Source organism: Modicisalibacter tunisiensis (genome assembly GCF_020148005.1).
Classification (GTDB): Bacteria; Pseudomonadota; Gammaproteobacteria; order Pseudomonadales; family Halomonadaceae; genus Modicisalibacter; species Modicisalibacter tunisiensis.
Genome location: NZ_JAGXFD010000001.1, coordinates 254,545 through 310,210 on the forward strand (window position 1 = coordinate 254,545; position 55,666 = coordinate 310,210).

At 68.4% G+C, this 55,666-nt stretch carries 53 protein-coding genes and 3 tRNA genes (2 of these 56 running past the window's edge); 26 read left to right on the forward strand and 30 right to left on the reverse strand.

The annotated features are described in order from the left end of the window. From purC to dapA, 4 genes are all read right to left on the reverse strand, one after another. Nucleotides 1–78: the beginning of a phosphoribosylaminoimidazolesuccinocarboxamide synthase gene (purC, locus tag KGQ91_RS01155; RefSeq protein WP_163649295.1), read on the reverse strand. 636 nt of this gene lie to the left of the window's left edge; 78 of the gene's 714 nt are visible here — the first part of the coding sequence; its start codon is at nt 76–78; the stop codon falls past the left edge of the window. 109 nt (nt 79–187) lie between these two features. Continuing rightward, nucleotides 188–991: an MBL fold metallo-hydrolase gene (locus KGQ91_RS01160; RefSeq protein WP_224420053.1), complete on the reverse strand. Its 804-nt coding sequence runs from the start codon at nt 989–991 to the stop codon at nt 188–190. Next, nucleotides 991–1,938, reverse strand: a complete 948-nt coding sequence (locus KGQ91_RS01165; RefSeq protein WP_224416603.1) for an outer membrane protein assembly factor BamC — start codon at nt 1,936–1,938, stop codon at nt 991–993. Before KGQ91_RS01165 ends, KGQ91_RS01160 begins: the two co-directional genes overlap by 1 nt. A 34-nt stretch (nt 1,939–1,972) precedes the next feature. After that, entirely contained in the window at nt 1,973–2,857 is an 885-nt protein-coding gene (gene dapA / locus KGQ91_RS01170) for a 4-hydroxy-tetrahydrodipicolinate synthase (protein ID WP_163649298.1), read from the reverse strand. 223 nt (nt 2,858–3,080) lie between these two features. Here dapA and KGQ91_RS01175 point away from each other — a divergent pair, with 223 nt between their 5' ends. After that, entirely contained in the window at nt 3,081–3,557 is a 477-nt protein-coding gene (locus tag KGQ91_RS01175) for a peroxiredoxin (RefSeq protein ID WP_224420054.1), read from the forward strand. Here KGQ91_RS01175 and KGQ91_RS01180 read toward each other — a convergent pair. Continuing rightward, nucleotides 3,548–4,645: an AI-2E family transporter gene (locus KGQ91_RS01180; RefSeq protein ID WP_163649300.1), complete on the reverse strand. Its 1,098-nt coding sequence runs from the start codon at nt 4,643–4,645 to the stop codon at nt 3,548–3,550. The two genes, KGQ91_RS01175 and KGQ91_RS01180, sit on opposite strands and share 10 nt — an antisense overlap. After that, nucleotides 4,642–4,887: a sulfurtransferase TusA family protein gene (locus KGQ91_RS01185; RefSeq protein WP_163649301.1), complete on the reverse strand. Its 246-nt coding sequence runs from the start codon at nt 4,885–4,887 to the stop codon at nt 4,642–4,644. The genes KGQ91_RS01180 and KGQ91_RS01185 overlap by 4 nt, the downstream gene beginning before the upstream one ends. Before the next feature lie 101 nt (nt 4,888–4,988). On the opposite strand from KGQ91_RS01185, the gene KGQ91_RS01190 reads away from it, so the two are divergent. After that, the gene (locus KGQ91_RS01190; RefSeq protein WP_163649302.1) at nt 4,989–6,437 is read left to right on the forward strand and encodes a M48 family metallopeptidase; all 1,449 of its coding nucleotides are present in this window, start codon (nt 4,989–4,991) and stop codon (nt 6,435–6,437) included. A 309-nt stretch (nt 6,438–6,746) separates the two neighbouring features. Here the strand turns inward: KGQ91_RS01190 and nadA are convergent, their stop codons facing one another. The 8 genes from nadA to radD form a co-directional block, all read right to left on the reverse strand. Further along, complete coding sequence (gene nadA / locus KGQ91_RS01195) at nt 6,747–7,775, reverse strand: quinolinate synthase NadA (protein WP_163649831.1); 1,029 nt, start codon at nt 7,773–7,775, stop codon at nt 6,747–6,749. Between the two features lie 226 nt (nt 7,776–8,001). Continuing rightward, nucleotides 8,002–8,077: transfer RNA gene (locus KGQ91_RS01200), tRNA-Lys, on the reverse strand. A 31-nt stretch (nt 8,078–8,108) separates the two neighbouring features. After that, nucleotides 8,109–8,184, reverse strand: a tRNA-Lys gene (locus tag KGQ91_RS01205). A 42-nt stretch (nt 8,185–8,226) separates the two neighbouring features. Further along, nucleotides 8,227–8,302, reverse strand: a tRNA-Lys gene (locus KGQ91_RS01210). Nucleotides 8,303–8,372: 70 nt separating this feature from the next. Beyond that, nucleotides 8,373–9,233: a 23S rRNA pseudouridine(2605) synthase RluB gene (rluB, locus tag KGQ91_RS01215; protein WP_163649830.1), complete on the reverse strand. Its 861-nt coding sequence runs from the start codon at nt 9,231–9,233 to the stop codon at nt 8,373–8,375. Next, the gene (gene scpB, locus KGQ91_RS01220; RefSeq protein WP_163649829.1) at nt 9,230–10,057 is read right to left on the reverse strand and encodes an SMC-Scp complex subunit ScpB; all 828 of its coding nucleotides are present in this window, start codon (nt 10,055–10,057) and stop codon (nt 9,230–9,232) included. Before scpB ends, rluB begins: the two co-directional genes overlap by 4 nt. Further along, nucleotides 10,050–11,024, reverse strand: a complete 975-nt coding sequence (locus tag KGQ91_RS01225; protein WP_163649828.1) for a segregation and condensation protein A — start codon at nt 11,022–11,024, stop codon at nt 10,050–10,052. The genes scpB and KGQ91_RS01225 overlap by 8 nt, the downstream gene beginning before the upstream one ends. Nucleotides 11,025–11,282: 258 nt before the next feature. After that, nucleotides 11,283–13,100, reverse strand: coding sequence for a DNA repair helicase RadD (radD, locus tag KGQ91_RS01230; protein WP_224420055.1), 1,818 nt, complete (start codon nt 13,098–13,100; stop codon nt 11,283–11,285). A gap of 169 nt (nt 13,101–13,269) precedes the next feature. Here radD and KGQ91_RS01235 point away from each other — a divergent pair, with 169 nt between their 5' ends. Then, entirely contained in the window at nt 13,270–13,506 is a 237-nt protein-coding gene (locus KGQ91_RS01235; protein ID WP_224416594.1) for a transposase, read from the forward strand. A gap of 82 nt (nt 13,507–13,588) precedes the next feature. Here the strand turns inward: KGQ91_RS01235 and purL are convergent, their stop codons facing one another. After that, nucleotides 13,589–17,515, reverse strand: a complete 3,927-nt coding sequence (gene purL, locus KGQ91_RS01240; RefSeq protein WP_224420056.1) for a phosphoribosylformylglycinamidine synthase — start codon at nt 17,513–17,515, stop codon at nt 13,589–13,591. Nucleotides 17,516–17,691: 176 nt separating this feature from the next. Here purL and mltF point away from each other — a divergent pair, with 176 nt between their 5' ends. Then, the gene (gene mltF, locus KGQ91_RS01245) at nt 17,692–19,149 is read left to right on the forward strand and encodes a membrane-bound lytic murein transglycosylase MltF (RefSeq protein ID WP_224420057.1); all 1,458 of its coding nucleotides are present in this window, start codon (nt 17,692–17,694) and stop codon (nt 19,147–19,149) included. 3 nt (nt 19,150–19,152) lie between these two features. Here mltF and tadA read toward each other — a convergent pair whose 3' ends face one another. After that, nucleotides 19,153–19,626, reverse strand: coding sequence for a tRNA adenosine(34) deaminase TadA (tadA, locus tag KGQ91_RS01250; RefSeq protein WP_163649840.1), 474 nt, complete (start codon nt 19,624–19,626; stop codon nt 19,153–19,155). 57 nt (nt 19,627–19,683) lie between these two features. On the opposite strand from tadA, the gene KGQ91_RS01255 reads away from it, so the two are divergent. After that, nucleotides 19,684–20,496, forward strand: coding sequence for an acyl-CoA thioesterase (locus tag KGQ91_RS01255; protein WP_224420058.1), 813 nt, complete (start codon nt 19,684–19,686; stop codon nt 20,494–20,496). An 81-nt stretch (nt 20,497–20,577) separates the two neighbouring features. Here KGQ91_RS01255 and KGQ91_RS01260 read toward each other — a convergent pair whose 3' ends face one another. Next, a complete protein-coding gene (locus KGQ91_RS01260; protein ID WP_163649822.1) occupies nt 20,578–21,639 on the reverse strand; it encodes an NAD(P)-dependent alcohol dehydrogenase in 1,062 nt (353 codons plus the stop codon). Between the two features lie 228 nt (nt 21,640–21,867). Here KGQ91_RS01260 and KGQ91_RS01265 point away from each other — a divergent pair, with 228 nt between their 5' ends. After that, nucleotides 21,868–22,815, forward strand: a complete 948-nt coding sequence (locus KGQ91_RS01265; protein WP_224416590.1) for an AraC family transcriptional regulator — start codon at nt 21,868–21,870, stop codon at nt 22,813–22,815. Here the strand turns inward: KGQ91_RS01265 and KGQ91_RS01270 are convergent. Then, complete coding sequence (locus KGQ91_RS01270; RefSeq protein ID WP_224420059.1) at nt 22,802–23,536, reverse strand: TSUP family transporter; 735 nt, start codon at nt 23,534–23,536, stop codon at nt 22,802–22,804. The genes KGQ91_RS01265 and KGQ91_RS01270 overlap by 14 nt on opposite strands. A 385-nt stretch (nt 23,537–23,921) precedes the next feature. Here KGQ91_RS01270 and KGQ91_RS01275 point away from each other — a divergent pair, with 385 nt between their 5' ends. Then, nucleotides 23,922–25,511 carry an ArnT family glycosyltransferase gene (locus tag KGQ91_RS01275; RefSeq protein WP_224416588.1) on the forward strand — a complete coding sequence of 530 codons (1,590 nt, stop codon included), beginning with the start codon at nt 23,922–23,924 and terminating at the stop codon, nt 25,509–25,511. A 90-nt stretch (nt 25,512–25,601) separates the two neighbouring features. Here KGQ91_RS01275 and KGQ91_RS01280 read toward each other — a convergent pair whose 3' ends face one another. The 3 genes from KGQ91_RS01280 to KGQ91_RS01290 all read right to left on the reverse strand — a co-directional run bounded on the left by KGQ91_RS01280 (nt 25,602) and on the right by KGQ91_RS01290 (nt 27,286). After that, entirely contained in the window at nt 25,602–26,150 is a 549-nt protein-coding gene (locus KGQ91_RS01280) for a cytochrome b/b6 domain-containing protein (protein ID WP_163649818.1), read from the reverse strand. A 3-nt stretch (nt 26,151–26,153) separates the two neighbouring features. Further along, nucleotides 26,154–26,423 carry a PepSY domain-containing protein gene (locus KGQ91_RS01285; RefSeq protein WP_163649817.1) on the reverse strand — a complete coding sequence of 90 codons (270 nt, stop codon included), beginning with the start codon at nt 26,421–26,423 and terminating at the stop codon, nt 26,154–26,156. 152 nt (nt 26,424–26,575) lie between these two features. Beyond that, a complete protein-coding gene (locus tag KGQ91_RS01290) occupies nt 26,576–27,286 on the reverse strand; it encodes a ZIP family metal transporter (protein WP_224416587.1) in 711 nt (236 codons plus the stop codon). A gap of 165 nt (nt 27,287–27,451) precedes the next feature. Here KGQ91_RS01290 and KGQ91_RS01295 point away from each other — a divergent pair, with 165 nt between their 5' ends. Further along, entirely contained in the window at nt 27,452–28,756 is a 1,305-nt protein-coding gene (locus KGQ91_RS01295; protein WP_224416586.1) for a DEAD/DEAH box helicase, read from the forward strand. Between the two features lie 71 nt (nt 28,757–28,827). On the opposite strand, the gene KGQ91_RS01300 is transcribed toward KGQ91_RS01295, so the two are convergent. Next, nucleotides 28,828–29,493 carry a GntR family transcriptional regulator gene (locus KGQ91_RS01300; protein WP_163649814.1) on the reverse strand — a complete coding sequence of 222 codons (666 nt, stop codon included), beginning with the start codon at nt 29,491–29,493 and terminating at the stop codon, nt 28,828–28,830. 140 nt (nt 29,494–29,633) lie between these two features. Between KGQ91_RS01300 and KGQ91_RS01305 the strand changes: the two genes are divergently transcribed. The 7 genes from KGQ91_RS01305 (at nt 29,634) to KGQ91_RS01335 (ending at nt 36,370) form a co-directional block, all read left to right on the forward strand. Beyond that, nucleotides 29,634–31,268, forward strand: a complete 1,635-nt coding sequence (locus KGQ91_RS01305) for a gamma-glutamyltransferase family protein (protein WP_163649813.1) — start codon at nt 29,634–29,636, stop codon at nt 31,266–31,268. A gap of 2 nt (nt 31,269–31,270) precedes the next feature. After that, a complete protein-coding gene (locus KGQ91_RS01310) occupies nt 31,271–31,831 on the forward strand; it encodes a chromate transporter (protein ID WP_163649812.1) in 561 nt (186 codons plus the stop codon). Further along, the gene (locus KGQ91_RS01315; RefSeq protein WP_163649811.1) at nt 31,831–32,361 is read left to right on the forward strand and encodes a chromate transporter; all 531 of its coding nucleotides are present in this window, start codon (nt 31,831–31,833) and stop codon (nt 32,359–32,361) included. Before KGQ91_RS01310 ends, KGQ91_RS01315 begins: the two co-directional genes overlap by 1 nt. Before the next feature lie 87 nt (nt 32,362–32,448). Beyond that, on the forward strand, nt 32,449–33,447 hold the full coding sequence (locus tag KGQ91_RS01320; protein ID WP_224416585.1) for a tripartite tricarboxylate transporter substrate binding protein: 999 nt from the start codon (nt 32,449–32,451) through the stop codon (nt 33,445–33,447). Further along, nucleotides 33,444–33,989, forward strand: a complete 546-nt coding sequence (locus tag KGQ91_RS01325; RefSeq protein ID WP_224416584.1) for a tripartite tricarboxylate transporter TctB family protein — start codon at nt 33,444–33,446, stop codon at nt 33,987–33,989. Before KGQ91_RS01320 ends, KGQ91_RS01325 begins: the two co-directional genes overlap by 4 nt. A 34-nt stretch (nt 33,990–34,023) precedes the next feature. Continuing rightward, nucleotides 34,024–35,523, forward strand: coding sequence for a tripartite tricarboxylate transporter permease (locus KGQ91_RS01330; protein WP_224416583.1), 1,500 nt, complete (start codon nt 34,024–34,026; stop codon nt 35,521–35,523). Between the two features lie 40 nt (nt 35,524–35,563). Then, nucleotides 35,564–36,370 (forward strand): transporter substrate-binding domain-containing protein, encoded by an 807-nt coding sequence (locus KGQ91_RS01335; RefSeq protein WP_224416582.1) that lies wholly within the window; start codon nt 35,564–35,566, stop codon nt 36,368–36,370. 50 nt (nt 36,371–36,420) lie between these two features. Here KGQ91_RS01335 and KGQ91_RS01340 read toward each other — a convergent pair whose 3' ends face one another. Together KGQ91_RS01340 and KGQ91_RS01345 are read right to left on the reverse strand one after the other, a co-directional pair. Continuing rightward, a complete protein-coding gene (locus KGQ91_RS01340) occupies nt 36,421–37,287 on the reverse strand; it encodes an NAD(P)-dependent oxidoreductase (protein ID WP_224416581.1) in 867 nt (288 codons plus the stop codon). A 31-nt stretch (nt 37,288–37,318) separates the two neighbouring features. Continuing rightward, entirely contained in the window at nt 37,319–38,326 is a 1,008-nt protein-coding gene (locus KGQ91_RS01345; RefSeq protein ID WP_224416580.1) for a zinc-dependent alcohol dehydrogenase family protein, read from the reverse strand. Nucleotides 38,327–38,581: 255 nt separating this feature from the next. On the opposite strand from KGQ91_RS01345, the gene KGQ91_RS01350 reads away from it, so the two are divergent. Together KGQ91_RS01350 and KGQ91_RS01355 are read left to right on the forward strand one after the other, a co-directional pair. Beyond that, a complete protein-coding gene (locus tag KGQ91_RS01350; RefSeq protein WP_224420060.1) occupies nt 38,582–39,694 on the forward strand; it encodes an AI-2E family transporter in 1,113 nt (370 codons plus the stop codon). Between the two features lie 104 nt (nt 39,695–39,798). After that, on the forward strand, nt 39,799–41,079 hold the full coding sequence (locus KGQ91_RS01355) for an MgtC/SapB family protein (RefSeq protein ID WP_224420061.1): 1,281 nt from the start codon (nt 39,799–39,801) through the stop codon (nt 41,077–41,079). 69 nt (nt 41,080–41,148) lie between these two features. On the opposite strand, the gene KGQ91_RS01360 is transcribed toward KGQ91_RS01355, so the two are convergent. After that, nucleotides 41,149–41,604, reverse strand: coding sequence for an aminoacyl-tRNA deacylase (locus tag KGQ91_RS01360; RefSeq protein ID WP_224420062.1), 456 nt, complete (start codon nt 41,602–41,604; stop codon nt 41,149–41,151). 123 nt (nt 41,605–41,727) lie between these two features. Continuing rightward, nucleotides 41,728–42,102 carry an SPW repeat protein gene (locus KGQ91_RS01365; RefSeq protein WP_224420063.1) on the reverse strand — a complete coding sequence of 125 codons (375 nt, stop codon included), beginning with the start codon at nt 42,100–42,102 and terminating at the stop codon, nt 41,728–41,730. Nucleotides 42,103–42,285: 183 nt separating this feature from the next. On the opposite strand from KGQ91_RS01365, the gene KGQ91_RS01370 reads away from it, so the two are divergent. The 4 genes from KGQ91_RS01370 (at nt 42,286) to KGQ91_RS01385 (ending at nt 45,279) form a co-directional block, all read left to right on the forward strand. Then, complete coding sequence (locus KGQ91_RS01370) at nt 42,286–43,011, forward strand: YebC/PmpR family DNA-binding transcriptional regulator (protein ID WP_224420064.1); 726 nt, start codon at nt 42,286–42,288, stop codon at nt 43,009–43,011. Nucleotides 43,012–43,139: 128 nt separating this feature from the next. After that, a complete protein-coding gene (locus tag KGQ91_RS01375) occupies nt 43,140–43,331 on the forward strand; it encodes a DUF3008 family protein (RefSeq protein ID WP_224420065.1) in 192 nt (63 codons plus the stop codon). 142 nt (nt 43,332–43,473) lie between these two features. Further along, nucleotides 43,474–44,520, forward strand: coding sequence for an aldo/keto reductase (locus KGQ91_RS01380; protein ID WP_224420066.1), 1,047 nt, complete (start codon nt 43,474–43,476; stop codon nt 44,518–44,520). A gap of 210 nt (nt 44,521–44,730) precedes the next feature. After that, on the forward strand, nt 44,731–45,279 hold the full coding sequence (locus tag KGQ91_RS01385; protein ID WP_224420067.1) for a class I SAM-dependent methyltransferase: 549 nt from the start codon (nt 44,731–44,733) through the stop codon (nt 45,277–45,279). Nucleotides 45,280–45,543: 264 nt separating this feature from the next. Here KGQ91_RS01385 and KGQ91_RS01390 read toward each other — a convergent pair whose 3' ends face one another. Then, nucleotides 45,544–47,004, reverse strand: coding sequence for a catalase (locus KGQ91_RS01390; protein ID WP_224420068.1), 1,461 nt, complete (start codon nt 47,002–47,004; stop codon nt 45,544–45,546). A gap of 539 nt (nt 47,005–47,543) precedes the next feature. Here KGQ91_RS01390 and KGQ91_RS01395 point away from each other — a divergent pair. From KGQ91_RS01395 to KGQ91_RS01405, 3 genes are all read left to right on the forward strand, one after another. After that, nucleotides 47,544–47,840, forward strand: coding sequence for a hypothetical protein (locus KGQ91_RS01395; protein ID WP_224420069.1), 297 nt, complete (start codon nt 47,544–47,546; stop codon nt 47,838–47,840). Nucleotides 47,841–47,936: 96 nt separating this feature from the next. Then, complete coding sequence (locus KGQ91_RS01400) at nt 47,937–48,941, forward strand: nucleoid-associated protein (RefSeq protein WP_224420070.1); 1,005 nt, start codon at nt 47,937–47,939, stop codon at nt 48,939–48,941. Nucleotides 48,942–48,979: 38 nt separating this feature from the next. After that, nucleotides 48,980–49,984, forward strand: a complete 1,005-nt coding sequence (locus tag KGQ91_RS01405) for an NADP-dependent oxidoreductase (RefSeq protein WP_224420071.1) — start codon at nt 48,980–48,982, stop codon at nt 49,982–49,984. 59 nt (nt 49,985–50,043) lie between these two features. Here KGQ91_RS01405 and KGQ91_RS01410 read toward each other — a convergent pair whose 3' ends face one another. Continuing rightward, on the reverse strand, nt 50,044–51,300 hold the full coding sequence (locus KGQ91_RS01410) for a dicarboxylate/amino acid:cation symporter (RefSeq protein WP_224420072.1): 1,257 nt from the start codon (nt 51,298–51,300) through the stop codon (nt 50,044–50,046). Between the two features lie 117 nt (nt 51,301–51,417). On the opposite strand from KGQ91_RS01410, the gene KGQ91_RS01415 reads away from it, so the two are divergent. After that, nucleotides 51,418–52,188 (forward strand): HAD-IIA family hydrolase, encoded by a 771-nt coding sequence (locus tag KGQ91_RS01415; protein ID WP_163649794.1) that lies wholly within the window; start codon nt 51,418–51,420, stop codon nt 52,186–52,188. Nucleotides 52,189–52,260: 72 nt separating this feature from the next. Here KGQ91_RS01415 and yghU read toward each other — a convergent pair whose 3' ends face one another. After that, nucleotides 52,261–53,130, reverse strand: coding sequence for a glutathione-dependent disulfide-bond oxidoreductase (gene yghU / locus KGQ91_RS01420; RefSeq protein ID WP_224420073.1), 870 nt, complete (start codon nt 53,128–53,130; stop codon nt 52,261–52,263). A 296-nt stretch (nt 53,131–53,426) separates the two neighbouring features. Here yghU and KGQ91_RS01425 point away from each other — a divergent pair, with 296 nt between their 5' ends. Further along, nucleotides 53,427–55,397, forward strand: a complete 1,971-nt coding sequence (locus KGQ91_RS01425) for a methyl-accepting chemotaxis protein (protein ID WP_224420074.1) — start codon at nt 53,427–53,429, stop codon at nt 55,395–55,397. A 50-nt stretch (nt 55,398–55,447) separates the two neighbouring features. Here the strand turns inward: KGQ91_RS01425 and tmpT are convergent, their stop codons facing one another. Further along, on the reverse strand, nt 55,448–55,666 hold the 3' portion of the coding sequence (tmpT, locus tag KGQ91_RS01430) for a thiopurine S-methyltransferase (RefSeq protein ID WP_224420075.1). It continues 447 nt past the right edge of the window; 219 of the gene's 666 nt are visible here — the last part of the coding sequence; its start codon lies beyond the right edge, outside the window; the stop codon is at nt 55,448–55,450.

The window sequence follows — 55,666 nt, forward strand, 5'->3', positions numbered from 1 at the left end:
CAGGATCAGGCGGTCGGGGTCGTCGGTCCGGTAGACCGACTTGGCCTTGCCGGCGTAGAGCTCGTCGCGTTTTTCCATGGGGGAAGACCCTCCGAAGTGAGGCGAAAAACCAGGGCGGGGCGTCACTCGCGACGCCCCGCCGATCCGTTGGCAGCGTTACACGGCCCGGTCCCCCGAAGGATACCGTTCATGCCACGTCCCGCCAGTCGAAACCATGCGCCTGGGCGGCCACGGTCAGCCGCCCCGTGTCGCCGTCGAGCAGCGGCTCCAGCGCTTCCCGAGCCAGCTCGGGACGATTGTTCTGCTCCGACAGGTGGGAGCAGACGATGTGCTGCAGCCGGTCCAGCCCCAGCCGCCCGAGCAGCCGGCTCGCCTGGGCGTTGGCCAGGTGCCCCCAGTCGCCGCCGACCCGCCGCTTGAGGCTCGGCGGATAGGGCCCGTCGGCGAGCAGGCGCGGGTCGTGGTTGCATTCCAGCACCAGCGCGTCACAGCCGCGAAAGCACTCGATCACGTGCTCGCTGGGATGCCCCAGGTCGGTGAGGATGCCCAGCGAGCGCCGATGAGCGTGAAAGCGGAACTGCACCGGCTCGCGCGCATCGTGGGGCACGGTCACCGGGTCGATCTCGAGGCCGGCGATGGCGAAGCGCGCCTGGGGCGTGATCAGGGTGTGTCGCGGCACCTCGCCGAGCCGCCGCGACAGCCAGGTGCCGGCACTGAGATACACCGGCAGGTGGTGACGCCGCGCCAGCGGCCCCACCCCGCGGATATGGTCGCCGTGCTCGTGGGTGACCAGTACCGCCGCGAGCTGGCGCGGATGCAGCCCGAAGCGGGCCAGGCGCTGTTCGGTCTCGCGCAGGCCGAAACCGCAGTCGACCAGCACGTACGTCTCGCCGTCGCTGACCAGGGTCGCATTGCCCTTGCTGCCGCTGCCCAGCGAGGCGAAGCGCAACCGGCGCCCGGCGAGCGGGGCCGGCGTGGTGTCCACCGTCATCAGCGCAGCGTGGCGGCCACGGCGTCGAGCACCTCGCGGGCCTCGCGCTCGCCCATCGTCTTGCCGTCGGCACGGGCGACCTTGACCACGGTGCGGCCGGCGCCGGCATCGCTCAGCGACAGGCGGTAGCGTTGCGGCTGGTCACTGCTGAACCAGTCGAACCAGCCGCCGTCCTCGGCGCTCGAGCGGTAGTCGATCAGCAGTTCGCCGGCGCTGCGGTTCTGGTCGACGAGACGCCGTCCGTCGCCGGTGAAGTTATTCTCGAGCTGGTACTGCAGCTCCGACCAGGCGCGGTCCTGCGGCAGAGCCAGCACCAACTGCCACTGGCCACCGGCGTTCTGCAGGCGTACCCGCTTCTCCTGGCCGATCTGCTGGGCGGCCAGCGAAACGCCCTGAGTATCGGCGCCGGTGGCATCCAGATAACCCTTGAGCGCGGTCAGGCACTCACCGGCCTCGGACGCCGGGCCGTTGCAACGCACTTCACTGGTGGCCTCGCGCAGCCCCTGGCGCACACTCAGTTCGGCCTGGGGGGTGACGATCAGCCCCCGCGAGGCATCCTGGGTGGTGGCCGTCAACCCACGGGTCTGGACGAAGCGCTGCAGCTGCGGCCAGACGCCGCCCGGCGCCGCATTGACCAGCAGCCAGCGGTCGTTGCCCGCCTTGCGCAGCTGGACGTAGGGCGCCTCGTCCTCCTCGCCGCCGGCCAGCGGCTGCGGACGCGGCGCCTCGAACTCGCCGTCGGCGGCGAAGTCGTTGTTGACGTCAGGCACCGGCATGGCGTTCTGGTAGCGTCCCGTGGGCCGACTGTCCGGCAGCTCGAGCGGAGGGGCCATCTCGGCGGCGCGATACTCGTCGTTGCGGTCGTAGTAGTAGCCGTCACCGCCGCATCCGCTGACGACCACGCCGACGGCAACGACCAGCGGCATCCATTTGAAGACGGGTTTCATGCTTCTACCTTGTTTTGCGTGGGGCCGGGGCGACTCAATCGTCGAGAACGCCGGCGAGTTGCAGCGCCTCGCCCACGGTGGAATGGTACTTCTCGGACAGCCAGGTCAGCGGCAGACGAATGCCCTTGTCGGCATACCCCATGCGGTTCAACGACCACTTGACCGGAATGGGATTGGCCTCGACGCCCAGCGCCGTGTGCAGCGGCATCAGGCGCGTGTTGATCTGGTGGGCCCGCTCGGTATCGCCGGAAACCGCCGCCTCGCACAGCTCGTGCATGGCATGCGGCGCGACATTGGCGGTCACCGAGATGTCGCCGTGTCCCCCCATCAGCATGAAGTCGCAGGCGGTCGGGTCGTCGCCGGAATACAGCGCGAAGCCGGTGCCCTTGAGCCGCTCGATCAGTTCCTCGGCGCGCTCCAGGTTGCCGGTGGCGTCCTTGAGGCCGACGATGTTGTCCAGTTCGGCGAGCCGGAAGACGGTCTCGTTGTAGAGATCCGAGCAGGTGCGCCCCGGCACGTTGTAGAGGATGACCGGCAGGTCGCCGCCTTCGGCAACGGCCTTGAAGTGCTGGTAGAGCCCTTCCTGGGTGGGCTTGTTGTAGTAGGGGCAGACCGACAGGCAATAGTCGGCACCCACTTCCTTGGCGTAGCGCGCCAGCTCGACGGCTTCGGAGGTGGCGTTGGCACCGGTGCCGGCGATGACCGGAATGCGGCCGCGAACTTCCTCGACAACGGTGCGAATGACGTCGAAATGCTCGGCGAACGACATGGTGGTGGGCTCGCCGGTGGTGCCGGCGGCGACGATGGCATCGGTGCCATTGTCGAGATGGAAGCTCACCAGGCGACGCAGCGCCTCCCAATCGATCTCGCCGGACGCTTTCATGGGGGTCGCCAGCGCGACAATGCTGCCTGTGATCATCCTGCAGTGCTCTCCTGTTGATCGGCCCGTCCGGTAGCGGCTACCGGGCCGGCGAAACCATCGTGATCGATACCCGGTCCAGAGGCCAAATGGTACTCAGGCGCTCGAGGCCTGTACAGGTCAAGCGCCACCGGCGTCAATCCACCGAGTGGCGGGGGCTTTACAGCCGAGCGCGGCTTGCGTGTAATCGCGGAGTCTCGTCCCGCCACCCGAGGAGTCCATCATGAGCGTCAGTCCCGGCCAACCGGTTCCCGATTTCACCGCCCAGGCCACCAACGACACCACCGTCACCCTCTCCGAGCTGCGCGGCAGGCAGGTGGTGATCTATTTCTATCCCAAGGACCACACCCCCGGCTGCACCACCGAGGGCGGCGACTTCCGCGATCACAAGGCCGATTTCGACGCCGCCAACACGGTGATCCTCGGCGTCTCCCGCGACGGCCTGCGCGCCCACGAGAACTTCAAGGCCAAGCAGGGCTTCAATTTCGAGCTGATCGCCGACAAGGACGAGTCGCTGTGCCGCCTGTTCGATGTCATCAAGCTCAAGAAGCTCTACGGCAAGGAACACCTGGGCATCGAACGCAGTACCTTCCTGATCGACACCGAGGGCAGGCTGGCCCGGGAGTGGCGCAAGGTCAAGGTGCCGGGCCACGTCGCCGATGTGCTCGACGCGGCCCGGGAGCTCCACGCTCAGTCCTGAAGGTCGACCTGCGGCAACGGCTGGTCCCGCTTCGCCACGCTGCGGGGCCAGGCCTGCACCAGCGCCTTGAGCAGGGTGGCCAGCGGAATCGCGAAGAACACGCCCCAGAAGCCCCAGATCCCGCCGAAGAACAGTACCGCCAGGATGATCGACACCGGGTGCAGGTTGACCGCCTCGGAGAACAGGATCGGCACCAGCACGTTGCCGTCCAGCGCCTGCAGCACGCCGTAGGCGACCACCACGTAGACGAACTGCTCGCCCAGCCCGAAGTGGAAGCCGGCCACCGCCGCCACCGGCACCGTGGCCACCGCCGCGCCGATATAGGGCACCAGCACGGAAAGCCCGACGATCAGCCCCAGCAGTGCCGAATAGGGCAGCCCGAAGAACCAGAAGGTGACGAAGGCGGTGCCGCCGACGATGGCGATCTCGATCGCCTTGCCGCGGATGTAGTTGGCGATCTGGTCGTCCATCTCGTACCAGATGCGGGTCATCAGGGTGCGTTTCTGCGGCAGCAGGGAGAGGGTGAAGCGGGTCAGCGACTCGCGATCCTTGAGCAGGAAGAACACCAGGATCGGCACCAGCACCAGATAGATGATCAGGCTCAGCACGTTGCCTAGCGAGGCCAGCGACAGCGTCAGCGCCCGCTGGCCCAGCTGGGTCGCCTCGCGCCCGGCGGTAGCCACCCAGCTGTCGATCTGCGCCGGGGTGATGACCGTCGGATAGCGGGTCTGCATGTGCTCGAGCCAGGCCTGGACGCTGGTGAACATGCGTGGCGTCTCCTGCACCAGGTCCACCAGCTGGTTCCACACCAGCGGCATGACGATCAGCGCCAGGGCCAGCAGCATGCCGAGGAACACCAGGAACACCACCAGCACCGACAGCAGCCGCGGCAGGCCGTGACGCTCCAGCCAGCCGACCACGCCCTGCAGCATGAAGGCCAGGATCAGGGCGGTGAAGAACGGCGCCAGCATCTTGCCCAGCCAGATCACCGCCGCGAAGCCCAGCACCAGCACCAGCAGCAGGACGATCGCCTCCTCGTCGGAGAAGTAGCGCTCGAACCAGGTCTTGAAGACGGCCTTCATGGTCATGCCCCGCTACCGCCCTTGCGAATCCAGTAGTGATACTCGTCGCCGTGTGTCTCGCGCGCCAGCAGCTCGTGGGCGCCCTGGGCGGCGAACGCCTCGAAGTCCCGCCAGGAGCCCGGATCGGTCGCCCTCACGTAAAGCGTCTGGCCGGATGCCAGGCGCGACAGCGCCTGCTTGGCCTTCAGCAAGGGCAGCGGGCAGCTCAGGCCTCGCGCGTCCAGCTCGTCATTCGGTTGCAGGCCCATGCCGCCTCCCGTGAGAATGGTCGAAAACGCCTCGATTTAACGGCACTTTGTACGGTGAATCAATGTTCGAGCCAGGGTGCCCATCAACGACGAGGAGCGCCATGTTGCGGCTCTTGACGACCACCCTGCTGACGGCCCTGCTGGCCTCGCCGCTGCCGGCCGCCATGGCCGCGCCCTCCGGCGATGCCGCCCTGCCGACGCTGGGCGACAGCGGCGCCGGGGTCTCCCGCGACGAAGCGTACCGGCTGGGACGCGCCTGGCTGCGCCAGTTCCGCGCCCAGACCCGGACCTGGCAGGACCCGATCACCCGCACCTACGTGGCCTCGCTGGTCGCCCGCCTACTGCCCTACAGCCACGTCGGCAACCTTGACTGGACCGTCACCCTGGTGGACAGCCGCCTGCTCAACGCCTTCGCCGTGCCCGGCGGCGTGATCGGCGTCAACCAGGGACTGTTCGCCTTTGCCGACAGCGAGGACGCCTTCGCCTCGGTGCTCGCCCACGAGCTCGGCCACCTGGGGCAGGACCACTTCGCCCGACGCAAGGCACGCGCGGAGGAAACCCAGCTGCCGACCCTGGCGGCGATGCTGGCCGGCATGGTGCTGGCCGCCGGCGGCGCCGGCAATGCCGGCATGGCCGCCATGGCCGGCTCCCAAGCGGCCTTCATCCAGGACCAGCTGGCCTATTCGCGGCGCTTCGAGCAGGAAGCCGACCGCGTCGGCCTGCAGGCCATGGCCGACGCCGGCTTCGACCCCCAGGCCATGCCCGCCATGTTTCGCGCCATGCAGCGCCTGACCAGCCTGCAGGGCGGCAACCCGCCGGAGTTCCTGCTCACCCACCCGGTGACCCAGTCACGGATCAGCGATACCCAGGCTCGCGCCGACCAGCTGCCCAGCCCGCCGGCAACCGACGACGACCCGCGCTACGCGATGATCCGCGCCCGCGCCCTGCTGGCGCTGTACGCCGACGACCCGGGCCAAGCCATGGCCCGGCTTCGCGAGGGCAAGGCGCCGCCCGACGCGCAGCGCTACCTGAAGGCGCTGACCGAAGCCGCCGACCACCGGACCACTCAGGCACTCAGGCAACTCGACAGCCTGGCCGAGCAGTGGCCGGACCTGGCGCTGATCCCGGCGACCGCCGCCGAGGTCGCCCTGGCGGCAGGGGACCTCGCCGCCGCGGCAAGCCGAGCCGATCGCCTGCTGCAGCTGATGCCGGACTACTACCCGGCACAGCTGGTGAAGGCCCGGATTCAGCTGCAGGACGATCCCGCCGCCGCCTTCGAGCGACTGCGCGACATGAGCCGGCAGTACCCCGAGACCCCCCGGGTCTTCGACCTGCTGGCGGCGGCGGCGGGACGCAGCGGACATTCGCTGTGGGGCATGCTGGCGCGCGCCGAGGAACTGCAGCTCACCGGCCACATCGACCGGGCGATCAAGCAGCTCGACATCGCCGAGGAGGACGCCCGCCGGGCCGGCGACTTCGCCATGGCCGGCCGCTTCAAGGCCCGCCGACGGGACTACCTGGATTACCGCAATACCCTGCAGCAGTTCTAGCTGTGTAAACCCATCAGGTTGTTCACGGAAAGGCCCCGCCGGCTGACTGGAGGGTAGTAATCCAGGCTGACCGGCCTGCCGGAGACGCCTGCCGGAGACGCCTGCCGAAAAGGGGGATTCCCGCCCTGAAGGGAGCTTGTGGGAGGGGATTCATCCCCGACAGCGGTGCCTCGGTGGTGCGCTCATCGCGACTGAAGTCGCTCCCACGGCCAGACTGCGGATGAACAACCTACCGAGAGACCAATCTAGCGGCGGGCACGGGAAGCCGTCACGAGCCGGCATCGTAACAATACCGGCGCGTGGCTCGGCCTAGCGCTGGAAGTTGAGCATGCGCTCCAGCGGCTTGAGGGCGCGCTCGCGCAGCGCAGCGTCGACGAACACCTCTCCGCTCAGCTCGCGCAGCGAGCCGGCCAGGTTGTCCAGCGCGTTCATCGCCATCCACGGGCAGTGCGCGCAGCTCTTGCAGGTGGCGCCCTTGCCGGCGGTGGGCGCCTCGAACAGCGTCTTGTCGGGTACCGCCTGCTGCATCTTGAAGAAGATGCCGCGGTCGGTGGCGACGATCAGGCGCTGCTGGGGCAGCTCGCGGGCGGCGTTGATCAGCTGCGAGGTAGAGCCCACCACGTCGGCGATCTCGACCACCGGGGCCGGCGACTCGGGATGCACCAGCACCGCGGCGTCCGGATGCAGCGCCTTGAGGTCGGTGATGCCCTTGGCCTTGAACTCGTCGTGGACGATGCAGGCACCGTCCCACAGCAGCATGTCGGCCCCGGTCTTGTCGCGGATATAGCCGCCCAGGTGCTTGTCGGGAGCCCAGAGGATCTTCTCGCCACGGGCGTGCAGATGCTCGATCACGTCCACCGCGATGGAGGAGGTCACCACCCAGTCGGCCCGCGCCTTCACCGCCGCCGAGGTGTTGGCGTAGACCACCACGGTACGGTCGGGGTGCTGATCGCAGAAGGCGCTGAATTCATCCGCCGGGCAGCCGATGTCCAGCGAGCAGGTCGCCTCCAGGGTGGGCATCAGCACCCGCTTCTCGGGCGAGAGGATCTTGGCCGTCTCGCCCATGAAGCGCACCCCGGCGACCACCAGCGTCGACGCCGGATGCCGGGCACCGAAACGCGCCATCTCCAGCGAGTCGGCGACACAGCCGCCGGTCTCCTCGGCGAGCTGCTGGATGGCGTCATCGGTGTAGTAATGGGCAACCAGCACGGCATCGCGCTGTTCGAGCAGCTGCTTGATCTCGTCGATGCGCGCCTCGTCCTCGGCGGCGATCCGCGTCGGGCAATAGGTGCGCGTCAGGTGCTCTCGGACGAGAGCACGGGAAGTCATGGTTGTCATCGTGTCTACCACTGCGACAGGCAGGGGCTCCCCCTGCGTTCACCGGAAGCGCCACGGACGATCCTGCTCGTCCGTCACGCACCTGAAGCGATCATGGTACTGCGCGCCAATCGCGCTGCCCAGTCCTTCTCGCTTCCCGTGAGACACCAATCGGCGGCGAACGCTCCCGGAACACGCACACGAAAACGCCCCGGCAGAAGGCTGACGGGGCGTTTTCGGGAAATCCTGGTGGGTCGTGTAGGATTCGAACCTACGACCAATTGGTTAAAAGCCAACTGCTCTACCAACTGAGCTAACGACCCGGAGCGCCATGGACGCCAGAATCGGCGGGAGTGGTGGGTCGTGTAGGATTCGAACCTACGACCAATTGGTTAAAAGCCAACTGCTCTACCAACTGAGCTAACGACCCGCCGCCGGATCGTCGGAACCGCCACCCCGCGTCGGGAGCGGATGGTGGGTCGTGTAGGATTCGAACCTACGACCAATTGGTTAAAAGCCAACTGCTCTACCAACTGAGCTAACGACCCGTCCGACAGGGCGCACATAGTACTTTCCGTGCGCCGAACTGGCAAGCTTTTTCTTTATCCGTTTCAGCGCTTAACGCGAATGCGGCGCGCCGCGCGGCTTGCGCATCGCCCGCACCGGGCGGCGCTTGTTCTTGTCGCGGCTCCAGCGGTTCTGCTCCTCAGGCGTCAGGCTCGGCACCTTGCGCGGCTCGAGCCCCGCCATGGCCGACAGATCATCGATTTCCTCCTGGGTCAGCTCGACCCACTCGCCGGCCTTGGCCCGCTTGTCGAGGAAGATGTTGCCGTAGCGCACGCGCTTGAGACGGCTGACGGTCAGTCCCTGGGACTCCCACAGCCGACGCACCTCGCGGTTGCGGCCTTCCATGATCACCACGTGGAACCAGGTGTTGATGCCCTCGCCGCCGAACTCCTGCACGTCGGTGAAGCGGGCCGGACCGTCCTCGAGCATCACGCCCTCGACCATCGCCACCACGTGCTCGCGCTGCACGTGCCCCATGACCCGCACCGCATACTCGCGCTCGATCTGCGTCGAGGGGTGCATCAGGCGATTGGCCAGCTCACCGTCGGTGGTGAACAGCAGCAGACCGCTGGTGTTGATGTCCAGACGGCCGATGGCGATCCAGCGCTCGCCCTTGAGCCGCGGCAGCCGCTCGAAGACGGTACGCCGCCCTTCCGGGTCCTTGCGCGTACACAGTTCGCCCTCGGGCTTGTTGTACATGATCACCCGGCGCGGCACTTCGGCATCGGCGCGCAGGTTGACCGGGTTGTCGTCGAGGCTCACGCGGTCGCGGACCTCGATCCGGTCGCCGAGCTTGGCGACCTGGCCGTTGACCTTGACGCGGCCGTCGCTGATCGCCGTTTCCATCTCGCGGCGCGAGCCCAGCCCGGCGCGCGCCAGGACCTTCTGGAGTTTCTCGGTGTTGCTGTTCATGAATCGGATGACATCTCGTCTGATGGGTGATCCGCGCCGCCCGCGGCGCCATCATCGACGTCGCTGTCTGCTGGGCGGGCGCGTGCGGCCAGGCGTGCCTCGAGATCGGCGAAGCTCAGGCCCGTCCGCGCGGACGCCGTCCCGGCGTGTCGGGTATCGTCGGCCGTCCCGGCCGTCGGGTCGTGCATTGTGCCGGTTTCCCCGGCCTCTGTCGCCGGGGCGCCGCTCGGCGGCGTGTCCCCGGCCTCGCTTGATTCAGCCCCGTTCGATCCAGCATAGCCGGATTCCTCGCCGAGCTCGACGTCCTGCAGCGCATGCATCGGCGGCAGCGCATCCAGGGTCTTGAGGCCGAAGTCGTCGAGAAACTGCCGGGTGGTGGCATAGACCGCCGGTCGCCCCGGCACGTCGCGATGGCCGACCACGCGGATCCAGCCGCGCTCGCTCAGGGTACGCATGATCGAACCGCTCACCGAGACCCCGCGCACTTCCTCGATGTCGCCCCGGGTCACCGGCTGACGGTAGGCGATCAGCGCCAGGGTCTCGAGCAGCGCCCGCGAGTAGCGCTGGGGCCGCTCGTCCCACAGCCGCGCCACCCAGGGCGACAGGCGCCGCCGGATGCGCAGCTGGTAGCCCGAGGCTGACTCGAGCAGTTCCAGCGCGCCCTCGGTCAGGCGTGTCTCGAGGCGCGCCAGGGCCTCGCGCAGTTCGCGACGCGGCGGGCGTTCGTGATCGTCGAACACCTCGGCGAGCCGCTCCAGCGACAGCGGCTCGCCGGCCGCCAGCAGTGTCGCCTCGAGAATCTCGTCCAGCCGGGTTTCACTCATCGGGGCTCTCCTCGAAGGCGCTCTCTTCAAAGGCCCTCTCGCCGTGCTCGTCGTCCCATTCGTCGTTCGCCGTGTCACCGGTCTCCCCGCCCTGCCGGGCGCGCACGTGGATCGGCGACAGGGGCGCATTCTGGACGATCTCGATCAGCGCCTCCTTGGCCAGCTCGAGAATCGCCATGAAGGTCACCACCACCCCGGCGCGCCCCTCCTCGAGCGTGAACAGCGACTCGAAGGCCACGAAACGCTCATGGTCCAGGGCCGCCATGATGCGCAGCATGCGCTCGCGGGTCGACAGCACCTCGCGGCTGACGGTGTGCGCCTGGGTCAGCTCGGCCCGCCGGAGGATGCCGGCCAGCGCCCCGAGCAGCTCGTCGAGCCCCACTTCGGGATGCACCACCCGGGTCTCGAGCGGCGGCAGCGCCGCCCGGGCGGGGAACCAGTCGCGCCCCTGACGCGGCAGCTCGTCGAGCGATTCGGCGGCATTCTTGAGGCGCTCGTATTCCTGCAGGCGGCGGATCAGCTCGGCGCGCGGGTCCGCCTCGTCATCCTCGGCATCGCCCCTGGGCGGGCGCGGCAGCAGCGTGCGCGACTTGATCTCGGCGAGCATCGCCGCCATCAGCAGGTACTCGCCGGCCAGGTCGATCTCCAGCGCCTTCATCAGCTCCACGTACTCGATGTACTGGCGCGTGATCGCTGCCACGTCGATGGCGAGGATATCCAGGTTCTGGCGACGGATCAGGTAGAGCAGCAGGTCGAGCGGCCCCTCGAAGGTCTCGAGAAACACCCGCAGCGCCTCCGGCGGGATGTAGAGATCCTCCGGCAGCTCGCGCAGCGGCTCGCCGGCGACCCGCGCCAGCACCGTCTCGACGCCCTCGGCCCCGGTGCCGCCCGCGGCTTGGGGCGCGACGTCCTGAAGGGAGTCGGAAGGAGCCTGGGAGGCGTCCTGGAGAGAATCACTGGCCGTCATGGGGGTCCTCGTTCGCCGAACCGGGCAGTCTACCAAGGCCGAGCCACGGAAACATCCTTGCCGGCTTCGCGCCCAGGGCTATCGCAGTTGGCGTTGTCGGCTCGGGACTGATCCGTCGACAGGCCTGCGAGGGGGCGCTGTGACCCCCTCCCTGGGCGCTACCGACGCCATCCCTGGCGTCGGACCCCCTCTGCGACCTGTCCCCGGCGCCCCTCGTCATGCCTAACTGCGATCGCCCTAGCTTCGCTCCCCGGCCCGTCACACCTCGGTGCCGGCGGGGGCCGCCGTGCGGTAGCGCCCGGTATAGTCGAACAGCTTCTCGCGCACCTGCCAGTAGCGGCCGACGCGCCGCCCCACCACGAAGTCCGGCGCCTTGAGCCGGCGCTCGCCGTCGATCACCGCCTCGGGCGTCTCCGGCCGCCAGTCGCTGCCCGGGGCACGCAGGTGCTCGCGCAGGAAGGCGGCGGCGAAGGCCCGCCGCTGGGCCGGCGTCTCGAGCGCAAACCACTCGTCCAGCGTCGCGCCGTCCTCGTCGTGATAGGTCACCTTCAGGCGCGGCAGCCCACGGCCGTTGGTGACCGCGGCCAGCTGCATGCCCGAGACCCGCAGCACCCGGGCATCCTTGAGCTTGAGCGCGTCGCGCAGCTTGTCGTCGGGGTCGACCAGCCGCGCCCCGCAGCCGTGGCAGGTCCGCGCGGCGATGTCGTTCTCGGCGCCGCACTGCTCGCAGGTCTTGAAGCGAAAACGGAACGCGCACTGCTCCATCGCCGGCCTTGCCGGTTGTGACGTTGTGTCGTTCGCGCGGGGATGGGCGCTATCAACAAGCCCCTGGCAGCGCCGGCCGTAGTGCTCGATCACCAGGTCGCCGTCGCGCTTGCCCCAGAACAGGTTGGCGTGGCCGCACTCGGGACACTCGACCTGGACCGGCTCGGCGTCGGAATCGGGCCGCGGCGCACCGACCTCCGGCGCGTAGAGATCCCAGGGGTTGCCGGCGTAGTCGAGGATCAGGCAATCCGTCTTGCCCGGCGCCAGGCGCAGGCCGCGGCCGACGATCTGCTGGTACAGGCTCACCGACTCGGTGGGCCGCAGGATGGCGATCAGATCGACATGGGGCGCGTCGAAGCCGGTGGTCAGCACCGCCACATTGACCAGATACTTGAGCCGCTGCGCCTTGAAGGCTTCGATGAGCCGGGTACGCTCGTGCGAGGGCGTGGCACCGGTAAGCAGCGCCGCCTCGGCATCGGGCAGATAGCCCAGGACCTCCTCGGCGTGGGCCACCGTGGCGGCGAAGATCATCACCCCGCGCCGCTCGCGGGCACGCTCGACGACCTCGGCGACGATCGTCGGCGTCGCCCGGTGACCGCTGACCACGCGATTGAGCTCCGCCTCGGCGAAGACGCCGCGCGAACCGGGGGTCAGTCGCGAGAAATCGTAGCGCTCGACAGCGGCGTCGATGCGCCGCGGCTCGGCCAGATAGCCCTGCTTGACCATCAGCCGCAGCGGCTGCTCGAACACGCAGTCGCGGAAGAAGCAGTCCGCCTCGCCGCGCACCATGCCGTGATGATGGCGGTGGTAGATGAAGCCCTGGCCCAGGCGGTACGGCGTGGCGGTCAGGCCCAGCACCTTGAGGCGCGGGTTGGCGGCGCGGAAATGCGCGATCACCCGCCGATAGCCGGCGTCCTTGTCCGGCGAGACGCGATGGCACTCGTCGATCACCAGCAGGGTGAAATCCCCCACCGCGAAGGCCTCGAGGTTGCGCACCACCGACTGCACCGAGCCGAAAACCACCTGCCGCGCGGCCTCCTTGCGGCCCAGCCCGGCGCTGAAGATGTCGGCCTCGAGACCGTAGGCCCGGTACTTGGCGTGATTCTGCTCGACCAGCTCGCGCACATGGGCCAGCACCAGCACCCGGCCCCGTGCCAGGCGCGCCAGCTCGGCGATCACCAGCGACTTGCCGCTGCCGGTGGGCAGCACCACCACCGCCGGGTCGTCGCCGGCACGAAAGTGCTCGACCACGCGCGCCACGGCCTGGCGCTGGTAGGGGCGCAGCGTCGGCACGTCGGGGCGGTCACTCATGCCGAGGCCTCCTCGCCGACAATGCCCTCCCGGCCTGCCGGAGAGGATTCCCCGGACACGAGAGTTGAAGAAACGGACAACGACCCGACATACTTATGTACACCTCGGCGGCCGACAGGGACGTCGCCGGCCCTGTCTTCGCCCACATCGCAAGAGGAGATGGCCCACCATGAAAGCACCCACCGGTCCCGAATGCCCCGTCTGCGGCAGTCGCGAAAAGCGCTTCCCGCCGGGGCGCGAGGGGCAGTATCACGTCTTCTGCGACAACTGCGACCATGACTTCGGTCGCTACGACCAGTTGATCGGCCAGTTCCGCCACATCCTCGACGATCTCGAGCACCAGCTGGGCATCGACGACGCCTCGCCGCGCTCGACCCCCGAGTCGTCCGACGCCCCGCCGCGCTGACGACCGCGGCACCGCCGCCAGCACAACGTCAAGGCCGCAGCCCGGAGGCTGCGGCCTTTTCGTGGCTGACGCGGTCCGGGGATCAGCCCACCCAGACCCGTGCGTTGCGGAACAGCCGCATCCAGGCGCCGTCGCGGGTCCACTCGCCCGGGCGCCAGGAGTTGGTGACCGCCCGCGCCACGCGCTCGGGGTGCGGCATCATGATGGTCACACGGCCATCGGGCGTGGTGAGACCGGTGACGCCGGACGGCGAGCCGTTGGGGTTGGCCGGGTAGTGGGTGGTCACCTGACCGTAGTTGTCGACATAGCGCAGGGCGACCTGACCGTTGCCCTGCATGGCCCGCAGGTGGCCGCTGTCGCGGAACTCGGCGCGCCCTTCGCCATGGGCCACGGCGATCGGCAGCCGTGAGCCTTCCATGCCGGCCAGCAGGATCGACGGACTCTGCTCGACCCGCACCATCGAGACGCGTGCCTCGAACTGCTCGGACTCGTTGCGCACGAAGCGCGGCCAGCTCTCGGCCCCGGGGATCAGCTCCTTGAGCTGGGAGAGCATCTGGCAGCCGTTGCACACGCCCAGCGCGAAGCTGTCGTCGCGCGCGAAGAAGTCCGCGAACTGCGCCCGCGCCCGCTCGTTGAACCGCACCGACTTGGCCCAGCCGCCGCCGGCGCCCAGCACGTCACCGTAGGAGAAACCACCGCAGGCGACCAGCCCCTTCATGGTGGCCAGGTCGACGCGCCCGGCCAGGATGTCGCTCATGTGCACGTCGAACGTCTCGAAGCCGGCCCTGTCGAAGGCCGCGGCCATCTCGACATGGCCGTTGACGCCCTGCTCGCGAAGGATCGCCATGCGCGGGCGGGCGGTGTTGACGAACGGCGCGGTCACGTCCTCGTCGACGGCGAAGGTCGGCTCCGCGCACAGGCCCGGATCGCGCAGGTCGAGCAGGTTGTCGAACTCGGCCTTGGCGCAGTCGGGATTGTCGCGCAGCGCCTGCAGCCGGTAGCTGGTCTCGGCCCAGGTCCGCTGCGCCAGCGCACGGGTGGTCTCGAGCAGCGGCTCCTCGAACAGCGTGACGCGGACCTGGTCGTCGTAGCGCGGCCGGGCGATGACCCCGCAGGTCTCGATGCCGGCGGCGGCGAACTGCGCCAGCACGAACTCGGTGTCCTGGCGGTTGACCTGAATGACCGCACCGAGCTCCTCGGCGAACAGTGCGCCGGGCGCCGCATAGGCGTCGTCGATCAGCCAGTCGAGCTTGATCTCCAGTCCGCCGCGCCCGGCGAAGGCCATCTCCAGCAGGGTCACCAGCAGGCCGCCGTCGCTGCGGTCGTGATAGGCCAGCAGCTTGCCGTCGGCGTTGAGTCCCTGGATGACCGTGAAGAACGCCTTGAGATCCTCGGCGTCGTCGAGATCCGGGCACGCGTCGCCCACCTGGCCGTAGACCTGGGCCAGCGCCGAGCCGCCCAGGCGATTGCGGCCGCCGCCCAGGTCGATCAGGATCAGGTCGCTCTCGTCCTGGTCGAGGCGCAGCTGCGGCGTCAGCGTCTTCAGCGCGTCGGTGACGGGGGCGAAGCCGGTGACGTTCAGCGTCAGCGGCGCGGTGACCATCTTGTCCTCGGCGGCGTCGCCCTCGCCGGCCTGCCAGGCGGTGCGCATGGACATCGAGTCCTTGCCCACCGGCACGGCGATGCCCAGTGCCGGGCAGAGTTCCATGCCCACCGCGTGGACGGCATCAAACAGCGCCTGGTTTTCGCCGGGATGATCGGCGGCGCTCATCCAGTTGGCGGAGAGCCGGACCTTGCCCAGCGCCGCGATCGGTGCCGCCGCCAGGTTGGTGATCGTCTCGGCCACCGCCAGCCGGGCGCTGGCGGCCGGGTCGATCAGCGCCACCGGCGGCCGCTCGCCCATCGCCATCGCCTCGCCGGCGTGGGTGTCGAATGCGGCCGTGGTCACCGCGCAGTCGGCCACCGGCACCTGCCAGGGGCCGACCATCTGGTCGCGGGCCACCATGCCGGTGATCGAGCGGTCGCCGATGGTGATCAAAAAGCTCTTGGAGGCCACCGCCGGCAGGCGCAGCACGCGATCCAGCGCCTCGCGCAGATCGAGGTTGTCGAAGTCGGCGCCGGGCATCGGCCGCGCCTCGCGCTCGAAGCGGCGCTGCATCTTGGGCGGCTTGCCGAACAGCACGCTCATCGGCAGGTCCACCGGCAGGCTGTCGAAGTGGCCGTCGTGGACGCGCAGGTGATGGGCCTCGGTGGCCTCGCCGACCACCGCGTAGGGGCAGCGCTCGCGTTGGCACAGCGCATCGAAGGTCTCGAGGTCCTCGGCCGCCACCGCCAGCACGTAGCGCTCCTGGGCCTCGTTGCACCAGATCTCCAGCGGGCTCATGCCCGGCTCGGCGTTGGGCACGTCGCGCAGCTCGAAGCGCCCGCCGCGGCCGCCGTCCTTGACCAGCTCGGGCAGCGCATTGGACAGCCCGCCGGCGCCGACGTCATGGATGAAGGCGATGGGGTTGCCCTCGCCCAGCGCCCAGCAGCGGTCGATGACTTCCTGGGCACGGCGCTCGATCTCGGGGTTGTCGCGCTGCACCGAGGCGAAGTCGAGATCCTCGCTGGAGCTGCCGGAGGCCATGGACGAGGCCGCGCCGCCGCCCAGACCGATCAGCATCGCCGGGCCGCCCATCACGATCAGCCGGGCGCCGACGGGGATCTCGCCCTTCTCGACGTGCGGCGCGCGGATGTTGCCGTAGCCGCCGGCGAGCATGACCGGCTTGTGGTAGCCGCGCCGCTCGATGCCGTCGGGCCCCACCGCGTCCTGCTCGTAGGTGCGGAAGTAGCCGTTGAGGTTGGGGCGGCCGAACTCGTTGTTGAACGCCGCGCCGCCGATCGGCGCCTCGAGCATGATCGCCAGCGCCGACTGGATGCGCTCGGGCTTGCCGTAGTCGAAGGCCTCCCAGGGCTGGACGAACTCGGGGATGCGCAGGTTGGAGACCGCGAAGCCGGTCAGCCCCGCCTTGGGCTTGCCGCCGCGGCCGGTGGCGCCCTCGTCGCGGATCTCGCCGCCCGAGCCGGTGGCCGCGCCGGGATGGGGGGCGATCGCCGTGGGGTGGTTGTGGGTCTCCACCTTCATCAGGATGTGGATCGGCTCGCGAGTCGCCGCGTAGCGCGCCTCGCTGTCGCCCAGCCGCGGCGCGGCGAAGAAGCGCCCCGCCTCGCAGCCCTCGATCACCGCCGCGTTGTCGCTGTAGGCGGAGAGGATGCCGTCCGGCGCGTGCTGGTGCGTATTGCGGATCATCTGGAACAGCGAATGCGGCTGCACCTCGCCGTCGATGGTCCACTCGGCGTTGAAGATCTTGTGCCGGCAATGCTCGGAGTTGGCCTGGGCGAACATCATCAGCTCGACGTCGCTGGGGTTGCGCTCCAGATTCCGGAACGCCTCGACCAGGTAGTCGATCTCGTCGTCGGCCAGCGCCAGGCCCAGCGCGGCATTGGCCTCGGCCAGGGCCGCGCGGCCGCCACCGAGCACATCCACCTGGCCCAGCGGTGCGGGCGCGTGATGCGCGAACAGCTTGACCGCGTCCGTGGCGTTGGCCAGGACCGTTTCGGTCATGCGGTCATGCAGGGTCGCGACGATCGACTCGAAGGCCGCCTCGCTGAGCACGCCCTCCAGCCGCACGCGATAGGCGATGCCGCGCTCGATGCGGCGGACCTTGTCCAGGCCGCAGTTGCGGGCGATGTCGGTGGCCTTGGACGACCACGGCGAGATGGTGCCCAGGCGAGGCACGACCAGGAACAGGTGGCCGGTACGCGGTGTTTCCGCCTCGTCCCGGGCACCATAGGTCAGCAGGCTGTCGAGCACCTCGCGTTCGCGGGCGTCCAGCTCTCCGTCGAGGTCCGCGAAGTGGACGTACTCGGCGTGCAGCGAGTCGACCTCGGGGACCCGCTCGCGCAGGGTGCTGAGCAGCTTGGCATGGCGGAAAGCGGAAAGGGCGGGCGCTCCTCGCAGTTCGAGCATGTCGAAAGAAGCCTCTGAAGAAAGCCGAAAGATGGTGGCCGCGGCGGCGGCAATGAGCGCCCATGATACTGGAAAGGGAAGATATCGAGAAATCCGCGGCTGCGTGGAAAGGCTCGAGATGACAGTTTCCCGACCGCCGGGTATGGTGGGCCGTCCACTGTAACCGACTGCAACACATGCTCCAGGCTTTCGCTCGCCACCCGCGCCGTACTGCGCTGGCCGGGCTGGGTGCCCTGCTGCTGGGCTGGCCCGCCCGGCAGGCGCCGCCCGACGCTGCCCTGCTCGCGGCGATTCGTGGCCGCGACTTCCTGCAGGTGGCCACCCGCAACACCCCGACCACCTACTACCAGGGGCGCCAGGGGCCGACCGGCTTCGAGTTCGAGCTGGCGCGGCGCTTCGCGGACCGGCTGGGGGTCAGCCTGGCACTCGACAGCGACGGCAACATCGGCGACGTGCTCTCGGCGGTGCGCGACGGCGACGCCGACCTGGGGGCGGCCGCCCTGCCGCTGGACCCGAGCCTGCCCGGCGTGAACTTCAGTCGCGCGATCATGACGCTGCAGCCGCTGGTGGTCTATCGGCGCGGCTTGGCGCCGATCGACACGCCCGAGGACCTGATCGGCCACTCCATCGGCGTGATCAAGGGCTCGGGGGCCGGTCTGGTGCTGCGCGAGCTGCAGTCCCGGCTGACGAAACTGAGCTGGAAGGAATCCGCGGACCTCGAGGTGGCCGACCTGCTGAGCATGGTGGAAAACGGCGAGCTGGACGCGGCGGTGATCTACGCGCACCAGTTCAAGCTCAACCGCCTGTTCTTCCCCGGGGTGGAAAACGGCTTTTTGATCGGCGACCCGCTGAGCCTGGCCTGGGCCCTGCCCGCCCGCGGCGGCCTGGCCCTGCTGCGCCGGGTCAATGCCTTCCTCGACGCCATGCAGGGCAGCGGCACGCTGGACACCCTGATCAATCGCTACTTCGGCCACGACGACTACCTGGAATACGTCGGCGCCCGCACCTTCATCCAGCAGGCCAACCAGCGTCTCGACGACTACAAGGACGACTTCGTCGCCGCCGCCAAGGACACCGGCTTCGACTGGAAGCTGCTCGCCGCCCTGGGCTACCAGGAGTCCCACTGGAAGCCCCGGGCCACCTCGCCGACCGGCGTGCGCGGCCTGATGATGCTCACCGAACGTACCGCCCAGGAGGTGGGCATCGACAACCGCCTCGACCCCGCCCAGAGCATCGAGGGCGGCGCCCGCTACCTGCGCGAGATGGAACAGCGCCTGCAGCCCGAGATCCAGGGCCAGGACCGCCTGTGGATGGCGCTGGCCGCCTACAACGTCGGCCTGGGGCATCTCTACGATGCCCAGAAGATCGCCGACATGCGCGGCGACGACCCCTACGCCTGGCCCGACGTGCGCAAGGCCCTGCCCCTGCTGCAGAAGCGCGAGTGGTACAGCCAGGTCCGCCACGGCTACGCGCGGGGCGGCGAGCCGGTGATCTACGTGCGCAACATCCGCCGCTACTACGAGATTCTCAACTACATGGAGCGCAGCGAGCAGCAGTTCTTCCAGCTCAACCAGCGCGCGCCCGGCGACGCGGACACCCAGCAGCTGTTCGACGTGGTGCCGCCGGTCCTGTAGCACTCATCCCGCGCCGCCTTCCGGCTCACGCCGCACGGCGAAGAAGTCCTGCATCAGCCGCCGCGCCCGGGTCGCCAGCACGCCGCCCTCCACCACCACCCGGTGATTGAACCACGGCTGGGCGAACAGGTTGGCGCGGGACTCCACCATGCCGGTCCGGGGCTCCGCGGCACCGTACACCACGCGCGCCAGCCGCGCGTTGATGATCGCCCCGGTGCACATCAGGCAGGGCTCGAGCGTCACGTACAGGGTGCAGCCCTCCAGGCGATAGTTGGCGGCTCGCTCGGCGGCGGCGCGCAGCGCGCGAATCTCGGCATGGGCACTGGGATCGTGAGCGCCGACCGGGGCGTTGTAGCCGGCGCCGATCAGCTCGCCGACGGCATCCACCACCACCGCCCCCACCGGCACCTCGTCGCGTGACAGCGCCTCGCGGGCCTGGTCCAGGGCACGGTGCATGTAGTAGGTGTCGCTGCGCATGAACGGGGTCTCGGGTATCCTGTCGATGGACATAGCTTACACGCCGGGAGAACACCCATGACACACGCACTCGACGGCCTGGTCTCGCTGCTGGGCCTGGAGATGCTCGAGGAGAACCTGTTCCGGGGGCGCAGCCAGGATCTCGGCTTTCCCCAGCTGTTCGGCGGCCAGGTCCTCGGTCAGGCGCTCTCCGCCGCCAGCCAGACCGTCGACCCGGCACGCCGCGTGCATTCCCTGCACGGCTACTTCCTGCTCGCCGGCGACGCCCACCATCCGGTGATCTATCAGGTGGACCGGGTGCGCGACGGCGGCAGCTTCTCCACGCGCCGGGTCAGTGCCGTCCAGCACGGCCGCACGATCTTCTTCTGCAGCGCCTCCTTCCATGTCGACGAGCCCGGCTTCAGCCACCAGGCGCGCCGGCCCGACGTCGCCGATCCCGACACCCTGATCGCCGAGGGTGCCGAGCCCCAGCGCTTCGACGGCCATCCCGTGGAGTTCCTGCACCTGCCGGACGGCGAGCACGACGGCATGCCCACCCAGCGGCTGTGGTTCCGCCTGGCCGGCGAGCTGCCCGACGACGCCATCCTGCACCGCTACCTGCTGGCCTACAGCTCGGACTTCAACCTGCTGACCACCAGCCTGATCGGCCACGGCACCCGCTTCGGCGACCCGCGACTGCGCATCGCCAGCCTCGACCACGCCCTGTGGTTCCACCGTGACGCGCCGATCAACGACTGGCTGCTCTACGACATGGCAAGCCCCCGGGCCGGCGGCGCGCTCGGCTTCGCCCGCGGCAGCCTCTTCGACCGGAGTGGCCGGCTGGTCGCCTCGTCGGCACAGGAAGGGCTGGTGCGGCTCAAGGACGCCTGACAGCGTCTTCCCTCCGAAACGCCAGCGGCCGACCCTTCGGGGTCGGCCGCTGCATGTCATCGCCGGTCGGACGGTCGCGGTTCAGGCCGCGTCCTTCTTCAGCGAGGCCATGTCGATGACGAAGCGATAGCGCACGTCACCCGCCTTCATGCGCTCCCAGGCCTCGTTGATGTCCTGAATGTCGATCATCTCGACGTCGCAGGTGATGCCCTTCTCGGCGCAGAAGTCGAGCACTTCCTGGGTCTCGGGGATGCCGCCGATCAGCGAGCCGGCCAGCACGCGGCGCCGGAAGATCAGGTTGGCGCCCGCCACGCCGGGCTCGAGCGGCTGCATCTGGCCGACCAGGATGTGCGTGCCGTCGTAGGTCAGCGCCTGCAGGTAGGGGTTCAGGTCATGCTCGTTGGGCACGGTGTCGAGCATGAAGTCGAAGGTCTCGGCGACCGCCGCCATCTGCTCTTCGTCGGTGGAGACCACCACGTGGTCGGCGCCGTTGGATTTCGCCTCGGCCACCTTGCTCTCGGAGCGGGTGAAGATCGTCACCTCGGCACCCAGCGCCTTGGCCAGCTTGACCCCCATGTGGCCCAGGCCGCCCATACCGATCACCCCGACCTTGTCGCCCGGCTTGACGCCGTAGTGCTTGAGCGGCGAGTAGGTGGTGATGCCGGCGCACAGCAGCGGCGCGGCGGACTTCAGGTCGATGCCTTCCGGCATGCGCAGCACGAAGCGCTCGCTGACCACGACCTTGTCGGAATAGCCGCCCTGGGTCAGCGTGCCGTCGTGACGGTCCTCGCTGCCGTAGGTCATGGTGAAGCCTTCGGCGCAGTACTGCTCCAGGCCGTCGTCGCAGGCCTGGCAATGGCGGCAGGAGTCGACCATGCAGCCCACGCCGACCAGGTCGCCCTCCTTGTAGTGCTTGACGTCGCTGCCCACGGCGGTCACGCGGCCGACGATCTCGTGGCCCGGCACCACCGGGTAGGCCGCCATGCCCCAGTCGTCGCGGGCGAAGTGCAGGTCGCTGTGGCAGACGCCGCAGTAGAGAATATCGATCGAGACGTCATCGGGACGCGGCTCGCGACGGTCGAAGGCATACGGCTCGAGCGCCGATTCGGCGGAATGGGCGGCATAACCCTTGGCATTGGCCATGAAGTCACTCCCTGTTGGATCATGAAACCCGCCGACCACGGCGGCCGGCATACGGGACGAATAACGCCGCACAGTGTGGTTCATGGCCCCGCCAACGGCCATGCCGAATTCTGTACGATTCATGCCCGATACTCCGCAGCCTCCCGGTCATATGCCGGAAAACGGCAGATTTTCTGCTCACGAGTACGCTATCCTGAGGCCCTTGATCGCCAACCCACAGGCTCGTCGATGACCACGCTCACCGCCTCCCCCGACGCGTCGCCGGCCACCGCGACCCCGGCCCGGCTCCAGCACATGGCCGCACTGATCGCCCCGCTCGTCGACGGCGACGGCTTTTTGCCCACCGCCCTGCCGGGCGTGCAGCTGATCGCCTCGCACTGCGGCCACGCGCGCACGCCGCTGATCTACGAGCCCAGCCTGATCATCATCGTTCAGGGCGGCAAGATCGGCTACCTGAACGAGCGCGTGATTCACTACGGCGCCGGCCACTACCTGGTCCAGGCCCTGCCGCTGCCCTTCGAGTGCGAGACCCAGGCCAGCGACCGGGAGCCGCTGCTGGGCGTGTCGATCCGCCTGGATCGGCTGATGCTCGGCGAGCTGGCCCGCCCCTGGCTCAGGGCCGGGCAGGAACGCCCCGCCGGTCCGCCGACGCCGATGGCGGCCGTGCCCCTGGAGGGGCGCATGGCGGAAAACGTCACCCGCCTGCTCGACTGCCTGCACGACCCGCTGCTCGCCGACACGCTCGGCGAGGCACGCCTGCGGGAAGTGGTCTTCGAGGCCCTGCGCGGCCCCCAGGGCGAGTCGCTGCTGCAGCTGCTGGCCACCTCCGGCCAATATGCACGCATCGGCGAGGCGCTGGACTTCCTGCACCGCCACTACGCCCAGCCGCTGACGGTGGACCGCCTCGCCGAGCAGGTCAGCATGAGCGCCTCGCACTTTCACCACCACTTCAAGCGCACCACCCATCTGGCGCCCATGCAGTATCTCAAGCGGCTGCGCCTGCTCAAGGCGCGCTCGCTGCTCGACCAGCAGGGCTGGCAGGTCGGGCGTACCGCGACTGCGGTGGGCTACCAGAGCCCCTCGCAGTTCAGTCGCGACTACAAGCGCTACTTCGGCCTCAGCCCCGGCGCGGAGCGCCGCCGCCCGCTCGACGCCGCCGGCGTCACAGGGCCATGAGCCCCTGGACCAGGTAGACCGCGCCCACGACCGTGACGATCCAGCGCGTCCAGTAGCGAAAGTGGGCATTGCTGAGCCGCCGCAGGACACCATTGCCCGCACGGGTACCGAGGAAGGCCACCGGCACGGCCAGCGCGATGGCCCCCCACTGACCGGCGCTCAACGCCAGGGCCGAACCGGCATAGAAGATGATCTTGATGGCATGGGCGATCACCTGTACGGCCGCCTTGGTGGCGACGATCTGACGGCGATCCATCCCGGTGCGAATGAAGAACAGGTCGATGGTCGGCCCGGAGACGCCGGCGGCGATGGTCAGGCCCCCGGCGATCACCCCGCACGCCAGCGCATGACCGGGCCGCGAGGCATCGAAGTGGAACCAGCGCCGGGGGATCCACACCAGCACCGGCATCACGCCGATCAACAGCGACACGATGGTGACATCCGGGTGATAGCCCAGCCAGGCCAGAGCCACGGCCGAGACGGCGCCGCCGGAGGCGATCAGGGCGACGATGCGCGGCGCGATGTACTGGCGCGACAGCCAGGCCCGCGAGCCATTGGAGGCCAGCTGGATGACGCCATGCACGACGATCGCCACACTGGCCGGCAGCGCCAGCAGCAGGCACCCCAGCAGGATCAGGCCGCCGGCCATGCCGAAGATGCCTGACAGCGCCGAGGTCAGGAAGACGACGGCGAAGAACGCAACGGTCAGGGGAAGCGTCACGGCGTCAGGCTCCTCTCGACAGGCGATGAACGACGATGCCACGTCGCCATCGGTATCGGCTAAAATAGCCATGTTACCATCGGCGGCCGGGGCTCGCAGCGCCCTGCCCCATGCTGGCGCGGTGCGTTGGCGCACCGCCCGTCGTGTCGAGGTATAATTCAACGCGCCGCGCTGACGGCTGCACCGCGTCACGTGCATCACCAGGCAAGCAGGGCGGAATCGGGCGAACACACGCCGATTACGATGGCTGAGCGCGTATTCACGTGTGCCTTCCCGGCCCGATAATGATGCCCCCTGCGGGCCGGCCGAGGACAATCGCTAAGCTGTCGTTAAGAATTCGCGCCCACCCTGTCGCCACCCTCATCACGCCATCGCTGGAACTTCGATGCTTCGATCCCTATCCACTCGCCTGTCGTCATGGCCCCGGATCCACACCTGGCAATCGGGCCTGTTGCTGACCCTGATCACCGCCGTCGCGGTCGCCGTGATCCGGGTCACCCAACTGCCGTTGATGCCCATCGACGAGACACGCTATCTCTCGGTGGCCTGGGAGATGTGGCAGCACCACAGTTTCCTCGTCCCGCTGCTCAACGGCGAGACCTACGCCCACAAACCGCCGCTGCTGTTCTGGGTGATTCAGGCCGGCTGGGCGCTGTTCGGCACCAGCGATGTGGTGGCGCGCCTGGCGGTGCCGACCGTGGGCCTGCTGGCCTTCCCGCTGCTGGCGGCCATCCAGCGCGAGTGGCCCGCGCCCCAGGCGCCGGGCATGCGCTGGGCGCCGCCGGTGCTGCTGGCCATGACCATGTGGTTCGTCTACATGGCCCTGAGCATGTTCGACATCCTGCTGACCACCTGCTTCCTGATCGCGGTGCTGGGCTGGGTGCGCTACGTGCACCGCGACGATCGGCGCTGGGTCTGGCTGGCCGGCTTCGGCCTGGGCCTGGCACTGCTCGCCAAGGGACCGGTGATCCTGATCTACTGGCTGCCGCTGACCCTGAGCATGCGCTTCTGGCGCCCCGAGGGCGTGACGATCGGCGCTCGCCACTACTGGGCGATCCTGCCGGCCACCCTGCTCGGTGCCGCCGTGGTGCTCGCCTGGGCCATCCCCGCGGCGATCGATGGCGGCCCCGCCTACGCCGAGGCGATCTTCTGGGGCCAGTCCGCGGGACGCGTGGCCAACGCCTTCGACCACGCCCGTCCCTGGTACTGGTACCTGCCGCTGCTGCCGCTTCTGACCCTGCCGTGGCCGACCGTCTGGCTGTGGCGGCGTCCGCTGGCCACCGGCTCGCTCGAGCGCTTCGCCCTGTGGGGCTGCCTGCCGCCGCTGGCGATCCTGAGCCTGGTCAGCGGCAAGCAGATCCACTACCTGATGCCGGCCCTGCCCTTCCTGGCGATCTGGGTGGCCGGTCAGATCGAGCGCCATCCGCCCCGTCGCACCTGGCTCTACCGTATCCTGCTGCTGGTGCTCGCCGGCCTGATGCTCGCCCTGCCCGAGATCGCCCAGCGCTTCTATCCGCTAGCCCCCCTGTCCAATGCCACGCGTCTTCTGGCGCTGGTGCCGCTGGCGTTCATCGCCTGGCTGAGCCTGCACCCCCGGCGCGTGGTCATGACGCTGGCCTGGCCGCTGAGCCTGCTGGCCCTGCTGGTGGGGTTGTCGCCGGCGCTGACCCGCTACTACGACGTCACGCCGATCGCCCGCGAGATCGGCCATCAGCAACAGCAGGGCGTGCCGGTCGCCTATATCGGCGACTATGCCGACCAGTTCCGCTTCCTCGGCCGCCTCACCCACGACATGGCCGTGATCGACTCCGACGAGGTCGCCGCCTGGAGTGCCGACCACCCGCAGGGCGCGCTGATCGAGGTGCTCGACGAGGTCTCGCCCGCCCAGCGTGACGCGGCGCTGTTCACCCAGCCCTACCGCGGCAGCGTCCTGGTGCTGATGCCCACCGCCCGCTACGGCCTGCTCGACCGCTGAGCCACCCCCTCCGCCCCCGAACACGAAAGGGCCCGGCATCCGCCGGGCCCTGTCGTCAGGCACAACTCGCGATTCGTTCACCGGGCAGCGTCAGGCGATATCATCCGGCCCCGGCGCCCGCTTGTGGCCGGTCACCATCGAGCGCGCCAGGTTCTCGCGATGCTGCCAGCTCGAGGCGATCACCCCGGCCACGTGCAGGCCGACCAGTGCCAGCAGGGCGTTGCCCAGGAACTGGTGAGTCTCCTGCACCCAGGCCACGCCCCAGAAGGCGTCGGTGGTCTGCAGCCAGCCGGTGAGCGCCTGCGCGGCCAGCCCCGCCAGCAGCACGGCGATCATCAGCCCCCCGGCCGGATTGTGACCGAGGTAGCGCGGTTCCCGGCGGCGTGCCATCGCCTTCAGATGACCCAGCGCCGCACCCGGCGAGGCGATGAAGTGGCGGAACCGCACGTGGTGCGGCCCCACCAGACCCCACAGCAACCGCCAGGCGATCAGGGCGGCGACGCTGTAGCCCGCCCACTCGTGGACCGTCTGCCAGACGCCCGACGTCAGCCAGGCGGTGGCGAAGGCGGTCACCAGACTCCAGTGAAAGAGGCGCGTCCACAGGTCCCAGACCTTGATGGTGGCAGTCTCGTGGGTCATGGATCAGTCGTCCTCGCCCCCGACCGGGGCCAGCGTCCTGGGATTGAAGTAGACTTCACGGCGATGGCCGTCGGCATCCAGCGCGTAGACCTCGTAGCAGCCCTCTTCCTGCTTGACTCGCTTGATGTCCCAGCCCTTCGCCGAGAGCTGCTGTTCCAGAGCGCTCTGGGGCTGCCACTGGTCCTTGGGCACCTGGCAGCGATCGCCGGCCAGGGCGCTGCCGGCCAGGGTCAGGGCGGCGAGGGCGGTTGCCGTCAGCACGGTCGTCTTCATGGAAATCTCCTCTCAGGGTGTTATTGGTGTCACGCGCGGTGACCGTGCCCACGCTAGAGCCCCAAGCTGAACGATGGCTTAAGAGGAGAATGACGAAGCGATGACGGCGCGCGGTGCGGCCTGGCCGGGCCTGGCCTGGCCGAACCCGGGCATCACACCACCAGCACGTTGCCCAGCATACCGATCATGAAGCCCATCACCGCGCCCAGCGGCGGGGTCCAGTGATTGCGCATCCGCGACTGCGGTGCGATGTCCTGAAAGACCAGATAGAGGATCCCGCCCCCGGCGAAGGCCATGATCGCGGCGGTCAGTGCCGGCCGATCCTCCAGGAACAGGTAGCCCAGTCCTGCCGCCAGCGGCCCCAGCACGCTCACCGCCAGCAGCACCAGCAGGATCCGGCGGGAGGACAGCCCCAGGTGGCGCATGTCGCGAAAGGCGTTGAAGCCTTCCGGCAGGTTCTGCAGACCGATGAAGGCCGCCAGCAGCGTTCCCAGGCGCCGATCGTGCCCGAACACCGCGCCCAGCGAGATCGCCTCGGGCACGAAGTCCATCAGCAGCGCCATGAACTGCGCCCAGTTGCCGCCGCGTCGCTCGAGGTAGGCATCGATCACGCAGAACAGCCCGCCCCCGACCAGAAAGGCCACCGCCAGGCCGGCCGGCGGCAGCACCTCCATGCCCTCGGGAATCAGCGCGAAGGCCACCGCCGCCACCAGGATGCCGCCCCCGAAGGCCACGATGCCGTGCATCAGCTCCTGCTGGGTCGCCGTCCGGGCCCGGCCGCTGAATCGTGCGCCCAGCCCGCCGGCGAAGGCGCACAGCCCGGACAGCCAGGCGATGGTGACGATGGTGGCAAGGATATCCATGACGCGTGCCGCTCCCTCCGGTTCGAGACGAGGCCCGAGTATGCCACGACCCCGCCGCACACGACGCCCTCGCTGGCCGCGGCGCGACTTATCCGTTAAGCTGCAGGCCCGCTGCCCCGCCGGCACCTTCGCGCCGGCCCCATCCTGCAGCCACCGAGAGATTCCATGAGCTTTGCTTCCCTGGGGCTGTCCGCCCCGCTGCTGAAGGCCGTGGCCGAACAGGGCTACGACACCCCCTCGCCGATTCAGGCCAAGGCGATTCCCGCCGTACTGGAAGGCCGCGACGTGATGGCCGCCGCCCAGACCGGCACCGGCAAGACCGCCGGCTTTACCCTGCCGCTGCTCGAGCGGCTCAAGGAGGGCCAGCGCGCCCGTCCACGCCAGGTCCGTGCCCTGGTGCTCACCCCGACCCGCGAGCTGGCCGCCCAGGTCGGCGAGAGCGTGGCCACCTACGGCAAGCACCTGCCGCTGACCAGCACCGTGGTCTTCGGCGGGGTCAAGATCAATCCGCAGATCGCCGCGCTCAAGCGCGGTGTCGACGTGCTGGTCGCCACACCCGGCCGCCTGCTCGACCTGCACGGCCAGCAGGCCGTGAACTTCGACGCCCTCGAGGTACTGATCCTCGATGAAGCCGACCGCATGCTCGACATGGGCTTCATCCACGACATCCGCCGGATCCTCAAGGTGCTGCCGGCCCGGCGCCAGACGCTGATGTTCTCGGCCACCTTCTCCGACGAGATCCGCCGCCTCGCCAAGGGCCTGGTCGACGAGCCGGTGGAGGTCGACGTCGCGCCGCGCAACACCACCGCGGCCACGGTGAACCAGTGGGTCTGCCCGGTGGACAAGCCGCGCAAGCCGGCGCTGCTCAGCCACCTGATCCACAGCGAGGGCTGGGAGCAGGTGCTGGTGTTCACCCGCACCAAGCACGGCGCCAACAAGCTGACTCGCCAGCTCGAGGCCGACGGCATCGAGGCCGCGGCGATTCACGGCAACAAGAGCCAGAGTGCCCGCACCAAGGCGCTCGGCGGCTTCAAGTCCGGCGAGATCCGCGTGCTGGTGGCCACCGACATCGCCGCCCGCGGGCTGGATATCGACCAGCTGCCGCAGGTGGTCAACTTCGAGCTGCCCAACGTCGCCGAGGACTACGTCCACCGCATCGGCCGCACCGGGCGGGCCGGCGCCAGCGGGCAGGCGGTATCGCTGGTATGCAAGGAAGAAGGCAAGGAACTCGCCGGCATCGAGCGGCTGATCAAGCGCAACCTGCCGCGCCACCCGGTCAGCGGCTTCGAGCCGGGCCAGGCCGTCGACACCCCCGACGCCGACCGCAAGCCCGCCACACGCCGGAGCCCGCCCCGGCCCGGCCCCGGCACTGCCTCACGCCCCGAGGAGGACAACCGCCAGCGGCCGCGCCGGCGGCGCCGCGGCGGTCGCAACCGGCGGCGCGGCAATGGGGCCACGGCCGGCGAATAGGCCGTAACCCCAGCTGACGCCGAAGGCACGACGGCGGGCCATGGGCCCGCCGTCGTGCCGATGGGCCTCGTTCAAGGCGACGGCGAGCAACACCCCCGCGCGACCTCGTGGGACAGCCGGATATGCGTGTCCAGCAGGGCACGGGCGGCCTGGATATCGCGGGCCATCGCCAGCTCCACCAGCGCGCCGTGCTGCCCGTCCAGCGTGGCGCGAATCCCCGGATTGGGCGGCGCCATGCGCCGGTAGCGATCGAACTGGTCATGCAGCTGGCCGATGAAGCGCAGCAGCCAGGGTGACCCGCAGGCCCCCAGCAGCGCCCGGTGAAAGCGCAGGTGCGCCTGCTCCCACTCCTCGATCCGATCCGGCTGCTCATCCGAGCGCCGCAGCCGATGCGACGCCGCCAGCAGCTGTGACTCCCACTCGGAATCCCCGTTCTGGAACGCCTGGGTCAACGCCATGCATTCCAGCTGCGTGCGCAGTCCGGCGATATCGTCGAGTTCCTCGAGACGCATCGCCGGCACCCGGAAGCCCCGCTGGTTCTCCTGCTCGAGCAGGCCATAGGCCGCCAGCCGGTTGAGCGCCTCGCGCAGGGGGCTCAACCCCACCCCGTAGTGCGTCTTCAGCGCGCTGATGGCGAGCTTCTCGCCGGCCGCGAAGCGCCCGCGTATCAGGTCCTGCTTGAGCGCCTCGAAGACCTGGCTGGACGCCGTGGTGCCGGCGGAGGGCGATGTGGTCATGGGGCCCCTCTCGTTGATCGATCGCGGTGACGAAGAAACAGGCTGTTGACGTTATCCCAGTCACGGGCCATAGTCATTTCCCTAAAAATCGATTTTTTCATCAATAACGATTTATACCACAACAATCGATCGGAGACGGCATGCTGACGCCCTTTTCCCCCGCCACCCCGTATCCTTCGCAACGCAGTGCCACCTACGCCCGTCATGGCATGGTCGCCGCCTCCCAGCCCCAGGCCAGCCAGATCGGCCGCGACATGCTCGCCCGCGGCGGCAATGCCGTGGATGCCGCCATCGCCACCGCCGCGGCGTTGACGGTGGTCGAGCCGACCGGCTGCGGCATCGGCGGCGATGCCTTCGCGCTGGTCTGGATCGCCGATGACGATCAGGGAAAGGGCCGGCTCCACGGCCTCAATGCCAGCGGCCAGGCCCCGCAGGCGCTGACCCGCGAGGCGGTGATGGCGGCAGGCCATGCCGAAATGCCGCTCCACGGCTGGACCCCGGTCACGGTGCCGGGCACCCCCGCCGCCTGGGCCGAACTGTCACGCCGTTTCGGCAAGCTGGATTTCGCCACCCTGCTGGAACCGGCGATCCGCCTGGCCCGCGACGGCTTTCCCGTGTCGCCGGTCATCGCCAGCCTGTGGCAGCGTGCCGAGTCCACCTTCCGCTCGCACCTGACCGACCCCGCCACGGCCGCCTGGTTCGACACCTTCACGCCGGCGGGACGCGCACCGCGGGCCGGCGAGTGGCACCGCTGCGAGGACCAGGCCCGCACCCTGGAGGCGATCGCCGCCACCCGCGCCGAGAGCTTCTATCGCGGCGAGCTCGCCGAGCGCATCGACGCCTTCTCCCGCGACACCGGCGGCTACCTGCGGGACGAGGATCTCGCGGCCTACGCGCCCGAATGGGTCACGCCGATTGCCGCGCGTTACCGGGGCGTAGATGTCTGGGAAATTCCCCCCAATGGCCAGGGGCTGGTGGCCCTGATGGCCCTGCGCATCCTCGAAGGCTTCGATCCGGTCGGGCGCGACGACCCGGCGACGCTGCACCGCCAGCTCGAGGCGATGAAGCTGGCCTTCGTCGACGGCCAGACCCATATCACCGAACCCGCCCACATGACGCACGACGTCGCCGAGCTGCTGAGCGACGCCTACACCCGGGAGCGGCGCGCCCTGATCGGCGAACACGCCCTCGACCCGCGACCCGGACGGCCGCAGGCCGGCGGTACCGTCTACCTGGCCACCGCCGACGATGCCGGCAACATGGTGTCGTTCATCCAGAGCAACTATCACGGCTTCGGCTCCGGCGTCGTGATTCCGGGCACCGGGATCGCCATGCAGAACCGCGGCCACAACTTCAGCCTCGACCCCGGGCACGACAACGTGCTGGCCCCGGGCAAGAAGACCTTCCACACCATCATCCCCGGCTTTCTGACCCGTGACGACGGCATGCCGCTCGGCCCGTTCGGGGTGATGGGCGGCTTCATGCAGCCCCAGGGCCACGTCCAGGTGGTGACCAACCTGGTCGATTTCGGCCTGAATCCGCAGGCCGCGCTCGACGCGCCCCGCTGGCAATGGATGGGCGGCAGGCGCATCGGCGTCGAGCATCATTTCCCCGCGCACCTGGTACGCGCCATGGCCGAGCGCGGCCATGACATGCGTGTCGAGCATGACAGTCGCGGCTTCGGACGGGGACAGATGATCATTCGCGACCCCGACACCGGGATCTACTGCGGCGGGACCGAACCGCGCACCGACGCCAGCATCGCGGTGCAGTGACCATGGCGTCGCAACGACAGCTGTTTCTCGCCTTCCTGCGTGTCGGCCTGTTCGGCTTCGGCGGCGGTCCGTCGATGATCCCGCTGGTGCATCAGGAGGTGGTCAAGCGCCACGCCTGGATGGACGACGAGGCCTTCGCCGACGTGCTGGCGATCGGCAACACCCTGCCCGGTCCCATCGCCACCAAGATGGCCGGCTACATCGGCTACCGGGTCGGCGGCGCCCTGGGCGCCGTCAATGCCGTGATCGCCGTGGTCGCCCCGGTCGTGGTCGCCATGATCGCGCTGCTCGGGCTCTATGCCCGGCACGGCGACCAGCGCTGGGTCCAGGGCATGGGCCAGGGCGTGGTACCCGTGGTGATGGTGATGATGGCCAAGCTGACGCTGGACTTCTTCAACAAGTCCCGGGCCGGCCTCGGCTGGGCGCTCACCCTGGCCCTGGGCGGCGCGGCGGGCGTGCTGATCTATGGACTCGGCATCCACCCGGGACTGGTGATCGGGGCCCTGCTCGTCGCCGCCCTGCTGCGCCCCGAGCGCCGCGAATCCACCAAGGAGGCCAGCTGATGCTCTACTGGCAGCTCTTCATCGCCTTCTTCATTCCCAACATCGTCGGCTATGGCGGCGGCCCGGCGATCATCCCGCTGATCGAGAACGAGGTGGTGGGCCGCTACGGCTGGATGACCGCCCAGACCTTCGCCGAGACCCTGGCGCTGGGCAACGCCCTGCCCAGCCCCATCGCCACCAAGATGGCCGGCTACATCGGCTACGACGTCGGCGGCATTCCCGGCGCCCTCGTCGCCCTGTTCGCCACCGTGGCGCCCTCGCTGCTGCTGATGCTGCTGGCGCTGGGCACGCTGTATCGCTACCGCGACTCGATCAAGGTCAAGTCGATGAGCCAGTGGGTGCGCCCGGTGGTGATGGTGCTGATGGCCTTTCTGACCTGGCGCTTTCTCGACGAGGGGCTGGCCGGTGCCGGCCTCCTGCACACGGCGATCATCGGCGGCGTGGCGGCGCTGCTGCTGGGCGCGACACGGATTCATCCCGCCGTCGCGGTGTGCTTCGGACTCGGTTATGGCGCGCTGCTGCTGGGCTAGCGCGCCGACGAGCATCCGGGCGGCGTCCGGCGCCGTCCGGACCGGCCCGCTGGGGCCAACATTCCACAGCCAACAAGGACAAACAGCATGGCTACCCTGTCTCGAACCCTGCGCCACATGACCCAACAACCGTGGAAAGCGGCCGTCGGCGGGCTGCTCGCCGGCAGCCTCGCATTGGCCGCCGGCAGCGCGCTGGCCGCCGAAGGCGATTATCCCGCCAAGCCGGTCGAGCTGATCGTTCCCTGGTCACCGGGTGGTGGCAGCGACACCCTGATGCGCGTGGTCTCGAACCATGCCGAACCCTACCTCGGCCAGCCGATGCCGGTCATCAACATGCCCGGGGTCAGCGGTACCATCGGCCTCAAGGAGCTGTCCCAGCGCGATGCCGACGGCTACAGCGTGGGCCAGCTGCACGAGGGCCTGCTGGTGGCCAACCATACCGGCCTGACACCGCTGAACTGGGACGACTTCGCCCCGGTCGCGGCGCTGACCGCCTCGCCCCAGTACCTCACCGTCAATGCCGACAGCCCCTGGCAGACCTTCGGCGAATTCGTCGACTACGCCAAGCAGCATCCCGGGGAAATCCGGGTCGGCGTCACGCTCGGCGGCATTCCCCACCTGCATGCGGCAATGATCGAGGATGCCGAGGATCTTTCGTTCCGCTACGTCGGCTTCGAGGGCACCGGTGCCCGCATCCGGGCACTGGTCGGCGGCCACATCGACGCGGCGATCGGCGACATCGCCTCCAGCGGCGAGTTCGTCAAGAACGGGGACCTGCGTTTCCTCGCGGTCGGCAGCCAGGAGCGCCAGGACGAGACGCCGGACGTCCCGACCTTCGCCGAGCTGGGCTATGACCAGCTGTCGCTGAACATCATCCGCGGCATCATCGCGCCCAAGGGCACGCCGCAGGCCCGCATCGATACCCTGGCCGAGGACCTCAAGGCCCTGTCCGAGGATCCCGACTTCGTCTCCGGTGTCGCCAACGCCGGCGCCAAGGTGCATTACATGGGCCCCGAGGCCTACGCGGACTACCTCGAGACCACCGATGCTACCGTCGAGCGGCTGGCCGGGAAGCTCGCCAAATGAGTCAGGCCAACACGACCCACTCCCCCCGGCCCGCTGGCCGGGAGGGAGCCGGCAAGAGCGACCGGGCCAACGCGCGAGCGCATATCGTGCTCAATGCCGCCCTGGCGATGCTGTTCGTCGGGCTGTTTGCCCAGTCGGCCTCCCTGCCGTCCTCGATGTGGGAGCCCCTGGGGGCCGGCAGCTTCCCGCGGCTGGTCCTGGGTGCGCTGATCGTCATCAACCTGGCCATCATCGTGCAGGAGGCGAAACGCTATCCGCGGCTCGCCGCTCCACCACGCGGCCTGGTCCGCGACTGGCTGTGGCGTCACCGGCTGGCCATGGGCGTTCTGGCCCTGTTCGCGCTGTTCAGCCTGGCGGTCCCGATGCTCGGCTTCCCGCTGTCCGCGCTCGCCTTTCTGCTGCTGGTGCAGATTCTGCTGGGCGCACGGCGGCCACGCAGCCTGATCATCGCGCTGGTCATCGCCGGGGTCTTTTCGTTCGGCCTCGACTGGCTCTTCCGCGACGTATTCGTGATCAGCCTGCCGCGCGGCCCGCTGGGCTGATCACAGGTCTGCGATCCTTGAAAGGAGACTCGCCATGATGGAAACGCTGCTTTCCGGCGTGGAACAGCTATTCACCCTGGGGACGATGGTCAGCATGCTGCTCGGCGTGATCGCCGGCGTCATCGCCGCGGCCATTCCCGGCTTCACCATTACCATGGCCATCGTGCTGACCCTGCCGCTGACCTTCACCATGGCGCCGCTGCAGGGGGTGGCGACCATGCTGGCGGTATACGTGGGCGGCTACTCAGGCGGCCTGATCAGCGCGGCGCTGCTGGGTATCCCCGGCACGCCCTCGGCGGTCGCCACCACCTTCGACGCCTTTCCCATGGCACGCAGCGGCCAGCCCGGGCGCGCACTGGCGCTGGGCATCTGGTCGTCCTTCTTCGGCGCACTGGTGAGTGCGGTCATCCTGATCATCGCCGCACCGCCGCTGGCCATGGTGGCGGTGAAGCTGGGCGCCTGGGAATACTTCTCGCTGATCATCTTCGCCATGACCGTGGTCGCCAGCCTGGTCGGCAAGTCGATGCTCAAGGGGCTGATGACCGGGCTGCTGGGGCTGTTCATCGCCACCGTCGGCGCCGACCCGATGATGGGCGTGGCCCGCTTCACCTTCGGCAGCGACCTGCTGGCCGACGGCTTTCCGTTCCTGGTGGTACTGATCGGCATGTTCGCGGTCAGCCAGCTGCTCCAGGAAGTGGAGGACGCCGAACAGATCAAGCAGGGCAAGCGCCTGATCAACGCCGATGTGTCCTTCAATCCGCTGACGGCGATGCGCGAGACGCTGGCCTACCCGGTCAACCTGTTGCGTTCCTCGCTGGTCGGGGTGTTCATCGGCGCGGTGCCCGGGGCCGGCGGCAGCATCGCCAACCTGCTCGCCTACGACCAGGCCAGGCGGGCCTCGCCCACACCGGAGCGCTTCGGCACCGGTACCCCGGAGGGCGTGATCGCCTCGGAATCCGGCAACTCGGCCACCTCGGGCGGCGGGCTGATTCCCATGATCGCGCTGGGCATTCCCGGCAGCGCCGTCGACGCGGTGCTCATGGCCTCGCTGATGGTGCACGGAATCGGCGTCGGGCCGCGTCTCATCCTCGATCACGGCGACCTGGTCTACGGCATGTTCACCGCCATGCTGGTGGCGGCGGCGATGGTGCTGGTGGTGTGCCTGTTCAGCATGCGCTTCTTCCTGCGCGTGACCGACATTCCCCGCTCGATCATCGTGCCGGTGGTGCTGGTGTGCTGCGTGATCGGCGCCTTCGCCCTGAACAACCGGGTAACGGATATCTACCTGCTGCTGGGCGTCGGCGTCATCGGCTACGTGCTCAGCAAGCTCGAGTATCCGCTGGCGCCGCTGGTGCTCGGCGTCATCCTCGGCCCCATCGCCGAAACCAACCTGCGTCGGGCACTGATGACCGACGAGGACTGGACGCTGTTCTTCACGCGGCCGATCTCGCTGATCCTGCTGGTACTGGCCGTCGTTTCCGTCGCCCTGGCCATCCGCCACCGCCTTCGTCAGCGTCACGCGCCGGCGACCTGAGCCGATACGTGTTTCCTTCTTCCTGCACAGGACTCTGCCCATGCCCTCATGTTTCAAGCACCTTCCTGCCCGCTCCCTGGCGATACTGGCACTCACCCTGAGTGCCACAGCACAGGCCGACGAGCCTCGCCATGTACGCATCGCCGTCGATGTCCCCTATCCGCCGTTCGAGTACCGCAATGCCGACGGCGAACTGGCAGGCTTCGAAATCGACCTGGGTAACGAGCTCTGTCAACGCGCCGAGCTTGACTGTGAATGGGTGGTGCAGGGCTGGGACGGCATCATCCCCGGCCTGCTGGCCCGCAAGTACGACGCCATCCTCTCGTCGATGCGAATTACCCCGGCTCGCGAACGCCAGGTCCGCTTCACCGATCCCTATGCGATGTCGCCCAAGGTCTGGGTTGCCCGGCGCGGCGCCGACATCTCGCTTGATGATCCAGCGTCACTAAAGGGACTGGCGGTGGGTGTCCAGCGCGGCACCACTCAGGATACCTACGTCACCGATCGCTATGCCGACACGCTGGATATACGGCGTTACGCGACGGCATCGGACGTTGCCCTGGACCTCGAGTCACAGCGCATCGATCTGGCCTTCATCAACTATCCGGTGGCACTCGACACTCTGAAGGTGAACGGGAAGGACAGTGACTTCGTGCAGCTGGGGCCGCGAATCAACAAGCCGGAATCCATCTTTGGACGCGGTAATGCCATTGCCGTGCGCCCTCGCGACCAGGCCCTCGCCGAGACATTCAACCAGGCCCTCGACAGCGTCTACGCCGACGGTACCTTCGAGACCCTGATGCATCACTACTTCGATTACGACCTGCGTCCTGCTTCCCGCCTGTAAACGCACTGCCGCCGGGCCAGGGCCCGGCGGCAGTGCCTGATCATGACCTCTCAGCCGTTGTCGAGATGCTCGAAGATCGCCGCGAAGTCCTCGCGGCCCCGCCCGGCCTGCCTGGCGCCGGCATAGAGCTCCTTGGCGAGGTTGGCCAGGGTCAGCGGCTGCTCGTGCTCGTAGGCGGTCAGGGCCAGCAGGTGCAGGTCCTTGTGCATCCATTCCAGCGGGAACTGCGGTTCATAGTCGCCACGCCGGATCAGCTCCGCCTTGCCGGCCAGGAACGGTGCCGACACCGGCAGCCCCGGCAGGGTGTCCATGAGGAACTCCCGCGAGAAGCCGAGCTTCTCGCCCAGCAGGGCGGTTTCCGAGAACACCGCCATCGACTGGGCGAGCTGGGCGTTGACCAGCATCTTGAAGCTGGCGCCCTGCCCGGTGTCGCCCACGTGCAGGATCTTCCCGCCCATGTGCGACAGCAGCGGCTCGATGGTCTCGAAGTCGGCCCGCGCGCCACCGACCAGGAAAGTCAGCGTGCCGTCCTCGGCAGGCTGACGGGTGCCCGCCACCGGGGCATCGACGAAGCGCACGCCATGCTCCCGGGCGCGTTCGGCCATGGCGCGGCTGAACGACGGGTTGACGGTGGAGCAGTCCACCCACAGGGCGTCGTCACGCATTGCCGGCACGAAGCCGTCCTCGCCGAAGGCGACACTCTCGACCACCTCCGGCGAGGCCAGCATGGTGAAGACCACCTCGGCCTTCGCCACCGCCTCGCGCCAATTGTCGGCCGTGGCGGCGCCGGCCTCCTTCAGGGCCGCGAGCGGCTCCGGCGAGCGGTTGGCCACGGTCAGCTCCAGCCCCTCGTGCGCCAGCAGGTTGCGGGCCATGCGCCGGCCCATGATCCCCAGTCCGATGAAACTTGCCTTCATGTGACACTCCCGGTTCGGTGGATGGTCAGGCTCAGTATTCCAGACAGATCTTGCCGAAGTGGCGCTGCGATTCCTGATGGCGGAAGGCATCGGCGATCTCGTCGAGCCCGAAGGAGCGGTCGATCACCGGCCGCAGGCCGCAGGCCTCGATGGCCCGGACCATCTCGACCTGGTCCTGATGGCTGCCGACGATCAGCCCCTTGAGCGAGGCCTGCTTGGCCATCAGCTTGGCCGTGGGCACCTCGCCACCGCGGCCGGTGAGCACGCCGATCAGCGCGATGTGTCCGCCGATCCGTACCGCCTCGATCGACTGCGGCAGGGTGCCCGGCCCGCCGACCTCGATGACGTGGTCCACGCCGCGCCCGCCGGTCAGTTCCTTGACACGCCGGCCCCACTCGGGCTCGGCCTTGTAGTTGATCGTGTGATCGGCACCCAGCTCCTTCAGGCGCGCAATCTTCTCGTCCGATGACGAGGTGGCGATCACGGTGGCACCGAGTTGCCTGGCGAACTGCAGGGCGAAGATCGACACCCCGCCGGTGCCCAGCACCAGCACGCTGTCGCCCGGCTTGATGTGGCCGTCCACCACCAGCGCCCGCCAGGCCGTCAGCCCCGCGGTGGTCAAGGTGGCTGCCTCGGCATGGCTGTAGCCGGCCGGCGCATGGGTGAACCAGCCGGCCGGGCGCACGACCTGCTCGCGCGCATAGCCGTCGACGCCGTCGCCGGGCACCGTGGTGAAGTCCCCGACCGGCGCCGGTCCGGTCTGCCAGGTGGGGAAGAACCCCGACACCACGCGATCCCCCACGGCGAACGCCTCGACGCCCTCGCCGACCGCCTCGACCACGCCGGCCCCGTCGGACATCGGGATCCGGCCGTCTTCGGTCGGCATCGCCCCCGACACCACACCGTAGTCGTGGTAGTTGAGGGAACTGGCGTGAATCCGCACGCGAATCTCGCCCGGCCCGGGCTCTCCCGGTGCCGGCTGCTCGTGCACTTCCAGATGATCCAGCCCGCCCGGGGCCTTCAGTGTCACGACCTTCATACCGTCTCCTTCCCAGCGTTGAATAGCCTTCAAACCATTGATGGCATCGTCCGCCGTGAACTTCAAGGGAGCGTGTCGTGCCGGGTTGGCTAAACTGACGAGAAGGCTCTAGGCTGGAGCCGCCCCGGGCCCGAAGGCCCACGTCGGCCCGTCCGGCACGGCACCATGCATCGCACCGGGCAGGCGCGCGGGCCAGACAGGCCATCAACGGCGTCCCCGGCAATTCCAGGGAAGGCAGTCAGGGAAGGAGCGCCCATGACCCCGTACAGACAGCGCGACGGCTGGCCGCAGGCGGTGCCACGGTGGGCCGCCATCGGCATCTTTCTGTACCTATCCGTGTTCGCGCTGGGCTTCGCCCAGCTGTTTCTCGTGCCCATCGTGCTGGCGTTTCTGCTGTCGATGGTCTTCAGCCCGGTGCGTCGCACCCTGCACCGGCGCGGCCTCTCGCAGGGCCTGGCGGCGATCCTCATCATGATCGCCCTGCTGGTGGGGCTGGCCACGCTCGCCACCGCCCTGGCCGTGCCGGTCAGCGGCTGGCTGAACAATGCCACGACCATCGAGCGCAAGATCGAGACGCGCCTCAACGAAGTCTCGGGGCCGTTCAGCGGCTTCTTCAGGGCCAAGGAGAAGCTCGAGTCGATGACCGAGTCCGACGACAGCGATGTCCAGAAGGTCGAAACGCAGGACAACACCCTCACTCGGAGGCTCGCCAGCCTGGTCCCCACCTTCATCACCCAGTGCCTGTTCACGCTGGTGCTGCTGCTGTTTCTGCTCGCCTCGGGCGACATGTTCTACGAAAAGATCGTGCACGTGTTGCCGACCCTGCGCGACAAGAAACGCGCGGTGCGCATCACCCAGGACATCGAGCGCAAGCTCTCCCGCTACCTGTTCACCATCACGCTGATCAACGCCGGCCTGGGCACCGCGGTCGGCGTGGCCATGTGGCTGCTGGGCATGCCCAGCCCGCTGAGCTTCGGCATCATCGCCTTCCTGTTCAACTTCGTGCCCTATCTCGGCGCCCTGGCCGGCATCGCCATCGCCTCGGTCGTGGCGCTGGTGTCGTTCGACTGGCTGGGCTGGCCGCTGATCGTCGCGGGGACCTATTTCTTCCTCACCACCCTGGAAGGCCAGATCATCACGCCCTACTTCGTCGGCCGCAGCCTGCGGCTGAACACTGTGGTGGTGTTCCTGACCATCTCCTTCTGGGCCTGGCTATGGTCGGTGGTGGGCATGATCGTCGCCGTGCCGCTGCTGGTCGCGGTCAAGGCGCTCAGCGAGCATATCGACCGGCTGGAACCGCTCGGCCACTTCCTGGCCGAACGCCATGCCGAGCCGCCGCGCCACGACATCGATCCGACCGGCGACTAGTCTTTCCACGACATCGCGCACCTCCTGCGCCCGGGCACTTCCACGATGGACGCACCTATGCTGATGGCGAAGGCGTCGTCCATCGCGCGCGAGGAGTCCGATCCGTGGATGAAGTCACCCACCAGTTCATCGCCGGCCACCAGGTACTGCTGCGCCTGATGGTCGCCCTGCTGCTGGGCACCCTGATCGGCCTGGAGCGCGGCTGGGAAGCCCGCCACCAGCAGGCCGGCCAGCGCATCGCCGGCATCCGGACCTTTGCCCTGGTCGGGCTGCTGGGCGGCGTCGCCGCGCTGCTCGCCGAGCGCCTGACCGTCTGGGCCTTCCCCACCCTGTTCCTGGGCGTCATCGCCACCGGCCTGACCGCCTACCGGGCGCGGCTCGCCCAGGTATCGAACTACAGCATCACCAGTCTGGTGGGGCTGATGCTGACCTTCAGCTACGGGGCGATCGCCGTGGCCGTGGAGCCGGCCATCGCCACGGCGGCCGCGGTGATCACCGCGATCATCCTCGACAACAAGGCGGCGATCCACGGCCTGCTCAACCGCCTTCAGGCCCACGAGCTCGACGCCGGTCTCAAGCTGCTGCTGATCTCGGTGGTGGTGCTGCCGCTGTTGCCCAACCGCAACCTGGGGCCCGGCGGGGCGATCAATCCCTACGCGATCTGGTGGATGGTGGTACTGATCGCCTCGATCTCCTTCATCGGCTACTTTGCGGTGCGGGTCGGCGGAACGCGCAAGGGCCTGCTGTTCACCAGCCTGTTCGCCGGATTGAGCTCGTCGACCGCCCTGACGCTGCATTTCTCGCGCCTGTCGCGCCGCTCGCCGGCGCTCGATCCGCTGCTGGCCGCCGGCATCCTGCTCGCCTGCGGTACCATGTTTCCGCGCATGCTGCTGCTGGGCACGATGCTGAATCCGGCGCTGGCCGTGCGCCTGCTGCTGCCGATCGGGATCATGGCACTGCTGCTCTACGTCCCCGCCCTGCTCATCTGGCGGTCCAGCCGCCGCCAGTCGGCCGTGGCGGGGCCGGCGCTCGACCAGAACCCGCTCGACCTCAAGTCCGCCGTCTACTTCGGCGGCCTGCTGACCGGCATCATGCTGCTCGGGGAGTGGTGTCGCGAGTGGCTGGGCGATGCCGGCATCTACCTGCTGGCGGCCGCCTCCGGGATCGCCGACGTGGATGCCATCACCCTGTCGCTGGCCCGCATGTCGCGTGTCGCCCTCGACCCCTCGGCCGCCGTGATCGGTATCGTCGTGGCGGCGTCCGTCAACAACCTGGTCAAGGCACTGATGGCGGCGCTGATCGGCTCCGGAAAGCTGGCACTCCGCGTCGCCGGCCCCATGCTGCTGTCGCTGGCGGCGGGGCTGGCGATCGCCTGGTGGCCGTGAGGACAAGCAACGCCCGGGCGCCACCGGCACGCCGCCCGCGACTCGCCAAGGCCCCGGATTCGGCCATGCTCACAGGGCGATTTCGACCGGATTCACCAACCGCGCGAAGGACTCGTAGGGCAGCTGCATGACCTCGGTGTGGCTGCAGGCATTGAAGGCGATCAGGTCGGCCTGGGTCAGGTGCGGCGAGACGAAGACCTCCATCCCGAAGAGGTTGCCGAACGGCGGCATCGCGCCGACCTCGCAATCCGGCAGGCTGTCCCGAAAGTCCGCCTCGCCGGCCAGCTCGACGGACCCGGCACCCACCGATCGCGCCATGCGCTGCAGGTCGACCTGGTCGCTGGCCGGCAGCACCGCCAGCGCCAGGCGGCCATCGATCGTCACCACCACGCATTTCGCGAAGTGGCGGCCGGAAACATGTACCGCCTCGGCAATCTCCTGGGCGGTATAGGCCGGGGAGTGGTGCATGATGACGTACTTGACGCCCTGCTCGTCCAGATATCGTGTCACGCGCTCCATGGACATGACGATCACCCTCGCGTTGATGGGGCAAGGCGCACCTTCAGCCCGCCGGCATGGCCAGCCGCGATACGCCGGGGAAAAGCCATCCTCGGGGAAAAGGCGGCGTCACGCCTGCCGCCTTCACCATCAGGCGGGCCTGCCGCCGTGGCCCCGGCCGCTGCCCTTCATCTCGATCAGCGACCAGATGGCATCGCCGCCGACCAGCACGCCCATGACGAAGCTGTTGAGCGCCGCATTGGTCAGTCCCAGGAAGCCCAGGACGAAGGGCGCCGCCAGCAGCCAGACGCCCAGCGCCAGCAGCAGCCACTCCTCCCACGGCTTCTGCTTCCAGATCGCCAGCGCGGACATGGCGATCAGCGCCAGGCCGACCACCAGAGTGCTCCACATCGCCAGCGACGCTGTCGCGGCAAAGCCGAGTACATAGGGGGACACCGCCAGCCAGGCGCCGAACAGCAGCATGATCCGGTCGCGCCAGCGGGAATGCAGTTGTGCGGTCTTCATGATGCACCTCCCGTCCGTCGATTGGTGACGGTCACGGTGTCGGCCGTGCCGCCTTTCTCTGGGTATAGGCGCTTCTCACGAGGTTTCCATGCGCTGGGTCAACAGACGATACGCCCCTGTTCCGTCCGGCACTTGTTGAGTAAGATGCCTGTCTTCGCTGATGACTGTGACGAGACGAACGACATGGGCAGGGCCTTCCAGAACCGCAAGGAATCCATGGCCAAGACGGCCGCCGCCAAGACCAAGGTGTACAGCAAGTACGGTCGCGAAATTTACGTCTGCGCCAAGGCCGGCGGGACCGATCCCAACGGCAACCTGGCACTGCGCGGGCTGATCGAGCGCGCCAAGAAGGACCAGGTGCCCTCGCACGTGATCGACAAGGCCATCGACAAGGCCTCGGGCGGTGGCGGCGAGGACTACTCGGCGGCGCGCTACGAAGGCTTCGGTCCCGGCAGCTGCATGGTGATCGTCGACTGCCTGACCGACAATCCCAACCGCACCTTCGGCGACGTGCGCGCCTGCTTCAACAAGGCCAAGAGCAAGCTCGGCACCCCGGGCAGCGTCAGCCACATGTTCGACCACTGCGCCATCCTCGCCTATGCCGGCGACGACGAGGAAGCCGCGCTGGAAGCCCTGATGGAAGCCGACGTCGATGTCACCGACATCGAGAACGAGGACGGCCGCATCACCGTCTTCGCCCCGCACACCGAGTATGCCAAGGCCAAGCAGGCACTGACCGACGCCTTCGGCGAGCTCGACTTCGAGGTCGACGAGATCCAGTTCATCCCGCAGACCACCACCCCGGTGGAGGGCGACGACGTGGCGATGTTCGAGAAGCTGCTCGACACCCTCAACGAGCTGGACGACGTGCAGCGCGTCTACCACAACGCGGACGTCGCCGACGCCTGAGCGCCGGCCGCCGGATCGCCGGCCGCCGGACCGCCGGATCGCTGCGGGCGTCGGCATAGCCGAGGCATCTTCGCTACGCTGATGGTCGGGGCACGACGCCCCGGCCATTCGACGACAGGAGGTGTGTCATGCCCGCCCATTCCGAAGCCCAGCAGAAGGCCGCCGGTGCCGCGCTCGCCGCCAGGCGTGGCGAGCAGAAGGTCAGTGACCTCGACGGGGCCGCCCGCTCGATGTACGACTCGATGGACGAATCCCAGCTCGAGGCGATGGCCGCCACCTCGCGCAAGGACAAGCCGAAGCACGACAACCACTCGTCCTGACTCCCCCTCCGCCTGCGGTCGTCGCGCCGACCGGCCGCAGGATCGAGCAAGGATCCGACAGGATCGCATTACCACCCCACGCCGAACGCTGCCCATACTGCCGGGTGCAAGTTGTGTCTTTCGCCACGACAGGAGTCATTGCATGCGTTATCGCCAGTTGGGCAATACCGGTCTGTTCGTTTCCGAGCTGTGCCTGGGCACCATGACCTTCGGCGGCCAGGGGGAACTGTGGAGCCAGATCGGCGACGTGCAGCAGAGCGACGCCGACCGTCTGGTCGGCCGCGCGCTGGAGGCCGGCATCAACTTCATCGACACTGCCGACGTCTACTCCGAGGGCCGCTCGGAGGTCATCACCGGCCAGGCCTTGAAGAATCTGGGCGTGCCGCGGGACGAGGTGGTGCTGGCCACCAAGGTGTTCGGCGAAACCGGCCCCGGCGTCAACGCCCGCGGGCTGACCCGCTACCACATCATGGAAGGCGTCAAGGCCAGCCTGAAGCGCCTGCAGGTCGATCACATCGACCTCTATCAGGTGCACGGCTTCGACCCGGCCACGCCCATCGAGGAAACCCTGCGCGCCCTGGACAACCTGGTCAGCCACGGCCATGTGCGCTACATCGGCGTCTCCAACTGGGCCGCCTGGCAGATCATGAAGGCCCTGGGCATCGCCGAGCGCCGCGGCCTGGCTCGCTTCGAGTCGCTGCAGGCCTACTACACCCTGGCCGGCCGCGACCTGGAGCGCGAACTGGTCCCGATGCTCGACAGCGAGAAGCTCGGTCTGATGGTCTGGAGCCCGCTGGCGGGCGGCCTGCTCAGCGGCAAGTACGGCCGCGACAAGGACGCCGAGGCCGGCAGTCGTCGCACCCACTTCGACTTCCCGCCGGTCAATGTCGAACGGGCCTATGACTGCATCGACGCCATGCGCACCATTGCCGACGCGCACGGCGTCTCGGTGGCGCGCATCGCGCTGGCCTGGCTGCTGCATCGCCCGGCGGTGACCAGCGTGATCGTCGGCGCCAAGCGGCTCGAGCAGCTCGACGACAACATCGCCGCCACCGATATTCGGCTCAGTGACGCGGAGCTGGACACCCTCGACCGCGTCAGTGCCCTGCCCCCCGAATACCCGGGCTGGATGCTGGAGCGCCAGGGCGAGGCTCGCCGCCAGCAGCTGGACGACTCGACCGGGGAATGAGCCACTGCACGGCGGCCCAGGGCCGCCGTGCAGCTCCCCTCGGACCCGCAGAAACCTTTTTCCCCGCAAGCACCGCCTTTCCGTGAGCGACACGGTGGACTACCGTGAAATGAACAGCGTTACCAAACGCTTTCGTGAACCAACGAGCCACCGCCCATGAAGCCCGCCGAGCCGACACAACGTCAGGCCCCCCCTGCCCGACAACACCAGATGGCACTATTCGCCCGCAACTTCTTCAAGCACCCGAAAATGCTGGGCTCGATCATCCCGAGCTCTCGCTTCCTCGTGCGGCGCATGCTGAATCACATCGACTGGCAGCGTACCCGGGTGCTGGTCGAGTACGGGCCGGGGGTCGGCACCTTCACCCGCGAGATCCTGAGGCAGATGCCTGCCGATGCGGCACTGATCGTGATCGAGACCAACGAGGACTTCGTCGACTACATCCAGCGTGTCTATCCCGACCCGCGCATGCAGGTAGTCCATGGCTCGGCGGCCGACATCGAGCAGATTCTCGCCGAGCGCGATCTGGGCCAGGTCGATTACGTCATCGCCGGGATTCCCTTCAGCACGTTGCCCGGGCACGTCGGCGAAAGCATCCTCAATGCGACGCGCAAGGTCATCTCTCCCGCCGGGACCTTCCTGCTCTATCAATTCTCGCCCAGACTCCTGCCCACGCTACACAGGACCTTCTCCAAGGTGAGTCGCGAGTTCGAGCCGATCAACTTCCTGCCGGCGCACTTCTATCGCTGCAAGCCCTGACCCCGGAGGCGCCCGCACACCACGGATCAGGGCGCCTTCGCTTCGACCCGCCGGATCACGTTGCCGACGTCGTCGGCCACCAGCAGCCTGCCGCGCCGGTGTGGGCAACCTGGAAGGCGTCCTTCTTCCTCGCGCTTTCTTACCGCAGCAGGGGCCAGCAGCACGCCCCTGTCAAAACCGCCCGCTGAATGACACCGGCCCGCCAACCGTGAGGTTGGCGGGCCGGGATTCAGGACCCAGGCTCCGCGGGAGCCGGCGTGCCGATCAGCCTGTCTTCGACTTCACGCCTTCCTCGATGCGCCGGCCGATCTCGGCGTCGATGTTCTTCCAGTACTCGAAGACCCGCGAGAGCACCGGCTCCTTGACGCCGCCCGCGACATGCCCGACCACGTTGTTGACCAGCCGCTCGCGGGCCGCGTCGTCCATCACCTGGTTGATCAGGGCGTTGGCCTGGCCGTAGTCGTCATCGTCGCGGCGCAGGGCGTAGGGCGCGCGCACCATCTGGCCATGGGCCTCCCAGGTGGAATCGGTGGGATAGCGCTCGCCGTCCGCCGCCGGGCCGCCCTTGGAATTGGGCGCGTAGACCGGATCGGACGCCTTGTTGATGCGCATCGCCCCGTCCTTGCTGTAGCTGTGGACCGGCGCCACCGGCGCATTGACCGGAATGTGCTTGTAGTTGACGCCGAGCCGGGCGCGGTGCGCGTCGGCATAGGAGAACACCCGGGCGACGAGCATCTTGTCCGGGCTGATGCCGATGCCGGGGACCAGGTTGTTGGGCTCGAAGGCCGCCTGCTCGATCTCGGCATGGTTGTCGGTCGGGTTGCGGTCCAGCGTCAGCTTGCCGACCTTGATCGGCGGATAGTCCTCGTGCGGCCAGACCTTGGTCAGGTCGAAGGGGTTGAACCGATAGGTATCCGCCTCGGCGAACGGCATGACCTGCACGTACAGCGTCCAGCTCGGGTGCTCGCCGCGCTCGATCGCCTCGAACAGGTCGCGGGTATGGTAGTCGCCATCCTCGCCGGCCAGCCGGTCGGCCTCCTCCTGGGTCAGGCACTCGATGCCCTGGTCGGTCTTGAAGTGATACTTGACCCAGAACTTCTCGCCCTGGGCGTTCACCCACATGTAGGTATGGCTGGAGTAGCCGTTCATGTGGCGCCAGGTCTTCGGAATGCCCCGGTCGCCCATCAGCCAGGTGACCTGGTGGGCGGACTCCGGCGACAGGGTCCAGAAGTCCCACTGCATGTCGTGATCGCGAAGGTTGTTGTCGGCACGACGCTTCTGCGAGCGGATGAAGTGCTGGAACTTCAGCGGATCGCGGACGAAGAAGACCGGCGTGTTGTTGCCGACCATGTCGTAGTTGCCTTCGCTGGTATAGAACTTCAGCGCGAAGCCGCGCGGGTCGCGCCAGGTATCCGGGCTGCCGCGCTCGCCGGCCACCGTCGAGAAGCGGCTCAGCACCTCGGTGCGGGTGCCGGGCTGGAAGACCGCCGCCCGGGTGTAGCGGCTGACGTCCTCGGTGACCTCGAAATGCCCGAAGGCACCGCTGCCCTTGGCGTGGGGCTGTCGCTCGGGGATGCGCTCGCGGTTGAATTGGGCCATCTGCTCGATCAGGTAGTGATCGTGCAGCACCAGCGGGCCGTCCGGCCCGACGGACAACGAGTGCTCGTCGCTGGCCACCGGGATGCCGGCATCGGTGGTGGTGGGCTTGCGGTTGTCGGTCGTCACGATGATTACTCCCCTTTCAATGGCCGTGGCCTGGGCAGCCACGCAATGGTGTCTCGGCCGGCGGCCGTGCCTGCAGATCCCTGCAACCGCCTGGCGCCCCGCGACCGACGATGAACCGGCCGCACGCCCCGAGAGACGAAAAACGATGGGCGCCCTGTCGGCCCGGGCCGAACAGCGCGCACGAGAGAAATTATAGAGAGTCACGCGAGTGCCTGTCCAACGCCGCCGACAGCGCCCGGCCGGCACCAGCGGCCCCGAAGGCCCGCCAGCCCTGTCACGGCGCCTGGGTCGTCTTCGTCGCCGGCCCGCACCACACGGGGGCTGGAGAGCCATCCCACGGCGCCGGCGAAGGCACGTTTCATAGCGGCGTTCGATGCCGGCCATGGTTATTATTCATCGCCTCCCACCATCGGACGGCGCCGATTCATGCCCTCGGCCTGTGCACGGGAGCAAAAAAAGGTAGGATAAAAGACGCAACAACGTCAGCAGGAGTCACGAAACACGATCGATCATTGATTCAGCCGATACGGGAGGTTCTCATGGCAGTCTACAAGCCGGAGTGGCGGTGCCTGTTCAGCGTCAGCGACGAAGCCGAAGAATCATCCACCTGGAAGGAGCGCCTCGCCTGGCGCTTGCGGGCCTTCGCGGACCGCATCGACAGCGGCGGCCGAACCCTGAAGATCGATTACTGCATCTCCCCCGACGTCAGCCGCGAGGACATCGACACCTGCCTCGGCAAGGGCTTTGAGGTCACCCAGGGCCTGCTCACGCAACTCGCCCACCAGGCCGCCTGCGAACACGTCATGCGCGACGCCAAGGCGGAACTCTACGACTGAGGCCCCTTCCCCGGAGCCGCCCGGCTCCGGGATGCCCCCTACGGCCGCTCCCGGCAACGCGTTACCATACCCGCCCATTCCCTTCGAGCGCGCGCCATGCCGATTCTCCACTGCATCGTTCACCGCATCGACAAGGCCGACGGCGAGCAACCCGCCGAGCTGACCCCCGCCGAGGCTCCCCTGGCGCCCTCGCCGCAGCTGGACGACCTGCTCGCCGAGCTGACCACTCGCTTCAACGCCAAGCGCAAGGGCTGGGGCTACTTCCGCGAGGACGCCACCGCCCGCTCGCTGGCCGCCCTGCTGCCCGCCTACCTCGAAACCGCCGAGCCCGAGGCGTTCGCCACCCTGTCCCGCCAGACGGCGGAAAGCCTGCGCGAGCTGGTCGAGCAGCAGCTGCCGACCGGTGGCTACCTGATCATGGCCCACGTCCGCCAGGGCGAGAGCGAGCACCTGACCCTGGCCCTGCTGCACGCCCGCGCCGGCTTCGGCGTGGATTCACGGCTCGCGGTGGTGCCGGTTGCCCCGCTCAACGTCAGTCAGCCCGCGCTGGCCGCGCGCATCGACCTGACCCAGATGCGTGCCGGCCAGTCGCGCCAGTATGTCGCCTTCACCCGCGACCGCGGTGGCCAGGCCCTGGTCGAGGCGTTCCGCGACTGGCTGGGCTGCGAGGAGGGTGCGGACGCCCCCGGGGAGACCCGCACCCTGCTCAAGGCCTTCAGCGACTACGTGGAAAGCGAGGCCCTGCCCGACGCGGCCGCCCGCGAGAAGACCGACGCCCTGCTCGACTACGCCAGCGACCAGGCCGGCCGCGGCGAGCCGCTGACCCTCGACGCCCTCTCCGAGCTCGTCGACGATCAGCAGCCCCGGGCCTTCTATGATTACATTCGCAACCAGGACTACGGGCTGGCGCCGGAGATCCCGCCGGACAAGCGCACCCTGCAGCAGTTCAAGCGTTTCACCGGGCGTGCCGGCGGCGTCTCGATCAGCTTCGACTCGCACCTGCTGGGCAACAGCATCGAGTACGACGCCGAGCGCGACCGACTGATCATCAAGCAGGTCCCCGACGCCCTGAAGACCCAGCTCCGGGAGCGCCGCTCCTGACGCCCCGTTCTTGCAACGCACCTCGCCAAGGAGGCTCCATGCAGTCACGCTATTTCACGCTCATCGACTACCCCGAAGGCACCCCGGCTCGCGAGCTGTTCGACCTGCGCACCCGCGAGCTGCCCGAGCTCGGCGACGGCGAGATCCGGGTGCGCAACACCTGGCTGTCGGTCGACCCCTACATGCGCGGTCGCATGAGCGGCGTGAAGACCTACGTCGACCCCTTCATCGCCGGCGAACCGCTCGAAGGCGCGGCCGTGGGCGAGGTGATCGAATCCCGCAATACGCGCCTGCCGGCGGGCACCCGGGTCAGCCACATGGCCGGCTGGCGCGACGTGGCCCAGCTGCCCGGCGACGCGGTTCATCCCCTGCCCGAGCTCGACGTGCCCGACTCCGCCTTCCTCGGTGTGCTGGGCATGCCCGGCATGACCGCCTGGACCGGGCTCAATCGCATCGCCGCCATGCGCGAGGGCGACAACGTGCTGGTCAGCGCCGCCGCCGGGGCGGTGGGGTCACTCGCCGTGCAACTGGCCAGGGCCAGGGGCGGCAAGGGCAAGGTGGTCGGCATCGCCGGCGCCCCGGAAAAGCTCGAGTGGCTGGCCTCGCTCGGCGTCGAGCCGGTGAGCTACCGTGGCAAGGACGCCGGCGAGCTCGCCGCCGACCTGCACAAGGCCTGCCCCGAGGGCTTCGATGTGGTCTACGAGAATGTCGGCGGCGCCTGCCTGGAAGCCGCCCTCGACAACCTGCGCATCGGCGCGCGCATCGCCATCTGCGGGCTGATCGACAGCTACAACGCCACGGCCCCCGCGCCCGGCCCGAGCAACCTCGCGAAGCTGCTGTTCAACCGGGCGCGCATGGAAGGCTTCATCGTCACGGACCACTGGGACCACTACCCGCACTTCCTCACCACGGTCGGTCCGCTGGTGGCCGGCGGCGAGATCACCTATCGCGAAACCGTCGAGGAAGGGCTGGAAGCCACGCCCGACGCCTTCCTCAAGCTCTTCGACGGCAGCAATACCGGCAAGATGCTGGTGAAGCTGTGATCTGAGACCGGGACCGGGGCAACGCTTCGGCCGCTCCGGTCCCCGCGGCGCCGCCCGGGTCAGGCCGCCGAATCGACAGCCGCCTCCCCGGCACGACCGGCAGACCGCCCCTCGCTGCGCGAAATGATCGCCGTACCGACCAGGTCGCCGGTGACGTTGAGCGCCGTGCAGCCCATGCCCACCAGCGCGTCGATGGAGGTCAGCAGCGCGACCGTCTCGATCGGCAGCCCCACCTGGGTGAAGACGGTGGCGATCATCACGATCCCGGCGCCCGGCACCCCGGCGGTGCCGATCGAGGTCAGCGTGCCGATCACCACGATCTCGAGCATGCTGGTCAGATCGAGCGGCGCACCGATCACGTTGGCGGCGAATACCGCCGAGATGGCGATGCGGATCGCCGCGCCGTCCATGTTGATGGTCGCTCCCAGCGGCAGGCTGACGCCGTAGACGCTGCGCGGCAGTTGCAGGCGCCGGGCGGCGTCGAGGGTCAGCGGCAGCGTGCCCGAGCTGCTCTGGGTGGCAAAGGCGGTGGCCATCGGCGTACGCGCCTCGCGGAAGAAGTCGCCCAGGCGCACGCCGAACAGCCCCATCAGCACGGCATAGATGACCAGCTGCACCGCCAGGGCGATATACAGCACCGCCACCATGTCGCCCAGCGAGAGGAGCGTGTTCAGGCCCTGCCGGCCCACCGTCTCGGCGACGATGGCGAACACGCCGATGGGCACGTACTGCAGCACGCCGCCCATCACCCGCAGCGTCACCTCGTTCAGAGCCTCGATCACCCGATACAGACGCTCGCCCAGCTCGCCCTGGCTCTCCGAGGTGCGCAGCATCAGCAGCGCGATGCCAAAGACGATGGCGGTGAAGATGATGCCCAGCAGATTCACCTCGGCGAAGGCCGAGACGATGTTGTCGGGCACGATGCTCAGCAGCACGTGCACGACACCCGGGTTCTCGGGCACATCGATCTGCGCACCTTCGTCCAGCGTCATGCCGCTGCCCGGCGCGAACAGCGTGGCCACGGCCAGGCCGACAGTGATCGCCAGGGCCGAGGTGGCCACATAATAGGCCAGCAGCTTGCGGCCCGTGCGGCCCAGGCTGCCGCGCTCGCCCTGGTTGATGCCGACCATCAGCGTGAACAGCACGATCGGCACGATCAGGAACTTCAGCAGCCGCAGCAGCAGATCGCCGAACGGCGCCAGCCAGTCGGCGGCCGTCGGCCCGCCGACCAGGCCGACGATCACGCCCAGTACCAGCGCGATGCTTACCCGCAGGATCAGCGACGCGTTCCGATAGGTCCGCCACAATGCTTTCACGATGATGTCTCCTCTGTCGCGACCGATACCCGTCGCGTGTCGTCAATTGATCGAAGGCTGCGTCCCGGCGCGATTCTTCGTATGCTGGCAGCACCACGAGCACGAGGACCTTCGGCGATGACCCAACGCACCCTGGACTGCTGGCTGACCGACATGGACGGCGTGCTGATCCACGAGGATCGCGCCCTGCCCGGCGCGGCCGAGCTGATCGACCACTGGCGCAGCCAGGGCACGCCCTTCCTGGTGCTCACCAACAACTCCATCTACACCCCGCGGGATCTGAGCGCCCGGCTGGCGCGCATCGGTCTCGAGGTGCCGGAAGAACGCATCTGGACCTCGGCGCTGGCCACCGCCGCCTTCCTGCGCGACCAGTGCCCCGGGGGCTCGGCGTTCGTGATCGGCGAAGCCGGCCTGACCACGGCCATCCACGAGGCCGGCTTCGTGATGACCGACGTGGCCCCGGATTTCGTGGTACTGGGCGAGACGCGCACCTACTCCTTCGAGGCGATCACCCGGGCGATCCGCCTGATCGAGGACGGCGCGCGCTTCATCGCCACCAACCCGGACGTCACCGGCCCCAGCCCCGAGGGGCCGATGCCGGCCACCGGCGCGGTGGCGGCCCTCATCACCGCCGCCACCCGGCGCCAGCCCTACTACGTGGGCAAGCCCAACCCGATGATGTTCCGCTCGGCGCTCAATCGCCTCGGCGCCCATTCCGAGCGCACCGGGATGATCGGCGACCGCATGGACACCGACGTGGTGGCGGGCATCGAGGCGGGGCTGCACACCGTGCTGGTGCTCAGCGGCATCGCCACCCGCGACGACGTGGAGCGCTACCCCTACCGGCCGCGGGAGATCCTCGACTCGGTGGCCGACCTGCTGCCCTGAGCGCCAAGCACGAAAAGCACGGACGCCCGACCCCTTGCAGGGCCGGGCGTCGCGTACGGGCACGCGGCCCGTTCAGGATGACTGCAGCTTGTCCTGCGTGCGCGTCTCGAAGTCGCTGGCGTCGTGGCGCTCGTGGAGCTGGGTTTCCGGCTCGCCGAAGGTACGGTTGACCATGCGCCCGCGCTGCACTGCCGGGCGGGCAGCAATTTCCTTCGCCCAGCGCACCACGTTGGTGTACTCCTGCACCTGCAGGAATTCCGCCGCGTCGTAGATCCGGCCCAGCACCAGCTGGCCATACCAGGCCCAGTTGGCGATGTCGGCGATGGTGTAGTCGTCGCCGGCCAGGTAGCGGCTCTCGGCCAGGCGCCGGTCGAGCACGTCGAGCTGGCGCTTGACCTCCATCGCATAGCGGTCGATGGGGTACTCGAGCTTCTCCGGGGCGTAGGCGTAGAAATGCCCGAAACCGCCGCCCAGGAAGGGCGCGCTGCCCATCTGCCAGAACAGCCAGTTGAGCGTCTCGGTGCGCGCGGCGTGTTCCGTGGGCAGCAGGGCGCCGAACTTCTCGGCCAGATACAGCAGGATCGACCCTGACTCGAACACCCGGGTCGGCGGCTGGGTGGAATGATCCATCAGCGCCGGGATCTTCGAGTTGGGATTGACCGCCACGAAGCCGCTGCCGAACTGCTCGCCCTCGCCGATATCGATCAGCCAGGCGTCGTATTCGGCGTCATGACCGAGGGCCAGCAGCTCCTCGAACATCACCCCGGCCTTGACCCCGTTGGGCGTGGCCAGCGAATAGAGCTGGAACGGATGCTTGCCGACCGGCAGTTCCTTGTCGTGGGTCGGCCCCGCGACGGGGCGGTTGATGCTGGCGAACTTGCCGCCGCTGGCCTTTTCCCATTTCCAGACCTTCGGCGGCGTGTACTCGGTACCCTGGCTCATTCGGCCTCCTGCATCGAAACATGGACTCGGACCTTGCCGGACGGCAGCCTGTCGTGCCGCCGCCTGAAAAGGTAGTTTGTTAACCATTGGGGTGCGACCCGGCCACTTCAAGTCTCTCGCCATTTAGATCTCAGGCACCCCGGCCACCATGGTTCCCGAACAGCTTAAGTTTTCTTTAAGCAGGCCGATAGCACTCGTCCTGCAGGCGGCTCACCACCTGTAACAACAACGATACCCCCTCCCTTTCGCTACCTCGAAACTCGGATCTATAGGGAAGACCTCTCATGAGGCATGTCATGCAGCACCTTTCCATGAAGCGCAAGTTCCTGCTGGTACTCGCGCTTCCCATACTGGCGATGCTCTACTTCGCCATCAGCGGTGCCATCGCGCGCCAGCAGATCGCCACGGGCATGGACCGGCTTTATGCCTTGACGTCGCTGGCACAGCGGGCAGGCAACCTGGTTCATCAACTGCAACGCGAACGGGGGATGACCGCCGGCTTTCTCGGCAGTCAGGGGGAACACTTCGGAGAGCGCCTGAGGGAACAGAGAATCACGTCCGATCAGCAGCTTGCCCGTTTGCAGGAGACACTGGCCGCCATCGATGCCCGGCAACTGGGCCAGGCAGCCGGTGACAGCATCACCAGGGCGCAACATGCCCTGAACAACCTTCAGGCCATGCGCCGGCAGGTGGACACCCTGAGCGTTTCTCTCCCTGAAGCCCTGGCCTACTACACCGGAATCGACAATGCACTGGTGGCGCTGGCCGGCCGGCTCAGCCACCAGGCCGACGATGCCGATATCGCCCGGCGCCTGACCGCTTACTACGAGCTGTTGAAGGCCAAGGATCTGGCAGGCATCGAGCGTGCACTGCTGGCCAACGCCTTTGCAGCCGACGCGATGTCGACGGAGGCCTATCGCCGCTTCCTTCGCCTGCTGGGCCAAGAGACCGCGGCGCTGGACAGTTTCCAGGTACTGGCCAAGCCGGCGCTGGTCGAGCGCTACCAGCGGGCACTCTCCGGCCCGGAGATCGCGCGCCTGAACGACCTGCGCAAGCTGGCCACCGACCGTGCCACTCAGGGCAACTTCGGCGTCGACCCGCAGCAGTGGTTCGACTCGCAGACCGTCAAGCTCGAGCGCCTGAAGGGCATCGAGGATGCGGCTGCCGAGGGTATCCTCGCGCAAGCCGGCCGCCTGCGGCATTCGGCCAGCGCCGCCCTCTGGGCCTATATCGCCGTGGCGCTGATCGTCCTGCTTCTGACCCTGGCGCTGGCCCTGCTCATCGTGCGCAGCATCCTCCTGCCGCTGCAGCGCAACCTGCAGGCAATCCAGTCCCGCGGCGGCGACCTGACCCAGCGCCTCGACGCGACGGGCAGCGATGAACTGGCGCGCCTCTATCAGGTCTTCAACAAGGCCACCGAAGACACGGAAGCCCTGGTGGCACGGATTCGTCACAACGCGCAATCCATCGACCTGGCCAGCGGCGAAATCGCCCAGGGCAACCAGGACCTGGCCCAGCGAACCGAAGAGCAGTCGGCTTCACTGGTGGAAACGGCCTCCAGCATGGAGCAGATGACCTCGACCGTGCGCAATACCGCCCAGCACGCCGATCAGGCACAGACCTTGTCAAAGGCAGTCACCGAGCAGGCTCTCGAAGCACAGAAGATCGCGGATCAGGCGCGTGACGCCATGCACGGTATCGATGCCGCCAACCAGGAGGTCACCGCCATCGTCGGCACCATCGACAGCATCGCCTTCCAGACCAACCTGCTGGCGCTCAACGCCTCCGTCGAGGCCGCCCGTGCCGGCGAACATGGCAAGGGCTTCGCCGTGGTGGCGGAGGAAGTCCGCAAGCTGGCCAGCCGCAGCGCCGACGAAGCCGGGCGGATCCGCAAGCACATCAACCACAACGTCACCACCATCGAGCGGGGCAACACGCTGGTCGGCGATACCCACGCGGCGCTCGCGGAGATCACCACACGCATCGAGCAGGTCTCGTCGCTGGTCGCGGATATTTCCAACGCCTCCATGGAGCAATCATCCGGGATCGAGCAGATCAACCAGGCCGTGGCCCAGCTCGACGAAGTGACGCAGCAGAACGCCGCGCTGGTCGAACAGGTGGCCGCCGCCAGCCGTTCGCTCAACGAGCAGGCCAATGACATGGTGGGCAGGGTCGAGCACTTCACCGTCAACGACGGGCGGGCCCCGGCCTCACTGCCGCACGCGGCCTCCCGTGTACAGCATCGCCCGGCAACCGAAATCGCCTGATAGCCACGGGGCGGTCAGGCACCAGGAGGCCTGACCGCCCCCAACCCCCATCAGACGACCGCCCCTGACCGCTCCAGCCGCCAGGCGACCTCCATGAAGCGCGTCACCCCGGCCTCGCGAAAGCGCGCCTGATGGGCGATCACGTCCTTGCGCGACAGCTCGGTCAGCGCGTAGGCACCACCGTAGAGGCGGTGAAGCTCGTCCGGCAGCACCGGGAACGGCGGCCCGTCCATCTCCCGCGGGTCATACTCGAAGGTGATCAGCAGCTG

Coding starts and splice junctions, on each gene's coding strand:
- KGQ91_RS01340 (WP_224416581.1), bottom strand. CDS start 37,287: ATGAAGGCAAGTTTCATCGGACTGGGGATCATGGGCCGGCGCATGGCC.
- KGQ91_RS01180 (WP_163649300.1), bottom strand. CDS start 4,645: ATGACCATGAAGGCCGTCTTCAAGACCTGGTTCGAGCGCTACTTCTCC.
- scpB (WP_163649829.1), bottom strand. CDS start 10,057: ATGAGTGAAACCCGGCTGGACGAGATTCTCGAGGCGACACTGCTGGCG.
- KGQ91_RS01300 (WP_163649814.1), bottom strand. CDS start 29,493: ATGACCACATCGCCCTCCGCCGGCACCACGGCGTCCAGCCAGGTCTTC.
- yghU (WP_224420073.1), bottom strand. CDS start 53,130: ATGAGCCAGGGTACCGAGTACACGCCGCCGAAGGTCTGGAAATGGGAA.
- KGQ91_RS01325 (WP_224416584.1), top strand. CDS start 33,444: ATGAGTCAGGCCAACACGACCCACTCCCCCCGGCCCGCTGGCCGGGAG.
- KGQ91_RS01260 (WP_163649822.1), bottom strand. CDS start 21,639: ATGGCCAATGCCAAGGGTTATGCCGCCCATTCCGCCGAATCGGCGCTC.
- KGQ91_RS01190 (WP_163649302.1), top strand. CDS start 4,989: ATGTTGCGGCTCTTGACGACCACCCTGCTGACGGCCCTGCTGGCCTCG.
- KGQ91_RS01280 (WP_163649818.1), bottom strand. CDS start 26,150: ATGACCCACGAGACTGCCACCATCAAGGTCTGGGACCTGTGGACGCGC.
- KGQ91_RS01160 (WP_224420053.1), bottom strand. CDS start 991: ATGACGGTGGACACCACGCCGGCCCCGCTCGCCGGGCGCCGGTTGCGC.
- KGQ91_RS01320 (WP_224416585.1), top strand. CDS start 32,449: ATGGCTACCCTGTCTCGAACCCTGCGCCACATGACCCAACAACCGTGG.
- KGQ91_RS01365 (WP_224420063.1), bottom strand. CDS start 42,102: ATGAAGACCGCACAACTGCATTCCCGCTGGCGCGACCGGATCATGCTG.
- purL (WP_224420056.1), bottom strand. CDS start 17,515: ATGCTCGAACTGCGAGGAGCGCCCGCCCTTTCCGCTTTCCGCCATGCC.
- mltF (WP_224420057.1), top strand. CDS start 17,692: ATGCTCCAGGCTTTCGCTCGCCACCCGCGCCGTACTGCGCTGGCCGGG.
- KGQ91_RS01305 (WP_163649813.1), top strand. CDS start 29,634: ATGCTGACGCCCTTTTCCCCCGCCACCCCGTATCCTTCGCAACGCAGT.
- KGQ91_RS01295 (WP_224416586.1), top strand. CDS start 27,452: ATGAGCTTTGCTTCCCTGGGGCTGTCCGCCCCGCTGCTGAAGGCCGTG.
- KGQ91_RS01225 (WP_163649828.1), bottom strand. CDS start 11,024: ATGACGGCCAGTGATTCTCTCCAGGACGCCTCCCAGGCTCCTTCCGAC.
- KGQ91_RS01395 (WP_224420069.1), top strand. CDS start 47,544: ATGGCAGTCTACAAGCCGGAGTGGCGGTGCCTGTTCAGCGTCAGCGAC.
- KGQ91_RS01350 (WP_224420060.1), top strand. CDS start 38,582: ATGACCCCGTACAGACAGCGCGACGGCTGGCCGCAGGCGGTGCCACGG.
- KGQ91_RS01310 (WP_163649812.1), top strand. CDS start 31,271: ATGGCGTCGCAACGACAGCTGTTTCTCGCCTTCCTGCGTGTCGGCCTG.
- KGQ91_RS01285 (WP_163649817.1), bottom strand. CDS start 26,423: ATGAAGACGACCGTGCTGACGGCAACCGCCCTCGCCGCCCTGACCCTG.
- KGQ91_RS01175 (WP_224420054.1), top strand. CDS start 3,081: ATGAGCGTCAGTCCCGGCCAACCGGTTCCCGATTTCACCGCCCAGGCC.
- rluB (WP_163649830.1), bottom strand. CDS start 9,233: ATGAACAGCAACACCGAGAAACTCCAGAAGGTCCTGGCGCGCGCCGGG.
- KGQ91_RS01380 (WP_224420066.1), top strand. CDS start 43,474: ATGCGTTATCGCCAGTTGGGCAATACCGGTCTGTTCGTTTCCGAGCTG.
- KGQ91_RS01370 (WP_224420064.1), top strand. CDS start 42,286: ATGGGCAGGGCCTTCCAGAACCGCAAGGAATCCATGGCCAAGACGGCC.
- KGQ91_RS01345 (WP_224416580.1), bottom strand. CDS start 38,326: ATGAAGGTCGTGACACTGAAGGCCCCGGGCGGGCTGGATCATCTGGAA.
- KGQ91_RS01255 (WP_224420058.1), top strand. CDS start 19,684: ATGACACACGCACTCGACGGCCTGGTCTCGCTGCTGGGCCTGGAGATG.
- KGQ91_RS01335 (WP_224416582.1), top strand. CDS start 35,564: ATGCCCTCATGTTTCAAGCACCTTCCTGCCCGCTCCCTGGCGATACTG.
- KGQ91_RS01315 (WP_163649811.1), top strand. CDS start 31,831: ATGCTCTACTGGCAGCTCTTCATCGCCTTCTTCATTCCCAACATCGTC.
- KGQ91_RS01330 (WP_224416583.1), top strand. CDS start 34,024: ATGATGGAAACGCTGCTTTCCGGCGTGGAACAGCTATTCACCCTGGGG.
- dapA (WP_163649298.1), bottom strand. CDS start 2,857: ATGATCACAGGCAGCATTGTCGCGCTGGCGACCCCCATGAAAGCGTCC.
- KGQ91_RS01375 (WP_224420065.1), top strand. CDS start 43,140: ATGCCCGCCCATTCCGAAGCCCAGCAGAAGGCCGCCGGTGCCGCGCTC.
- nadA (WP_163649831.1), bottom strand. CDS start 7,775: ATGACAACCATGACTTCCCGTGCTCTCGTCCGAGAGCACCTGACGCGC.
- KGQ91_RS01425 (WP_224420074.1), top strand. CDS start 53,427: ATGCAGCACCTTTCCATGAAGCGCAAGTTCCTGCTGGTACTCGCGCTT.
- KGQ91_RS01385 (WP_224420067.1), top strand. CDS start 44,731: ATGGCACTATTCGCCCGCAACTTCTTCAAGCACCCGAAAATGCTGGGC.
- KGQ91_RS01165 (WP_224416603.1), bottom strand. CDS start 1,938: ATGAAACCCGTCTTCAAATGGATGCCGCTGGTCGTTGCCGTCGGCGTG.
- KGQ91_RS01265 (WP_224416590.1), top strand. CDS start 21,868: ATGACCACGCTCACCGCCTCCCCCGACGCGTCGCCGGCCACCGCGACC.
- KGQ91_RS01185 (WP_163649301.1), bottom strand. CDS start 4,887: ATGGGCCTGCAACCGAATGACGAGCTGGACGCGCGAGGCCTGAGCTGC.
- KGQ91_RS01360 (WP_224420062.1), bottom strand. CDS start 41,604: ATGTCCATGGAGCGCGTGACACGATATCTGGACGAGCAGGGCGTCAAG.
- KGQ91_RS01275 (WP_224416588.1), top strand. CDS start 23,922: ATGCTTCGATCCCTATCCACTCGCCTGTCGTCATGGCCCCGGATCCAC.
- KGQ91_RS01235 (WP_224416594.1), top strand. CDS start 13,270: ATGAAAGCACCCACCGGTCCCGAATGCCCCGTCTGCGGCAGTCGCGAA.
- KGQ91_RS01400 (WP_224420070.1), top strand. CDS start 47,937: ATGCCGATTCTCCACTGCATCGTTCACCGCATCGACAAGGCCGACGGC.
- KGQ91_RS01290 (WP_224416587.1), bottom strand. CDS start 27,286: ATGGATATCCTTGCCACCATCGTCACCATCGCCTGGCTGTCCGGGCTG.
- KGQ91_RS01415 (WP_163649794.1), top strand. CDS start 51,418: ATGACCCAACGCACCCTGGACTGCTGGCTGACCGACATGGACGGCGTG.
- KGQ91_RS01405 (WP_224420071.1), top strand. CDS start 48,980: ATGCAGTCACGCTATTTCACGCTCATCGACTACCCCGAAGGCACCCCG.
- radD (WP_224420055.1), bottom strand. CDS start 13,100: ATGAGTGACCGCCCCGACGTGCCGACGCTGCGCCCCTACCAGCGCCAG.
- tadA (WP_163649840.1), bottom strand. CDS start 19,626: ATGCGCAGCGACACCTACTACATGCACCGTGCCCTGGACCAGGCCCGC.